The organism is Planomonospora corallina (genome assembly GCF_042650625.1).
Taxonomy (GTDB): domain Bacteria; phylum Actinomycetota; class Actinomycetes; order Streptosporangiales; family Streptosporangiaceae; genus Planomonospora_B; species Planomonospora_B corallina.
The window spans coordinates 1-44,372 of record NZ_JBHSBM010000005.1 but is presented as its reverse complement, the minus strand read 5'-3'; the positions used below and the strand labels follow the sequence as shown (position 1 = coordinate 44,372).

Annotated in this window: 37 protein-coding genes and 7 tRNA genes; 20 read left to right on the top strand and 24 right to left on the bottom strand. The window is 74.3% G+C overall.

Going from position 1 to position 44,372, the window contains the following annotated elements; translation table 11 throughout:
• Positions 1–42: 42 nt before the first annotated feature.
• Positions 43–1,356, bottom strand: coding sequence for an MFS transporter (locus ACFOWE_RS00890; RefSeq protein ID WP_377284792.1), 1,314 nt, complete (start codon positions 1,354–1,356; stop codon positions 43–45).
• Positions 1,357–1,446: 90 nt separating this feature from the next.
• Here ACFOWE_RS00890 and ACFOWE_RS00885 point away from each other — a divergent pair, with 90 nt between their 5' ends.
• Both ACFOWE_RS00885 and ACFOWE_RS00880 read left to right on the top strand, forming a co-directional pair.
• On the top strand, positions 1,447–2,133 hold the full coding sequence (locus ACFOWE_RS00885) for a GntR family transcriptional regulator (RefSeq protein WP_377284791.1): 687 nt from the start codon (positions 1,447–1,449) through the stop codon (positions 2,131–2,133).
• Between the two features lie 133 nt (positions 2,134–2,266).
• On the top strand, positions 2,267–3,361 hold the full coding sequence (locus tag ACFOWE_RS00880) for an alpha/beta hydrolase (RefSeq protein WP_377284790.1): 1,095 nt from the start codon (positions 2,267–2,269) through the stop codon (positions 3,359–3,361).
• Between the two features lie 106 nt (positions 3,362–3,467).
• Here ACFOWE_RS00880 and ACFOWE_RS00875 read toward each other — a convergent pair whose 3' ends face one another.
• The gene (locus ACFOWE_RS00875; RefSeq protein WP_377284789.1) at positions 3,468–3,899 is read right to left on the bottom strand and encodes an Lrp/AsnC family transcriptional regulator; all 432 of its coding nucleotides are present in this window, start codon (positions 3,897–3,899) and stop codon (positions 3,468–3,470) included.
• Between the two features lie 140 nt (positions 3,900–4,039).
• Here ACFOWE_RS00875 and ACFOWE_RS00870 point away from each other — a divergent pair, with 140 nt between their 5' ends.
• Positions 4,040–4,894 carry a tryptophan 2,3-dioxygenase gene (locus ACFOWE_RS00870; RefSeq protein WP_377284788.1) on the top strand — a complete coding sequence of 285 codons (855 nt, stop codon included), beginning with the start codon at positions 4,040–4,042 and terminating at the stop codon, positions 4,892–4,894.
• A 165-nt stretch (positions 4,895–5,059) separates the two neighbouring features.
• Positions 5,060–5,926 (top strand): dihydrodipicolinate synthase family protein, encoded by an 867-nt coding sequence (locus tag ACFOWE_RS00865; protein WP_377284787.1) that lies wholly within the window; start codon positions 5,060–5,062, stop codon positions 5,924–5,926.
• Positions 5,927–5,994: 68 nt separating this feature from the next.
• On the opposite strand, the gene ACFOWE_RS00860 is transcribed toward ACFOWE_RS00865, so the two are convergent.
• The gene (locus tag ACFOWE_RS00860) at positions 5,995–6,804 is read right to left on the bottom strand and encodes an Fpg/Nei family DNA glycosylase (RefSeq protein ID WP_377284786.1); all 810 of its coding nucleotides are present in this window, start codon (positions 6,802–6,804) and stop codon (positions 5,995–5,997) included.
• 18 nt (positions 6,805–6,822) lie between these two features.
• A complete protein-coding gene (locus ACFOWE_RS00855) occupies positions 6,823–7,263 on the bottom strand; it encodes a ribosomal maturation YjgA family protein (RefSeq protein WP_377284785.1) in 441 nt (146 codons plus the stop codon).
• A 226-nt stretch (positions 7,264–7,489) separates the two neighbouring features.
• On the opposite strand from ACFOWE_RS00855, the gene ACFOWE_RS00850 reads away from it, so the two are divergent.
• A complete protein-coding gene (locus ACFOWE_RS00850) occupies positions 7,490–7,900 on the top strand; it encodes an STAS domain-containing protein (RefSeq protein ID WP_377284784.1) in 411 nt (136 codons plus the stop codon).
• Between the two features lie 172 nt (positions 7,901–8,072).
• Here the strand turns inward: ACFOWE_RS00850 and ACFOWE_RS00845 are convergent, their stop codons facing one another.
• Positions 8,073–9,218, bottom strand: coding sequence for a carboxylate-amine ligase (locus tag ACFOWE_RS00845; RefSeq protein ID WP_377284783.1), 1,146 nt, complete (start codon positions 9,216–9,218; stop codon positions 8,073–8,075).
• Between the two features lie 858 nt (positions 9,219–10,076).
• On the opposite strand from ACFOWE_RS00845, the gene ACFOWE_RS00840 reads away from it, so the two are divergent.
• Positions 10,077–10,496 carry a hypothetical protein gene (locus ACFOWE_RS00840; protein WP_377284782.1) on the top strand — a complete coding sequence of 140 codons (420 nt, stop codon included), beginning with the start codon at positions 10,077–10,079 and terminating at the stop codon, positions 10,494–10,496.
• A gap of 70 nt (positions 10,497–10,566) precedes the next feature.
• On the opposite strand, the gene ACFOWE_RS00835 is transcribed toward ACFOWE_RS00840, so the two are convergent.
• A complete protein-coding gene (locus ACFOWE_RS00835; RefSeq protein WP_377284781.1) occupies positions 10,567–11,661 on the bottom strand; it encodes an FUSC family protein in 1,095 nt (364 codons plus the stop codon).
• A gap of 130 nt (positions 11,662–11,791) precedes the next feature.
• Here ACFOWE_RS00835 and ACFOWE_RS00830 point away from each other — a divergent pair, with 130 nt between their 5' ends.
• On the top strand, positions 11,792–13,420 hold the full coding sequence (locus ACFOWE_RS00830) for a RecQ family ATP-dependent DNA helicase (protein WP_377284780.1): 1,629 nt from the start codon (positions 11,792–11,794) through the stop codon (positions 13,418–13,420).
• 31 nt (positions 13,421–13,451) lie between these two features.
• Here the strand turns inward: ACFOWE_RS00830 and ACFOWE_RS00825 are convergent, their stop codons facing one another.
• The 4 genes from ACFOWE_RS00825 to ACFOWE_RS00810 all read right to left on the bottom strand — a co-directional run bounded on the left by ACFOWE_RS00825 (position 13,452) and on the right by ACFOWE_RS00810 (position 14,517).
• The gene (locus ACFOWE_RS00825; RefSeq protein ID WP_377284779.1) at positions 13,452–14,033 is read right to left on the bottom strand and encodes a DUF4291 domain-containing protein; all 582 of its coding nucleotides are present in this window, start codon (positions 14,031–14,033) and stop codon (positions 13,452–13,454) included.
• A gap of 224 nt (positions 14,034–14,257) precedes the next feature.
• Positions 14,258–14,332 (bottom strand) — tRNA-Val (locus ACFOWE_RS00820).
• Positions 14,333–14,349: 17 nt separating this feature from the next.
• Positions 14,350–14,420 (bottom strand) — tRNA-Cys (locus ACFOWE_RS00815).
• Positions 14,421–14,445: 25 nt separating this feature from the next.
• Positions 14,446–14,517 (bottom strand) — tRNA-Gly (locus ACFOWE_RS00810).
• Between the two features lie 176 nt (positions 14,518–14,693).
• Between ACFOWE_RS00810 and dusB the strand changes: the two genes are divergently transcribed.
• The 3 genes from dusB to ACFOWE_RS00795 all read left to right on the top strand — a co-directional run bounded on the left by dusB (position 14,694) and on the right by ACFOWE_RS00795 (position 19,011).
• Positions 14,694–15,818 carry a tRNA dihydrouridine synthase DusB gene (gene dusB, locus ACFOWE_RS00805; RefSeq protein ID WP_377284778.1) on the top strand — a complete coding sequence of 375 codons (1,125 nt, stop codon included), beginning with the start codon at positions 14,694–14,696 and terminating at the stop codon, positions 15,816–15,818.
• Positions 15,819–16,021: 203 nt separating this feature from the next.
• A complete protein-coding gene (locus ACFOWE_RS00800) occupies positions 16,022–18,046 on the top strand; it encodes a TRAP transporter permease (RefSeq protein WP_377284777.1) in 2,025 nt (674 codons plus the stop codon).
• Positions 18,043–19,011 (top strand): TAXI family TRAP transporter solute-binding subunit, encoded by a 969-nt coding sequence (locus ACFOWE_RS00795; protein ID WP_377284776.1) that lies wholly within the window; start codon positions 18,043–18,045, stop codon positions 19,009–19,011. The genes ACFOWE_RS00800 and ACFOWE_RS00795 overlap by 4 nt, the downstream gene beginning before the upstream one ends.
• A 111-nt stretch (positions 19,012–19,122) precedes the next feature.
• Here ACFOWE_RS00795 and ACFOWE_RS00790 read toward each other — a convergent pair whose 3' ends face one another.
• Both ACFOWE_RS00790 and ACFOWE_RS00785 read right to left on the bottom strand, forming a co-directional pair.
• Complete coding sequence (locus ACFOWE_RS00790) at positions 19,123–19,638, bottom strand: DUF2087 domain-containing protein (protein ID WP_377284775.1); 516 nt, start codon at positions 19,636–19,638, stop codon at positions 19,123–19,125.
• A 31-nt stretch (positions 19,639–19,669) separates the two neighbouring features.
• Positions 19,670–20,587, bottom strand: coding sequence for a helix-turn-helix transcriptional regulator (locus ACFOWE_RS00785; protein ID WP_377284774.1), 918 nt, complete (start codon positions 20,585–20,587; stop codon positions 19,670–19,672).
• A gap of 51 nt (positions 20,588–20,638) precedes the next feature.
• Here ACFOWE_RS00785 and ACFOWE_RS00780 point away from each other — a divergent pair, with 51 nt between their 5' ends.
• Positions 20,639–21,091 (top strand): DUF2000 family protein, encoded by a 453-nt coding sequence (locus ACFOWE_RS00780; RefSeq protein WP_377284773.1) that lies wholly within the window; start codon positions 20,639–20,641, stop codon positions 21,089–21,091.
• A 4-nt stretch (positions 21,092–21,095) separates the two neighbouring features.
• Here the strand turns inward: ACFOWE_RS00780 and ACFOWE_RS00775 are convergent, their stop codons facing one another.
• Both ACFOWE_RS00775 and ACFOWE_RS00770 read right to left on the bottom strand, forming a co-directional pair.
• A complete protein-coding gene (locus tag ACFOWE_RS00775) occupies positions 21,096–23,600 on the bottom strand; it encodes a DEAD/DEAH box helicase (protein WP_377284772.1) in 2,505 nt (834 codons plus the stop codon).
• Between the two features lie 96 nt (positions 23,601–23,696).
• On the bottom strand, positions 23,697–25,004 hold the full coding sequence (locus ACFOWE_RS00770) for an acyltransferase (protein WP_377284771.1): 1,308 nt from the start codon (positions 25,002–25,004) through the stop codon (positions 23,697–23,699).
• A gap of 185 nt (positions 25,005–25,189) precedes the next feature.
• Here ACFOWE_RS00770 and ACFOWE_RS00765 point away from each other — a divergent pair, with 185 nt between their 5' ends.
• Genes ACFOWE_RS00765 through ACFOWE_RS00755 form a run of 3 tightly spaced genes read left to right on the top strand, consistent with a single transcriptional unit; the run spans position 25,190 to position 28,256 of the window.
• Positions 25,190–26,437 (top strand): sensor histidine kinase, encoded by a 1,248-nt coding sequence (locus ACFOWE_RS00765; RefSeq protein WP_377284770.1) that lies wholly within the window; start codon positions 25,190–25,192, stop codon positions 26,435–26,437.
• Complete coding sequence (locus tag ACFOWE_RS00760) at positions 26,428–27,087, top strand: response regulator (protein ID WP_377284769.1); 660 nt, start codon at positions 26,428–26,430, stop codon at positions 27,085–27,087. Before ACFOWE_RS00765 ends, ACFOWE_RS00760 begins: the two co-directional genes overlap by 10 nt.
• Positions 27,084–28,256, top strand: coding sequence for a phosphotransferase enzyme family protein (locus ACFOWE_RS00755; RefSeq protein ID WP_377284768.1), 1,173 nt, complete (start codon positions 27,084–27,086; stop codon positions 28,254–28,256). Before ACFOWE_RS00760 ends, ACFOWE_RS00755 begins: the two co-directional genes overlap by 4 nt.
• 28 nt (positions 28,257–28,284) lie before the next feature.
• On the opposite strand, the gene ACFOWE_RS00750 is transcribed toward ACFOWE_RS00755, so the two are convergent.
• From ACFOWE_RS00750 to ACFOWE_RS00730, 5 genes are all read right to left on the bottom strand, one after another.
• On the bottom strand, positions 28,285–30,144 hold the full coding sequence (locus tag ACFOWE_RS00750; RefSeq protein WP_377284767.1) for a tetratricopeptide repeat protein: 1,860 nt from the start codon (positions 30,142–30,144) through the stop codon (positions 28,285–28,287).
• 436 nt (positions 30,145–30,580) lie between these two features.
• Positions 30,581–32,059: a GGDEF domain-containing protein gene (locus ACFOWE_RS00745; protein ID WP_377284766.1), complete on the bottom strand. Its 1,479-nt coding sequence runs from the start codon at positions 32,057–32,059 to the stop codon at positions 30,581–30,583.
• 120 nt (positions 32,060–32,179) lie between these two features.
• Positions 32,180–32,254 (bottom strand) — tRNA-Val (locus tag ACFOWE_RS00740).
• A 16-nt stretch (positions 32,255–32,270) separates the two neighbouring features.
• Positions 32,271–32,341: transfer RNA gene (locus tag ACFOWE_RS00735), tRNA-Cys, on the bottom strand.
• 26 nt (positions 32,342–32,367) lie between these two features.
• A tRNA-Gly gene (locus tag ACFOWE_RS00730) sits at positions 32,368–32,439 on the bottom strand.
• Positions 32,440–32,594: 155 nt separating this feature from the next.
• On the opposite strand from ACFOWE_RS00730, the gene hutH reads away from it, so the two are divergent.
• Positions 32,595–34,142 carry a histidine ammonia-lyase gene (gene hutH / locus ACFOWE_RS00725; RefSeq protein WP_377284765.1) on the top strand — a complete coding sequence of 516 codons (1,548 nt, stop codon included), beginning with the start codon at positions 32,595–32,597 and terminating at the stop codon, positions 34,140–34,142.
• 185 nt (positions 34,143–34,327) lie between these two features.
• Here hutH and ACFOWE_RS00720 read toward each other — a convergent pair whose 3' ends face one another.
• Positions 34,328–35,551, bottom strand: a complete 1,224-nt coding sequence (locus ACFOWE_RS00720) for an NAD(P)-binding domain-containing protein (RefSeq protein WP_377284764.1) — start codon at positions 35,549–35,551, stop codon at positions 34,328–34,330.
• A gap of 59 nt (positions 35,552–35,610) precedes the next feature.
• Between ACFOWE_RS00720 and ACFOWE_RS00715 the strand changes: the two genes are divergently transcribed.
• Genes ACFOWE_RS00715 through ACFOWE_RS00705 form a run of 3 tightly spaced genes read left to right on the top strand, consistent with a single transcriptional unit; the run spans position 35,611 to position 38,429 of the window.
• Entirely contained in the window at positions 35,611–36,585 is a 975-nt protein-coding gene (locus ACFOWE_RS00715) for a LysR family transcriptional regulator (protein WP_377284763.1), read from the top strand.
• A 4-nt stretch (positions 36,586–36,589) separates the two neighbouring features.
• The gene (locus ACFOWE_RS00710; protein WP_377284762.1) at positions 36,590–37,585 is read left to right on the top strand and encodes a chorismate-binding protein; all 996 of its coding nucleotides are present in this window, start codon (positions 36,590–36,592) and stop codon (positions 37,583–37,585) included.
• 13 nt (positions 37,586–37,598) lie between these two features.
• Positions 37,599–38,429, top strand: a complete 831-nt coding sequence (locus ACFOWE_RS00705; RefSeq protein ID WP_377284761.1) for an aminotransferase class IV — start codon at positions 37,599–37,601, stop codon at positions 38,427–38,429.
• On the opposite strand, the gene ACFOWE_RS00700 is transcribed toward ACFOWE_RS00705, so the two are convergent.
• From ACFOWE_RS00700 to ACFOWE_RS00690, 3 genes are all read right to left on the bottom strand, one after another.
• Positions 38,371–39,645: a S8 family serine peptidase gene (locus ACFOWE_RS00700; protein ID WP_377284760.1), complete on the bottom strand. Its 1,275-nt coding sequence runs from the start codon at positions 39,643–39,645 to the stop codon at positions 38,371–38,373. The two genes, ACFOWE_RS00705 and ACFOWE_RS00700, sit on opposite strands and share 59 nt — an antisense overlap.
• Positions 39,642–40,349 carry a hypothetical protein gene (locus ACFOWE_RS00695; protein WP_377284759.1) on the bottom strand — a complete coding sequence of 236 codons (708 nt, stop codon included), beginning with the start codon at positions 40,347–40,349 and terminating at the stop codon, positions 39,642–39,644. Before ACFOWE_RS00695 ends, ACFOWE_RS00700 begins: the two co-directional genes overlap by 4 nt.
• Positions 40,350–40,651: 302 nt before the next feature.
• Positions 40,652–42,040: an LVIVD repeat-containing protein gene (locus tag ACFOWE_RS00690; protein WP_377284758.1), complete on the bottom strand. Its 1,389-nt coding sequence runs from the start codon at positions 42,038–42,040 to the stop codon at positions 40,652–40,654.
• Between the two features lie 41 nt (positions 42,041–42,081).
• Between ACFOWE_RS00690 and ACFOWE_RS00685 the strand changes: the two genes are divergently transcribed.
• Positions 42,082–42,729, top strand: coding sequence for a DUF305 domain-containing protein (locus tag ACFOWE_RS00685; protein WP_377284757.1), 648 nt, complete (start codon positions 42,082–42,084; stop codon positions 42,727–42,729).
• Positions 42,730–42,750: 21 nt separating this feature from the next.
• Here ACFOWE_RS00685 and ACFOWE_RS00680 read toward each other — a convergent pair whose 3' ends face one another.
• Positions 42,751–43,167, bottom strand: coding sequence for an SsgA family sporulation/cell division regulator (locus ACFOWE_RS00680; protein WP_377284756.1), 417 nt, complete (start codon positions 43,165–43,167; stop codon positions 42,751–42,753).
• Positions 43,168–43,646: 479 nt separating this feature from the next.
• Between ACFOWE_RS00680 and ACFOWE_RS00675 the strand changes: the two genes are divergently transcribed.
• A tRNA-Val gene (locus ACFOWE_RS00675) sits at positions 43,647–43,718 on the top strand.
• The last annotated feature ends 654 nt before the right edge of the window (positions 43,719–44,372 follow it).

Genomic DNA, 44,372 nt, shown 5'->3' with positions numbered 1-44,372 from the left:
GCCCCCCCCGCCGCCCGGGGGCCTCCTCGCGGTGGCGGGGCCTCAGGCCTGCTGGGGGACGGCCCCCGCGGACGTCCCCCGGTCACCGGGGAGGTCCGTGTCGTGGATCTCCGGGGCGATCAGCAGGCCGACGGCGGTGACGGCGAGCGCCGCCACCACGTACAGGGAGATCGCCACGGTGCTCTGGAACGTGCCGTAGAGCTCCAGGGCGAGGATGGGGGCCAGCGCGCCGCCGAAGATCCCGGCGACCTGGTAGCCCATGGAGGCGCCGCTGTAGCGCAGCCGGGTGCTGAACAGCTCGGCGATGAACGCCGCCTGCGGGCCGTACATCGCGGCGTGGCAGGCCAGCGCCGTGATCGCGGCCAGCGCGATCACCGGGAAGGACCTGCTGTCCAGCAGCGGGAAGAAGGCGAACACCCAGACGGCGGTCGCGGCGGCGCCCGCCAAGTAGACCGGGCGCCTGCCCACCCGGTCGGAGAGCGCGCCGAACAGCGGGATGAGGAAGAGCTGGACGGCCGAGCCGATCAGCACCGCGTTCAGCGCGACGCCGCGGTCCATGCCCAGGGTCCCGCTGACGTAGGAGAGGCTGTAGGTGACGAACGTGTAGAAGGCGACGTCCACGCCGATGCGCGCGCAGAAGGCCGAGGCCAGCGCCCGGGGGTGGGCGCGGAAGACCTCCAGCAGCGGCATCTTCGCCTTCGTCCCGCTCTGCTCCACCTCGGCGAAGAGCGGCGACTCCACGATCCGGAGCCGGATCCACAGGCCCACGACCACGAGCAGGCCCGACAGCAGGAACGGCACCCGCCAGCCCCAGGACAGGAACGCCTCCTCCGGCAGGGCCGCGGACATGATCCCGAGCACGCCGGCGGCCAGCAGGTTTCCCGCGGGCACGCCGGCCTGCGGCCAGCTGGCGTTGAAGCCGCGCCTGCGCGGGTCGCCGTGCTCGATGGACATCAGCACGGCTCCGCCCCACTCGCCGCCCAGGCCGAGACCCTGCAGGAAGCGCAGGGCGACCAGGAGGAGCGGCGCGGTGACGCCGAGTGTGGCGTAGGTGGGCAGCAGGCCGATGAGGAAGGTCGCGACGCCCATCAGCAGCAGGGTCGCCACGAGCACGTTCTTGCGGCCGGCGCGGTCGCCGAAGTGGCCGAAGACGATGCCGCCCAGAGGGCGGGCGACGAACCCGATGGCGTAGGTGAGCAGGGCCAGCAGCGTCCCGGTCAGGGGCTCGAAGGTGGGGAAGAAGAGCTTGTTGAACACCAGGGCGGCGGCCGAGCCGTACAGGAAGAAGTCGTACCACTCCAGTGAGGTGCCGATCAGTCCGGCGAGGATGACCCGCCGGGTCTGGGAGCCTGCCATCGCACTCGCTCCTTACGGTGGGGGATTGGAATCAACATAAGGATTGTTCAACAATTCGACAAGAGACTTGTTCGATGATTCTGTTGGCCCGTGGACAACGCCGTCGCCGAACTCGCGCACGACCGCGACCGCCTGGGGCGTAGCAGCACCGCCGAGCGGGTCGCCGACATCCTGCGCGAGCGGATCGCCCAGGGACTCTTCACGCCGGGCCAGCGCCTTTCCGAGGAGGCCATCGGGACGGCGCTCGGCGTCTCCCGCAACACCCTGCGCGAGGCCTTTCGGCTGCTCGGCCACGAGCGCCTGCTGGAGCACCGGCTCAACCGCGGCGTGTTCGTGCGGGTGCTCTCGGCGCAGGACGTGGCGGACGTCTACCGGGTGCGCCGGGTGATCGAGGGCGCCGCCGTACGGCACGGCGCGACCGCCCCGCCCGAGGCGCTCGCCCCGATCCGGGCCGCCGTCGCCGAGGCGGCCCGGGCCGCGCAGGAGGGCCGCTGGCCGGACGTGGGCACCGCGAACATCCGCTTCCACCAGGCGCTGGCCGCGCTGAACGGCAGCCCCCGGCTGGACGAGGCCATGCGCCAGCTCCTGGCCGAGCTGCGCCTGGTCTTCCACGTCATGGAGAACCCGCGGGACTTCCACGAGCCGTTCGTGGGCCGCAACCTGGAGCTGGTCGAGCTGCTGGAGGCCGGCCGCGCGGCGGAGGCCGGGGCAGCGCTGGAGCGCTATCTCGACGACGCCGAGGAGCTCCTGCTCCGGGCCTACGCGCCGCGCCCGTGACCGCCCGCGCCGTACGGCTCCCACGATCCGTAATGATCCATAACGGTCCGTGCGGCCGCGCCGGGTCCGTGCGGCGCGGAGGCACCCCGGGGCGGCGGCTCGTGGCCGGGCGGACGAGGGCGACAATGGGCGCATGACGTCCCCTGTCCCGGATGTTCCGGATGTCGTGGTGGTGACCGGTCCCGGCCTGGTCGCCGATCTCCGCCTGCTCTCCGAGACCGCCGAGCGCGAGTTCGACCGGCTGGGCGTCCGGGGGAGGGTGGTGGCCGCCGCCGGGGCGGCGGAGGTGGAGGCGCTCCTGGCCTCGCCGGAGACCCCGGTCGTGCTGCCCGGTCCCACTCGCGAGGTGCGGGCCCTGATGGCCCGCCACCCCCGGGCGGTCTGGCTCGACCTGCACCCCGTCGCGGACCCCGCGGGCCCGGAGCACCTGCACGGACGCGGGGTCTGGGGGCTGGTGTGGGCGGTCCGGCGCGCCGTGCACCGGCTCCGCCGGCCCGCCCGCCGGATCGCCTACGGACCGCACCCCGACCAGTGGGCGGAGGTGCGGCCCGCGCGCGGGGCGGCCGGGCCCGCCCCGGTGGCGGTGGTGCTGCACGGCGGCTACTGGCGGTCCATCTGGGGCGCCGACCTGATGGACGCGCTCTGCGCCGACCTGGCCGGGCGCGGCCTGGCCGCCTGGAACCTCGAGTACCGCCGCCCCGACCGGCACGGCTGGGCCGCGACCACCGAGGACGTGGCCGCCGGGGTCGCGCTGGCCGCGCGGGAGGCGGCCGGACCGCTCGTGGTGATCGGCCACTCGGCGGGCGGGCAGCTCGCCCTGCGCGCGGCGGCCGACGACCACCGGGTCTCCCTCGCGGTCGCCCTCGCCGGGGTGCTCGACCTGGTGGAGGCCGACCGCAGGAGGCTCAGCGCCGGCGCGGTCGCCGCCGCGCTCGGCGGCCCGGCCGGCGAGGCTCCCGAGGTCCCCGAGGTCTACGCCCGTTCCAGTCCGCTGGAGCGTGTCCCGCTGAAGGTCCCCCAGCTCGTCGTCCAGGGCGGCGGGGACGACCCGGACCTGGTCGACCTGGGCCGCCGCTACGCCCGGGCGGCCCGCGCCGCGGGGGACGACGTGACCTACCTGGAGATGCCGGGCGACCACTTCGACGTGATCGACCCGGCCTCGCCGATCTGGCGGGCGGCCGCTGGGGCGATCGGCGACCGGTTGGGCGGCGGCTCCCGGCGGGGGTGAGGCCGCGCGGGGCGCCGGGCGCGGGCGTGCGGCCCCGCCGGGACCGGGGGCGCGGGCCCGGCGGGACCACCGCGGAGGGCAGGGGAGGTCCGCGGAGGTCAGAGGGTCAGGGCGAGAGCGGGCGCCAGGGGACGGGGCTGGAGAGCACCATCATGCTCGACGGATGCCCGTACGGCGCCAGCCGGTCGATCAGCTCCTCGAAGGCCGCCATCGACGAGGCCGCCACCCGCAGCAGGCAGCACGTCTCCCCGGTGACCCGGTGCACCTCCAGGATCTCCGGCCAGGCGAGCGCCTGCTCGTCGCGGAGCACGCACCGGGGGCCGTAGCACGACATCCTGATCAGCGCCGCCACCGCGCGCCCGGCCAGGGCCGGGTCCACTCGGGCGTGGTAGCCGGTGATCACCCCGGTCTCCTCCAGCCGCCGCACCCGCTCGGCCACCGCGGGGGCCGACAGGTGCACCCGCCGGGAGAGCTCGCTGTAGGACAGCCGCGCGTCCCGCTGCAGCTCGGCCAGGAGTGCCCAGTCCATCGCGTCCATCGTCACGCTCCGTCATATGTGAACCGGAACCCGTCTCGGGCCTTGCGAACCAAAGGTAAACCGGCAAATCGCTTTTATTGCAATATTCTCCTGGTCGAGGTGCTGGGACAGGATGGAAGGGAGAACGACAAGGGGGAGCAGTGAACACCATCACGCAGCGCACCGAGCGGGACCGGGCCACCCGTGCCGCGGAGAACGGCGGGCTGCCCACGCTCGGCTTCGAATCCGTCACGCCGTACGACGAGTACGTCGGCACCGCCGCCCTGCACCGCCTCCAGCGCACCGTGACCGACGCGCCGGAGGAGCTCACCTTCCTGGTCACCACGCAGGTGATGGAGCTGTACTTCGGGCTGCTGCGCACCGAGTGGCGGCTGGCCCAGCGGCAGCTGGACGATGACGACGCCGGCGCCGCGCTCGCCACGATCCGGCGCACGGTGCTGCACTTCGAGGCGCTCAACGCCGCCTGGGGCCCGCTCGGCAGGCTCACCCCGGCGCAGTTCAACCGGTTCCGCGACGCGCTCGGCGAGGCGTCCGGTTTCCAGTCCGCGGCCTACCGGCACGTGGAGTTCCTGCTGGGCCTGAAGTCCGGGACCCTCATCCGCCCGCACCGCCGCAACCCCGCCGCCTACGGGGAACTCGTGGAGGCGCTGTCCCGGCCCAGTCTCTACGACTCGGTGCTGGCGTTCCTGGCCCGCAGCGGCTACGCGGTCCCGCGCGAGGTCACGGAACGTGACTACACCGACGAGTACCGGCCGAGCCCGGAGGTCGAGGCCGTCTGGGTCGAGGTCTGCCGGGGGCCCCTGGAGCCGCTGGCCGAGGCGCTCGCCGACCTGGCCGAGAGGTTCTCCGACTGGCGCTACCGCCACCTGATGGCGGTCCGCCGCTCCATGGGCGCCAAACCGGGTTCCGGCGGGTCCAGCGGGCTGGCCTGGCTGGAGCGGAGCATGCGCCGGGACGTCTTCCCCGAGATCTGGAGTGCTCGCACCCTGATGTGAGGCGGCGGGAGGCGCCCGCCGTACGGCCGCGCCCCGCGTGCGGGCCCGGAGCCCGTGCCGGCCCGCGCGGTCGCCGGCCGTACGGCGGATGCATCAGCATCGCTTAACTTCCAGGGAAGTGAAGCTAACTGGACCTGAACACCGCAGGGCTGTCAGGCTCGGGCCATGACGTTCTCCGGTGTCCACGTCCCGCTGATCACCCCCTTCGCCGCCGACGGCGAAGTCGCCCTCGACGCACTGGAGGGCCTGGCCCGCGCCGCGCTCGACGGCGGCGCGGCCGGGCTGGTCGCGCTCGGTACCACCGCGGAGGCCGCAGCGCTGACGGAGAAGGAACGGCGGGCGGTCGTCGAGGTGTGCGCCCGGGTCTGCCGGGAGCGGAGAGCCCCCCTGACCGTCGGGGCCGGGTCGGGCGACCCCCGGAGCGCCGCCGAGGAACTGCGCGCCCTCGCCGGCGTGGCCGACGCCGCGCTGGTCACCGTGCCGCCCTTCGTCCGCCCCGGCGAGGCGGGGGTGCTGGCCCACTTCACCGAGCTGTCCCGGCGCAGCCCGGTGCCGCTGCTCGTCTACAACATCCCCTACCGGACCGGCCAGGCGGTGGGCGCCGCCACGCTGCGCGCGATCGGCGCGCTGCCCATGGTGCGCGGGGTCAAGCAGGCGGTCGGCGGCGTCGACGCCGACACCGTGGCGCTGCTGGCGGACCCGCCGGCGGACTTCGCGGTCCTGGCGGGGGAGGACACGTTCTTCTCCGCGCTGCTCGCACTGGGCGCCGCCGGCGGCATCCTCGCCGCCGCCCACCTGCGCACCGCCGACTTCGCCGCCCTCGCCGAGGCCTGGCGCGCGGGGGAGACCGCCCGGGCCCGCGCCCTCGGCCACCGGCTCTCCGCGCTGGCGGCGGCCGTCTTCGCCGAGCCGAACCCCACGGTCCTCAAGGGCGTGCTCCACGCCCGGGGCGCGATCCCCACCCCAGCCGTACGGCTCCCGCTCCTGCCCGCCCGCCGGGAGCCGGTCGAGGCGGTGCTGGCGCTGCTGTGACGCGGGCGGCCGGGAGCCGGCCGGCTCGGCGCCGGCGCCGCTGGCGTGACGAGGGCGGCCCGGCGGCGTCAGGCCGGCTGGCAGCCCGGGCAGTGGAAGAGGTTGCGGCCGGCCAGCGTCTCGGTGCGGACCTCCGTCCCGCAGACCAGGCACGGCATGCCCGCCCGCCGGTAGACGTAGACCTCGCCGCCGTGGTCGTCGACGCGGGGCGGGCGGCCCATCGCCTCGGGCGTGTGCTCCGGCCGCACCGTGTCGATCCGGCCGGCCCGCACCCCCTCGGCCATCAGGACCACCAGGTCGGCCCAGACCGCCTCCCACCGCTCGCGCGGCAGCTCCCGGCCGGGCGTGGCCGGGGCGATGCCCTGCCGGAACAGCACCTCCGCCCGGTAGATGTTGCCCACGCCCGCGACCACCGACTGGTCCATCAGCAGCGCCGCCACGGACGTGCGGCTGCGCGAGATCCGCCGCCAGGCGAGCTCCGGGTCGGCGTCCGCGCGCAGCGGGTCGGGGCCGAGGCGGGCGTGCAGCGCCTTGACGTCGACCGGGTCCAGCAGTTCGCAGGTGTTGGGGCCGCGCAGATCGGCGTGGGCGTCCGGGCCGGTCAGGCGGAGCCGCACCGCGCCGGTGGGGGCGGGGGCGGGCAGCGGGCCGAAGGCGTACTTGCCGTAGATGCCGAGGTGGACGTGGAGCCAGCGGTCGTCGTCGAAGCCGAGCAGCAGGTGCTTGCCGTGCGCGTCGGCCTCCCGCAGCACCCGTCCGTCGATCTGCCGCGCCCCGGCGGCGAACCTGCCCTGCGGGCTCTCGGCGCGGACCGGCCGTCCGGCGAAGGCGCGCCGGTGCTCCGCGGCCAGGCGGTGGATGGTGTGTCCTTCGGGCATGGTGCAGGTTATCCCGTCCTATCCCTGTGGTCCCGCCGTCAGGGGAGCGCCGGCGGGCACCCGGCGGCGGAGCCGGGCGCGGGCCACCGCGCGGGCGGCCGTGTGGGCCGCCGCGGCCAGCACGGCTCCGGCGGCGTAGGCCGCGAGGTCGGCCGCGCCGAACGTGCTGCCGAGCACCAGCCTGGCCACGACGCTCACCTCGGAGAGCGCGGCGGGGACCCCGGTCAGCTGGGCGAACTCGACCGCCCAGCTGAAGGCCAGCGCGCCGGCCGCGGCCCGCACCGGTGGGACGCGGGGCACGGCGGCGACGACGAGCGTGTGGACGAGGACGGTGTAGAGGGCGTCGCCGCCGTACTTGCCGAACCAGCCGTCGGTGAGCGCCCGGAGAGTCAGTCCGGCGGCGACGGTCGCGGCGGCGGCCAGGACGGCGGGCAGGCGGGAGCGGAGGGCGTCGGGCACCGCCTCACGATAGCGCCGCCCGGCCCCGGGGCGTCGCGGGGGTGACGGAGAGTGACCGGAGGTGTCGGCGGGCGTGACGAGGGTCTCACCGGGCCATGGTGAACATTGTGAGTGACGTTGCAACTACGCAGGGTGATATAGACTGCTTTCCGGGTAAATCGCCAGGCAATCCCTCAGCCAGCACGGCGGAGCGTTCGCCTGCCGCCCGTCCGAGGAGGTCGCCGCCATGGGAGCCCTGCAGACCAGTGAAGCTCCGCAGATCAAGCCCGTCGTCACGGTGAAGCCGCCGGAGCCGGGACCCGTCGCCGAGCTGAAGCTCGTGATCGGCGCCGGGTCCGAGGAGACGGTCGTCACCCTCGCGGGAAGCCTGACGATGTCGAGCGCCTACCTGCTCGGCCGGGTGCTCACCGAGCTGGTCGACCAGGGGCACCGCTTCCTCGTCCTCGACGTGCACGACCTCGAGTCGTGCGACGGCGCGGGCTGGACGCTGCTGCTGGGGATCCGCTGGCGCCTGGCCACCGTGGCGGGACGGCTGAGGCTCACCGGGCTCCCGCCGCGGCTGATGCGCTCGTGCCGGCAGATGGAGCTGGCCGAGGTGTTCGAGCTGGACGGGAAGGTCGCCGAGCCGGCGGGCTGAGGGCCGGAGGGCGGGGCGGCCGAGGGGCCTTCGGACCGAGGGATCGGGCGGACCGAGGGATCGGCGGTCTCGGGGGTCGGCGGTCTCAGGGGTCGGGCGGGCCGAGGAGCCGCGCCCGGCCGGGGAGCCGCGCCCGGCCGGTCCGTGGACCGCCTGAGGTCCGGCGGAGGCTCTACCGGGCGGAGGCCCGGACGGGTACGGCGGGCTCGGGCTCGGGCCGTGTCTGCTCGACCAGCAGCCGGACGACGTCGTGCAGGTCGTGCCGGCGCCGGTAGGCGGCACGCTGGCGCGCCGCCCCCGACCCGGTGGCGCGCAGCCGGTTCAGGACCTCCGTCACGAAGGGCAGGTCGCCGCTCTCCTCCAGGGCGGGCCGCGCCCGCTGCAGCAGGCCGCCGACCAGCTTCCAGGCGGGTCTGCGCCGCCCGGAGAGCAGGTCGAAGCCGTTGCCCTCCAGGCCGTCGTGGGCCGCCCGCCAGTAGGCGACGTTGAGCAGGGTCTGGTCGACGGCGGGAGCGGGCCGGCCCTGCCGCACGTCGGCGAGGGAGACGGCGCACAGCGCTCTGACGAGGGCGGCGAGCGCGACGGCCTCGTCGAGGGTCGCGCACGCGTCGGCGCCGCGGAACTCCAGGGTCGGCAGGTGGTGGGAGGGCCTGACGTACCAGTAGACCATCGCCCGGTCCATGATGGCCCCGGTGGCGTAGAGGGCGTCGACCAGGGCGTCGTAGTGCTCCGGCGAGCTGAAGAAGGGCGGCGGCCCGGCGCTCGGCCAGCGCGTCCAGCGGACGACGCGCCAGCTGGCGTGCCCGGTGTCCACGCCGCCGGCGATCGGGGAGTTGCTCATCAGCGCCTGCAGCACCGGAAGCCAGGGGCGCAGGTGGTTGCTGACCTGGACGGCCTCGTGGCGGTCGGGGATGCCGATGTGCACGTGGCAGCCGCAGACGCCCTGGCCCCGCAGGATGCCGCCGTACTGCCGGTACATCCGCTGGTAGCGGGGGGACGGGCTCAACTGGGGCGGACCGGGGCTGTCGAGCAGGGCCGTGCCCGAGGCGGCCAGCCGCGCGCCGGCCCCCTCGGCGGCGGTGGCCGCGGCGGTCCGCAACTCGGTCAGGTCGCGTCGCAGCTCCTCCAGATCGGTGTGGACGAGACTGTTGGTCTCGATCTGGAACCTCATGAGCTCCGGCTGGACCCGTGCGGTGACCGGGACCGTGATCCGCCTGCGGACGGCGTCGGCCACGGGGGCGGTCCGTCCGGTCTCGGGGTCGACGACCAGGAACTCCTCCTCCACGCCGACGGTGAGCTCCCGCGGGGAGACGGTCATCCCGGGCGCCGTCCGGCTGAGGGCCGGTACGAGTACAGACCGGAAAAATATGACATAAAGTTCATATTTATTTCTTTCCTCTAATAAAGGACGAAAGGAGTAAATCCCCTATTCCCGGATTGAATCCGGAAAAACACCTCTCCGGCTACGTGTCCATTCCCGTGCGTGCGGCTCCCGTCGGGGAGGTCGCGTGATCCTTGCGTAATCACCCGACTGCGTTCCGTGTTTTCCGGCAGGCTGGAACAGATCACCTGCGACACGGGAGGCGAGATGCACGGTGAGCACGGTCCCACCCCCAGGTCCGTACGGCATGGCCGCGTACCCAGCGGCCAGGACCCGCTCCAGCCCTCCGCGCCGGCCGGCCCCGACAACCGGAACGGCCCGGCGGCCGTCCCCCGCTTCCCCGGCAAGAACCCCCGGTCCCGGTCGAAGATGCCCCGTGGCGGCCTCACCCGGCCCGTGGTGATCGGCGCGCTCCTCCTCCTGGCGGGAGTGGGCGGCCTGGCCGTGGCCTGGTCGGGCGAGTCCGGGCCGCCCGCCGGCCCGGCCCCCGAGGCTCCCATCCCTCCGGTGGCGCGGGACGTGCCGACCGGCCCGGGAAGCGCCACCCCCGACCCTCCCACCTCCGTGCCCTCCCGTGAGACGGGGGAGCGCCCGCCGGACGGGCGGGGGACGGGGGAGCCGGCCGGGTCCCGCGGCCGGCCGGGGAGCGGATCCGGGCCCGGCGCCCGGATCCCGGCCACCCGGGCGCCGGTCGCGGCCTCCTCACCCCCTCCGGGGAGCCCGTGGCACGCCGCACCGGACGAGCGGCCGGCACCCCGCCCCCCGGCCGCCGGTGGAGACGGTGGAGACGCGGCAGTGCCCTCCGCGAGGCCGGGCACGACGGTGTCCGCCCGGCCGGGACCGCGGGGCCTGCCGCTGCGGCCCGCCGTACGCGACGGCGGCGCGCAGTCCCGGAGCGGGGCGGCGCCCGCCACCGGAGCCATCGCCGGGCCCTCCGGCGCCTCCGCAGGGACCTTCACCGGTCCCTCTGCCGCGGACCCTCCCGCGACCTCCTCGGGGATCCCCTCCGCGGCGCCCTCGGCGGCCCCCTCCGGGGAGGTCTCCGGAGGACTCGCGCCCACCGGTGGCGGACGCCCGGGAGACCACCCCTACGGCGGGGTCTTCGAACCCCCGCTGAGAGGCTCCGACATCTGCCGGAAACTGCCGCCGGACGACCGGCGCACCGGATGCGTGCGCGCCTGGGAGAACTTCGAACGCGTCAGGAACCTGCCCTGACCTGCTGTGACCTGCTGTGACCTGCTGCGACCTGCTGTGAATCGCGGGACCCGGCCCGGCCGGCACGGTGTCATCCCCCGTGCGCTCCGCCGGCCGGGTGGGCGGGCGGCGGCAGCGCGGCGGTGGCGGCCTCCCGGTCGAGGCCGGCCGCCACGAGCAGGTCGACGACGACGGACCGCAGCTGGGCGATCATGGCATCGGTGGAGAGGCCCGACCGGCCGGCGGGCACCTCGCCCAGCCGGGACGCCACCTTCAGGACCGTGGCCGCGGTCCCGTCGGGCGGCTTCCCTGCCGCGAGCTCGTCGCGGAAGAGCAGCGCGGCGTCGGCGAGCTCGCGCAGCGCCCGGGCCAGCAGGGGCGGCTGGACCTCCCGCTGCCCCAGGGCGACGACGGCCCGCCGGCAGAGCACGCGGAGGTTCCGGAGCGCGTGGTCGAGCGGTGTGAGGGCGGTCTCGTAGCGGAGGAACCGCTGGCGCCGCCGGTGGCGCAGCGGCGAGATGGCCGTGATCTCCCTGCCGGTCTCCAGGGCCTTGCCGAACGCCTCCATCGCGCTCTGGGACTCCCGGGCCTGCCGCAGCGCGACCGCGGCACGCTCCGGGTCCGCCTCCTTGACGGCCTCCGCCGTGCCCCGCAGCGCCTCGGCCAGCGCCTCCAGGACGGCGGCGGCGTGCCGGTGGACGATCCCCGCCGGACTGGCCGGCAGCAGGGCCAGGGCGGCGATGCCCAGCGTCCCGCCGATCAGCGCGTCGACCATGCGGTCCAGCCCGCCGGTGTCGCCGGGCGGCAGCAGGGTGGCGACCAGGACCGCCGACGAGCCCGCCTGCAGCACGATCAGCGTCCCGCTGTCCAGGAACACCGCCGCGCCCATCGCCAGGGCGACGACGAGGGCGATCTGCCAGGGCCCCGAGCCGATCATGGAGATCAGCAGGTCGCCCACGCCCACGCCCACGCTCACCCCGGCGACCAGCTCCACCAACCGGCGCAGGCGCTGGCCGGTGGCGACGCCGACGCAGACCACCACCGCGATCGGCGCGAAGAAGGGGCGGGAGTGGCCGAGCAGGTCCTTGGCCACGATCCACGCGAGCGCGGAGGCCACCGCGCACTGGACGATGGAGGGGGCCATGAACGCCACCCGCCGCAGCCGGCCCCGTACGTCGAGGTGCACGCCCCCTCCTTCCCCGTGGCGGTGCCCGTGTCCGGGGATGCTTCCCCGCCCGCAGGGCCTACCACGCCGTTCGGAGGGTAGCCGGTGACGGATCGGGCGGCGCGTCGGGGGACACGGAAGGGGACGGGGCATGGGGGACGGGAGCGGGACGCGGGCGGAGCGGCTCCGCGAGGTGGCGCGTGAGGTCTTCGGCTGGACGGACCTGAGGCCGGGGCAGCTGGAGGCCATGGAGCACCTGCTGGACGGCGGGGACGCGCTCGTGGTCCTGCCGACCGGCAGCGGGAAGTCGGCCGTCTACCAGGTCCCCGCCCTGCTGCTCGACGGGCCGACCGTGGTCGTCTCACCGCTGATCGCCCTCCAGCGCGACCAGGTCGCGGGCCTGGAGGAGGCCGACGCGGGCGGGGCGGTCGCGGTCAACTCCGCGCAGTCCGGCGGATCCCCGCTGGAGGAGGTGCGGGCGGGCCAGGCCGAGTTCGTCTTCCTGGCGCCCGAGCAGCTCGCCAAGCCCGAGACCGTGGACCGGCTCCGGGACGCCCGCCCCTCGCTGGTCGCCATCGACGAGGCGCACTGCGTCTCGGCCTGGGGACACGACTTCCGCCCCGACTACCTGCGGCTCGGCCAGGTGATCGAACGGCTGGGCCACCCGCCGGTGGTGGCGCTGACCGCCACGGCCACCCCGGCCGTCCGCGAGGAGATCGCGGCCTCACTCGGCCTGCGGGACGCCCTGCACGTCGTACGCGGTTTCGACCGGCCCAACCTCGGCCTGGAGGTCCGCCGCTTCGTCACCGACGAGGACCTGCGCCGGGCGCTGGTCGAGGACGCGGCCTCCCGCCCCGGCCTCGGCCTGGTCTACGTCGCCACCCGCCGCGCCGCCGAGGAGTACGCCGCCGAGCTGAAGGCCGCGGGCCGCAGGGCCGAGGCGTACCACGCCGGGATGCGGGCGGCCGACCGGCACCGCGTCCACGAGCGGTTCCGCGACGGCGGACTGGACGTGGTCGCCGCGACCTCCGCCTTCGGCATGGGCATCGACAAGCCCGACGTGCGCTTCGTGCTGCACGCGGCCCCGCCGGACTCGCCGGACTCCTACTACCAGGAGATCGGCCGGGCCGGGCGGGACGGGGAGAGCGCCGAGGCGGTGCTGTTCTACCGGCCCGAGGACCTGGGGCTGCGCCGCTTCTTCGCCGGGGGACGGCCCGACGAGGAGCTGCTGCTGCGCGTCGCGACGCTGGTGTGCGAGCACGGCGGCGCCGTACCGGTCCGCGAGCTGCGCGAGGTGCTCGGCGTCAGCGCCACCCGCCTGACCCGGGTGGTGAACCTGCTGGAGCGCGCGGGCGCCGTCGAGCCCGCCGGCCGGGGCGGGCTGCGCCGCGTCGAGGGCGGCCCGGAGCCCGCACGCGCCGTGGAAGTCGCCGTGGAGCTGGAGGAGGCCCGCCGCCGCGTCGACGCCTCGCGCATCGAGATGATGCGCGGCTACGCCGAGACCACCGGGTGCCGCCGCCGCTTCCTGCTGGAGTACTTCGGCGAGCCGTACGAGCGGATCTGCGGCCGCTGCGACACCTGCCGGGCGGGTGAGGCGGAGGCGCCGGAGGTCGCCGGCGGACCCTTCGCCATGCACGCCCGGGTACGGCACAGCGCCTGGGGACCCGGCACGGTGATGAGCAGGGAGAACGACCGGATCACCGTCCTGTTCGAGGAGGTCGGCTACAAGACGCTCTCCCTGGAGGCCGTCGAGCGCGACGACCTCCTGGCGCCCTGCTGACCGGGAAAGGACGGAGCCGGAGCAGGCGTGCTCAGGCGCCGATGGCCCGCATGAGGTCCGCGGGCACCGGATAGGGGCGCTCGGCGGGCAGCAGGCCGGTGACCGGGCCGCCACCGCGGACGGCGGCGTGGACCGCGCGGACCCGGCCGGTGACGTCGGTGATCCGGGTGATCCACTCGCCGGCGTAGCGGCCGACCGCCTCACCGGACAGGCCGATCTGGATGGACCGGTACGGCAGGGCGTTGAGGTGGAGGTCGCGCTCCGGATCCCACTGGATCCGGACCGGGCTGCGCCGAAGGCGCTCCGCCCAGCCGGTGCGGTCGGTACCCGGGCCGGGATGGCTGAGGCAGGAGTGCGCCAGTGCCCACTCGAAGCCCTGCCGGGTGATCTCGATCGCCAGGACGCGCTCCTGGCCGGGCTTCGTGGCCCAGCCGGAGCGGTACATCATCCACAGGAAGGACGGCTTGATCCAGGTCATCCGCTCCCGTTTGAAGGGCGGGACGAAGGTCTGGGCCGCGACGGCGGGACCGGCGACGGCGGGGGAGTAAGCCTGGTAGACGGTGACGGTCTCCTCGGTGTGGACGGCGCGGATCTGCCGGTGGGGGACATCCATGGCGCCCAGCGTGGCCAGTGCGGCGTCCGTGGCGCAACGGGATTCACCGGGCGGGCGTTCGCCCGAGGACCCGCCGCCGGAGAGTTCCTCCAGGTGTGCTCCGGGATCCCGCAACCGCCGTGCCCGCGGTGCCGGGACGGGCGCGAGGAACGAAGAAGCCCCGCTCCCACGGGGTGGTGCCGTGGGCCGGGGCTCGTGTCTCCGGCCGGGCCGGAGGTGAGAGGTGGTGGACGATACAGGGATTGAACCTGTGACCTCTTCCGTGTCAGGGAAGCGCTCTCCCGCTGAGCTAATCGTCCGTGTCGAGGAAGACCAGAGGTGGAGACGGGATTTGAACCCGTGTACACGGCTTTGCAGGCCGTTGCCTCGCCTCTCGGCCACTCCACCGAGCAAGGCCCGAGGGCCTCTTCCGAGCGGAAGACGGGATTCGAACCCGCGACCCTCACCTTGGCAAGGTGATGCTCTACCCCTGAGCCACTTCCGCGTGCTCCCCGGGCGTTTCCCGCCCGTGGCGACGAAGAGAACTGTAGCGGGTTTTCCGGGTGATTGCGTAACCGGACGTTCTCCGGGAGGCCACGGGGGCGGAGGAGACCGGCGGGAGGAGGCGTCCGTTCCCGTGACCGGTTCGTCCCACCCGGTGGCGTGCGGTAGAACAGCCGGGTGGAGTCGTTGAAGCTGGGTGCGCTCGAGGTGTGGCCGCCGGTCGTCCTGGCACCCATGGCCGGGATCACCAACTCGGCGTTCCGCACGCTCTGCCGCGAGCAGGGCGGAGGCCTGTTCGTCTGCGAGATGATCACCACGCGGGCGCTGGTGGAGCGGAACGCCAAGACGCTCAGGATGATCCGGTTCGCGCCGGACGAGCGGCCGCGCAGCGTCCAGCTCTACGGGATCGACCCGCAGACGGTCGGCAGGGCCGTACGGATGATCGCCGAGGAGGGCCTGGCCGACCACGTCGACCTCAACTTCGGCTGCCCGGTGCCCAAGGTGACCCGGCGCGGCGGCGGCTCCGCCCTGCCGTACAAGCGCAACCTCTTCCGCGCCATCCTGCGCGAGGCCGTACGGAACGCCGGGACGCTCCCGGTGACCGTGAAGATGCGCAAGGGCATCGACGACGACCACCTGACCTACCTGGACGCCGGCCGGATCGCCGAGCAGGAGGGCGTCGCCGCCGTCGCCCTGCACGGCCGCACCGCCGTCCAGCACTACGGCGGGACCGCCGACTGGGAGGCCGTCGCCCGGCTGAAGGAGGCGGTGACCACGATCCCGGTGCTCGGCAACGGCGACATCTGGAGCGCCGACGACGCGCGGCGGATGATCGAGCGGACCGGCTGCGACGGCGTCGTGGTGGGCCGGGGCTGCCTGGGCCGCCCCTGGCTCTTCGCCGACCTGGCCGCCATGTGCGCCGGGAGCGACGAGCGGGCCCGGCCTGCGCTGGGCGAGGTCGCCGCCGTCATGGACCGGCACGCCACCCTGCTGACCGAGTGCTTCGGCAGCGAGCCGACCGCCGTGACCGACTTCCGCAAGCACGTCGGCTGGTACCTCAAGGGCTTCACCGTCGGCGCCGACCTGCGCCGCCGCCTGGCCACCTCCTCCTCGCTCGCCGCGCTCCGCGAGGGGCTGGCCGAGCTCGACCCCGCCCAGCCGTGGCCCGGCGAGGTGGCGGACACGCCGCGCGGCAAGACCAACGCCCGGGACCGGGTCCACCTGCCCGCCGGCTGGCTCGACGACCCCTACGACCTCGCGGTGCCCGACGCCGGCGCCGAGCTGGACACCTCCGGCGGCTGACCGGCCCGGGACCGGGATCCGGGGCCTTCCCGGCACGGCGCGCGCCCGGTCGGCCCCGGTGTCCCCGCACCGCACGGAAGAGGCGGCCGCACGCCCGGCCGCGCCCGCGGCGTGATCATAATGTGATCCCCGTCTGACGGGCCGGAGTCAGCTCCCGTGTGTACCGTTCGGTCAACGGGAGGCGGTCCACAGCGGGGGGCGCGTTGACGGGCACGGCGGCACCACCATCTCCGGAAGACCTGATCGCGGAGTACGACGCCGAGAGACCCGCCCGGCGCCTGCCCGCCGGGTTCTCGCTGGCCGCCACGGCCGTCGCGCTGGCCCTAGCGCTCTACGTGCTCTGGCAGACCTTCTTCCCGGGCGCGGTGCTGCCGTACCGGATGGTGTTCCTGGCGGTCGCGCTCCCGCTGGTCTTCGTCTGCTACAAGCCGCGCCGCCGGTCCGGCGACCGGCCCGGCGCCGCCGACTGGGCGCTGGCCGCGCTCTCCCTGGCGGTCTGCCTCTATCCGCCGGCCGTCTTCGACGACTTCATCCGGCGGGCGTTCGACCCCACAGCCCTCGACACGGCCGCCGGGGCGCTGCTCTCGCTCCTGGTGCTGGAGGCCTGCCGCCGGACCATCGGCTGGATCCTGCCCGCTGTCTGCCTGCTCTTCCTCGCCTACGCCTACTACGGCGGCTACCTGCCCTTCGACTGGCTGCTCGGGCACCGCGGCTACGACATCGACCGGATCATCGCCTCGTTCACCATGGGCACCGACGGCGTGTACGGCGTGCCGCTGGACGTGGCGGCGACCTACATCATCCTGTTCACGATCTACGGAGCGGTCCTCGACCACTCCGGCGCGGGCCGGTTCTTCGTGGAGGTCTCCCTGGCCGCGTTCCGGCGCTCCCGCTCGGCGCCGGGCCGCACGGTCACGCTGGCCGGGTTCCTGCTCGGCACGGTCAGCGGCTCCGGCGTCGCCACCACCGTGAGCGTCGGCAGCGTCGCCTGGCCGATCCTGCGCCGGGCGGGCTACCCGCGCGAGCAGGGCGCCGGCGTGCTGGCCGCGGCGGGCATCGGCGCGATCCTCTCCCCGCCCACCCTGGGCGCGGCGGCGTTCATCATCGCCGAGTACATGCAGGTCGGCTACCTCACGGTGCTGGGGTACGCGCTGATCCCCACGCTCCTGTACTACCTGGGCGTCTTCCTGGCGATCGAGATCGACGCCCGCAAGTACGGCGTGCGCGCCGCGGAGCAGGCCGGGCCGCCCGCCGGGACGGGGACGGACGGCCCCGAGCCCGCCGGGGACGGGACGCCCGGGACGTCCGCGAGAGCGGTGCCGGGGATCGGGGAGCCGCCGCGCCTGTGGCCGCTGCTGCGCCGCTTCGGCTACCACTTCAGCTCGCTGTTCGTGATCGTCGTGCTGATGGCGCTGGGCCAGTCGCCGTTCCGGGCGGTGGTGTACGCGACGCTGCTGGCCTTCGCGCTCTCCTTCCTCGACCGCGAGCACCGGCTCACCCCCCGCCGGGCGGCCCGCGCCCTGGCCGCGGGCACGCTCGGGGTGCTCCCGGTCGCGGTGACCTGCGCCGCCGCAGGGATGATCGTCGCCGTCGTGACGCTCACCGGGCTGGGCCTGAAGGCGAGCTCGCTGATCGTCGGGGTCTCCGGCGGGGTGCTGGCCGTCACCGCGCTGATGTGCGCGCTGGCGGTGCTCCTGCTCGGCCTGGCCGTGCCGGTGACGGCCTCGTTCGTGATCGCGGCGGTCATCATCGCCCCCGCGCTGAAGGACCTCGGGGTCAGCGACGCCGAGACCTACATGTTCATCTTCTACTACGCGGTGCTGTCGGAGGTCAGCCCGCCGACGGCGCTCTCCGCCTTCGCGGCCTCGGCCATCACCGGCGGCAACGCCTACCGGACCATGCTGGCCACCTGGAAGTACACGCTCCCGGCGTTCCTGGTGCCGTTCGCCTTCGTGCTGACCCCCGCCGGCTCGGGCCTGCTCGCCCAGGGCCCGGCGGGGGAGATCATCCTCGCCACGGCGGTCTCGGCGCTGGCCGTGGCCGCGCTGGCCGCCGCCACCGGAGGCCGGCTGATCGGCCCCGCCACGGTGCCCGTCCGGGCGTTGTGCGGGACGGCCGCCGTACTGCTGCTCTTCCTGTCCCCCGCGCCGGCGCTGGCCGGGGCGGGCGTGCTGCTCGTCGCAGTCGCACTTCACCTGGTCACGCGTAAACGGGAGGAACCGTCATGAGACGTCTCGCTGTCCTGCTGGCCGCCGGAGCACTGGCCCTCACCGCCTGCGGCGGGGACCGGTCCGCCGAGCGGGCCGCGGACCAGGCGACCGGCGCCGGCACGCGGCTCTCGATCGCCACCGGCAACACCACCGGCGTCTACTACGTGCTCGGCGGCGGCCTGGCCGACCAGATCGGCAGGAACCTCCCCGGCTACCAGGCGACGGCCGAGGCGACCGGCGCCTCGGTGGAGAACATCCAGCGCGTGGTCAGGGGCGACTCCGACATCGCCTTCACCCTGGCCGACTCCGCCGCCGACGCGGTGAACGGCAAGGGCGCCTTCACCGCGCCGCAGCCGATCCGCGCCCTCGCCCGGCTGTACGACAACTCCACCCAGGTGGTCGCCACCGCCGAGGCGAACGTGCGCTCCATCGCCGACCTGAAGGGCAAGCGGGTCTCCACCGGCTCGCCCAACTCCGGCACCGAGGTCATCGCGCTGCGGCTGCTCAGGGCGGCGGGCCTCGACCCCGACGAGGACGTCAGCCGCCAGTCCCTGGGCCTGCCGGAGAGCGTGCAGGGCATCAAGGACGGCACGCTGGACGCGCTGGTCTGGTCGGGCGGCCTGCCCACGCCGGGCATCACCGATCTGTTCACCAGCCTCGGGGACAAGGTCGCCTTCGTCCCGCTGGACGGCTCCCTGGACAAGATGCAGGCCGAGCACGGCCCGGTCTACGCCGCCGGCACGATCGGCAAGGACGTCTACTCCACCCCCGCCGACGTGCCGACGATCGTGGTGCCGAACCTGCTCGTGGTCGGCGAGAAGATGGACGCCGCCCTCGCCGAGAGCCTGACCAGGCTGCTGTTCGACCGCAAGGCGGAGCTGGAGAAGGTCCACCCGTCGGCCAGGAGCATCACCCGGGAGAACGCCCCGCGGACCGACCCGGTCCCGCTCCACGACGGCGTCAGGCGCTACTACGGCCAGTGACCCCGCCAACCACCCGTCGACCACCCGCCGACCACCCGCCGGGCGCCTGCGGACGGCGCCCGGCACGCGCTCCGCTCCGGCGGGCGCGACCGCGCCGGCCCGCCGCCGTGCTCACGCCTGGACGGTGCCGCCGCTGCGCCAGTAGACGTTGTTCTCCCGGCTCAGCATGCCCTCGTCCACCAGATAGCGGCGCAGCGCCGCGTAGTCGTCGTGGAAGGCGCGCAGCGCGACGTTGACCTCCTTCTCCGAGTAGCGCACGCCCGGCTCGAAGACCTGGGCGACGTAGTCGAGCACGACGAGCTGCTTGTCGCGCTTGGAGGGGATGGCCCGCAGCCGCCCGTCCACCAGGAAGGAGCGCAGCACCTTCTCCTCCGGCGAGACGGGCTCGGGCGGCGGGGCGGCGGCGTGCAGCAGCTCGCGGAAGCGCTCCCGCCGCAGCCGCCAGGCGCCCTCGCCGTCCTGTACGGCCAGCCCGCCGCGCTCCAGCCGGTCCAGCGCCAGCAGCATCGGATCGCGGTCCAGCCCGGACTCTGAAGGAGAGCGCTCCAGCGCCAGCGCCGCCAGCACCCGCAACGTGTCGTCCTGGTAGAGAAGCCCGAGGACCTGCCTGATCTCCGCATCACTCATGAGGGCTATTCTCACCGGTCCCGCAAGGCGTTTATGGGGACTGTTCCCACCGGTCCCGCAAGGCGTTCTCCGCCGCGCCGGACGGCGGGAGCCCGCCGGTCCGGTACGCGGCGCCCGGCTCCCGGCGCCCGGGGACCGCCCGGCCGTCCACGGCCGGGCCGGACCGCGCGTAGCGGCCCGGGGTGGTGCCGAGGACGCGTCTGAAGTGCCGGGTCAGGTGGGGCTGGTCGTGGAAGCCGGCCGCCGTCGCGGCGGCGTGCGGCGGCACGCCCTGGAGCAGGAGCCGGCGGGCGAGGTCGACGCGGCGCCCGGTCAGGTACTGGTGCGGCGCCATGCCGAAGGCCCGGCCGAACACCCTGACCAGGTGGGTGGGGTGGGCGTGCAGAAGGTCCGCGGCCTGGCGCAGGGTGAGGCCCGCGACGAAGCGCTCGTCGAGCAGGTCGCGCAGGCGCCCGGCGAGCTCCGGGTCGCGGCCGGCCCGCCGTGTCCCGGCCCGCCCGCGCAGGTGGTCGCGGAGCCGCTCGGTGACGAACGCCAGGCGGCTCTCGGCCTCCAGCTCCTCGCCCGGGAGTGCCAGGCAGACGTGCAGCAGGTGGATCCGCTCGCGCAGCGCAGGGTCGTCCAGCACCGGGGCGTCCACCGCCGGGCCGACGAGGTCGTCGCCGAGCTGGGTGGAGTCCAGATAGAGCACCCGTTTGCGGAAGCCCCGCGGGGTGGCCGAGCAGCCGTTGTGCGGCACATGGGGCGGGAGCAGGGTGACGGTGCTCTCCAGGGCGCCGTGCTCGTGCCGGTCGAGGTCGTAGCGGACCGCGCCGTCGTCGACGAGGAGCAGTGTCCACGACGCGTGGGTGTGCATGGGATAGGCGTGCTCGGTGAAGCGCGCGTGGAAGACCTCGGCGACGCCCCGCACGGGCGGGCGCCAGGCGGAGATGTCCGGGCGGGCGGGCACGCGAAGAACGTACAAGACCCCGTCCGCGGCGGTCCAGCAGAATCCATGGCCATGGAAGTCGTGGAAGTCACCGTGGAGCCCGGGAGCGGACCCGTCCGCTTCGACACGAAGATCGCCGTCCTGCTCCGCGCGGACCTGGAGGTGTGGCAGCGGCTGAACGTGACGGCGTTCCTCGTCAGCGGCCTCGGCACGGCGCGGCCGGAGGTGGTCGGCGAGCCGTACGAGGACGCGGACGGCACGCCCTACCTGCCCATGTTCCGCCAGCCCGTGCTGGTCCTCGAGGGGGACAAGGAGACGCTGGTGCGGGCGCACGCGCGTACGGCCGGCCGGGACGTCGCCCTGTCGGTGTTCACCTCCGACCTGTTCGCCACCGGCAACGACCGGGACAACCGCGCCGCCGTGCGCGCGGTGCCCCGGGAGGGACTCGACCTGGTGGGCCTGGCCGTGTACGGGCCGCGGAACGCGGTGGACAAGATCCTCAAGGGCGCGCGCATGCACCCCTGAGGTCTCAGAGGCGGTTGAGGCCGGTGACGTGGATCACCGCGCGGCCCTCCTCGTCGGAGGCGGCCAGGTCGACCTGGGCGTCGATGCCCCAGTCGCCGTCGCCCGCCGGGTCGGCGATGACCTGCCGGACCCGCCAGAGCTCCTTCTCCTCCTCGATGCGGAGCAGGGCGGGGCCGCGGGCGTCGGGACCGGTACCGACCTCGTCGTGGTCTTCGTAGTAGGCGTCCAGCGCGGCGGGCCAGTCCACGTCCGGGGCGAGCTCGGCCAGCTCCTCCTCCTTCTCCAGCGCGACCAGCTCCACCAGGCGGAACATCGCGTTGCGGACCAGCACGCGGAAGGCGCGCGGGTTGCCGGTGACCGGGCGGGGCTTGACCTCGATCTCCGCCTCCGCCTCCAGCGCCGCCGCCGGGTTGGCGAGCTTCTCCCACTCGTCGATCAGACTGGAGTCGACCTGGCGGACGAGCTCGCCGAGCCACTCGATGAGGTCGACCAGGTCGTCGGTCTTCAGGTGCTCGGGGATGGTCCGCGCCAGCGTGCGGTAGGCGTCGGCGAGGTATCGCAGCACGGTGCCCTCGGAGCGGGCCAGCTCGTAGTGGGCGACGTACTCGGTGAAGGTCATCGCCTGCTCGTACATGTCGCGGACGACGCTCTTGGGGCTCACCGTGTGGTCGGCCACCCACGGGTGGCCGCGCCGGTAGGTCTCGTAGGCGCCGAGCAGCAGGTCGGCGAGGGGCATCGGGTAGGTGATCTCGGCGAGGCGCTCCATGCGCTCCTCGTACTCGATCCCGTCGGCCTTCATCTCCGCGACGGCCTCGCCCCGGGCCTTCTTCAGCTGCGCCGACAGGACCTGGCGCGGGTCGTCGAGGATGGACTCCACGATCGAGACCATGTCGAGCGCGTAGGTGGGGGACTCCCGGTCCAGCAGCTCGAAGGCGGCCAGCGCGAACGTCGACAGCGCCTGGTTGAGCGCGAAGTCCTCCTGCAGGTCGATGGTGAGGCGCGCCCACCGGCCCTGCTCGTCGGGCTCGGGCAGCTGCTCGACCACGCCGCCGGCCAGCAGCGAGCGGTAGATCGCGATGGCCTGGCTGATGTGCCGCCGCTGCCACTTGCGGTCCTCGTGGTTGTCGGTCAGCAGGTGCTTCATCGCGGCGAAGCAGTCGCCGCCCCGGTTGATGACCGCCAGCAGCATGGCGTTGGTGACCTTGAACCGGGAGGTCAGCGGCTCGGGCTCGGCCTCCTGGAGCTTGGCGAACGTCTCGTCGCTCCAGCCGACGAAGCCCTCCGGCGGCTTCTTGCGGGCGTAGCCGCGCCGCCGCTTCGGGTCGTCACCGATCTTGGCCAGCGCCCGCTCGTTCTCGATGACGTACTCGGGCGCCTGGCAGGCGACGTAGCCGATGGTGTCGTAGCCGGCCCGGCCGGCCCGGCCGGCGATCTGGTGGAACTCGCGGGCGCGCAGCCGCCGGACCTTGTTGCCGTCGTACTTGCTGAGCGCGGTGAACAGCACGGTGCGGATCGGCACGTTCACGCCGACGCCGAGGGTGTCGGTGCCGCAGATGACCTTCAGCAGGCCCGCCTGGGCCAGGCGCTCCACCAGGCGGCGGTACTTCGGCAGCATGCCGGCGTGGTGCACGCCGATGCCGTGCCGTACCAGGCGGGACAGGGCGCGGCCGAAGTTCGTGGTGAACCGGAAGCCGCCGATCATCCGGGCGATGGCCTCCTTCTCGGCCTTGGAGCACATGTTGATGCTCATCAGCGCCTGGGCCCGCTCCATGGCGGCGGCCTGGGTGAAGTGCACCACGTAGACCGGGTACTGGTTGGTGGAGAGCATCTCCTCGAGCGTCTCGTGGAGCGGCGTCATCCGGTAGGAGTAGACCAGCGGGACCGGGCGCTCGGCGTGCTTGACCACGGAGGTCGGCCGGCCGGTGCGCCGGGTCAGGTCGCGCTCGAACATGCTCACGTCGCCGAGCGTCGCCGACATCAGCACGAACTGCACCTGGGGCAGCTCCAGCAGCGGCACCTGCCAGGCCCAGCCGCGGTCGGGCTCGGCGTAGAAGTGGAACTCGTCCATCACGACCTGGCCGATGTCGGCCTTGGCCCCGTCGCGCAGCGCGACGTTGGCGAGGATCTCGGCGGTGCAGCAGATGACGGGCGCGCCGGGGTTCACGCTCGCGTCGCCGGTCATCATGCCGACGTTCTCGGTGCCGAACAGCTCGCACAGGTCGAAGAACTTCTCCGACACCAGCGCCTTGATCGGCGCGGTGTAGAAGGTCCGCACGTCCCGGGTGAGCGCGGTGAAGTGCGCGCCCGCCGCGACCAGGCTCTTGCCGGAGCCCGTCGGGGTGGCCAGGATCAGGTTGTTGCCGGAGACGACCTCGATCAGCGCCTCCTCCTGCGCCGGATAGAGGGTGAGCCCCCGCTCGGTGTTCCACTCGACGAAGGCGTCGAAGATGGCATCGGGGTCGGCGTCGATCTCTTCGGGCAGGCGGTCTACGAGGCTCACGGTTCCCATCCTGCCGAACAACCGGGACTTGTCGAACCACAGGGGGCCGCGTTCCGCCGGCCGTTCCCCGTCGGACGGCCCCGCCGGAGGGCCCCGCCGGGGGGCCTACGGGCGGCGCGAGCGGGTCAGCAGCAGGCCCGCCAGGAGCGCGGCGGAGCCGAGCGCGGGAGCCGGGCCCGGGGCGAAACCGGAGACCGTCAAGGTGAGCAGCCCCGCCCCGGCGAGCGCGGCCGCCACCGCGACCCGGACCGCCCCGCCCCGGTACGGCGCGGCTGCAGGCGGCTCCTCGAACCGGGCGAAGACCCGCAGCAGCGCCCACATGACCAGGGCGAGCGCGGCCAGCCAGTGCGGCCACCCGGACAGCCATGCCTGACCGCCCGGCTCCGGGGTGGGGACGCCCAGCCCCACCACGACCACCGCGGTGACCGCGAACAGCGCGGCCATGTGCCACAGGTAGACCGTCATCATGCGCGGGCCGGCCCAGCCGAGCAGCCGCGCCACCGCCGGCCACGCGGCGAGCGCGGTGATCTGCCGGCGCAGCGCCAGTGCCAGCCCGATCTGCCCCGCTCCCACCGCGAGCAGCGCCACCGTGGGAGGCGCCATGTTCGACACCGCCGCACCCGGCAGGCCGATCATGCTGCCCGGGTAGGGGCCGAGGGCCACCAGCACGGCCGCCAGGCCGTAGCCCGCCGCGGCCATGGTCCACGCGGTCCGCGGGCGGCGCAGGCGGCCGTCGGCGTAGAGGAGGCCGAGCTGGTGCACCGCGAGCCAGACCAGGCCGATGTTGGCCCATCCGGCGGCCTCCAGGCCGAAGGCGAAGCGGGCCGTGTCCACCGCGACGGCCCCCGCCGCCAGCGCCGCGGGCATCCGCGCGCCGTACGCCGCGCCGAGCCGGAGCATCAGCGGCGTCGCCGCCACCGCCACGAGATAGATCGCCAGGAACCAGAGCAGCTGGCCCGCCAGGCGGGAGGCCACCGCCACCGGCTGCCCGGGAAGGCCCAGCGCGAGCAGCAGGTGGGGCAGGGGGAGCCAGACCGCGGCCAGCGGCAGCACCGGCCAGACCAGGCGGCGCAGCCGCGCCGCGAGCCAGGCGGGACCGGCGAGGCCGCGCCGGACCGCGCCGCGGTGGCTGATCGCGTTGGCGGCGCCCCCGGCGAAGAACACCAGCGGCATCACCTGGCTGATCCACGTGACGACCCACGCGCTCCCGGACGCCAGCGCGTTCCCGGTGGTGATCCGGTCACCGGCGAAGGAGAGCACCGGCATGCTCCAGTGCTGGAGCACCACCAGCGCGATGCCGGCCAGCCGCAGGACGTCGATGAACAGGTCGCGGCCATCCGGCCGGCGCGGCGGGGCCGGGGGCGGTGCGGCCTGCGGGAGCGCGGGCCCGGGGCGGGTCAGGACGGCGGCCATCGGGGGTCTCGCTTCCTCGCGGGGGTGGTGCTCCGAGGCTTTCGCGCCGGCCCCCGGCGGCGCAGTGACGGAGACCGCCCTCTTCGCGTGAGATCACCCCACCGGGGAGGGTAGGGCCTGCCCTACCCCGAAGGTGCCTGCCCGCCGGGTCGATGCGGCGGGCGGAGGCTCGTAGCGTTGCCACCATGAGATCCCTCCTGCGCCGCATCGGCACCGACACCCGCTACCTCCTCCTCGGCCTCCCGCTCTCCGTGATCGCCTTCTCCCTGATGGTCGCCGGGTTCTCGGCCGGTGTCGGGACGGTGGTCGTCTGGGTCGGGGTGCCGATCCTGGCGGCGACGCTGATGGCCGCCCGGGGCTTCGCCGACCTGGAGCGGCGGATGCTCCCCGAGGTGCTCGGCCGCCCGGTCGCCCGGCCCCGTTACCGGCCCGCGCCGCAGGGCGCGGGCTGGTTCCGCCGGATGGTGAACCCGCTGGTCAGCGGGCAGTCGTGGCTGGACCTGCTGCACGGCATCCTGAACCTCCCGATCGCCCTGGTGACGTTCTGCGTCACGGCGACCTGGTGGGCCGGGACCATCGCCGGGCTGACCGCCCCCATCTACGGGTGGATCACCGCGAGCATCCCGGGCAACACGGGCCTGGCCGAGCTGATCGGGCTCGGGGACAGCGTCGTGATGGAGGTCGTCCTCAACACCGTGATCGGCCTGCTGTTCGCGATCACGCTGCCGGCGGTGGTCCGCGGCGCGGCGCTGGTCCAGGCGGGGTTCGGCCGGGCCATGCTGACCAGCGTCGCCGAGCTGCAGGAGCGCATCGACGACCTGGCCGAGGGCCGGGCCGCGGCGGTCTCGGCCGAGGCCAACGCGCTGCGCAAGCTGGAGCGCGACATCCACGACGGGCCGCAGCAGCGCCTGGTCTCCCTGGCCATGGACCTGTCCCGGGCCCAGCGCCAGCTCAGGCAGGACCCGCAGGCTGCCGACCGGACGATCACGCAGGCCATCACCGCGACCCGGGAGACCCTCGACGAGCTGCGCGCGCTCTCGCGCGGCATCGCCCCGCCGATCCTCAGCGACCGCGGCCTGGCCCCGGCGCTGGCCGCGCTCGCCGGCCGCTGCACCGTCCCGGTCGATCTGGACGTGCAGGTCGAGCAGCGCTTCCCCGCCGCGGTGGAGAACACCGTCTACTTCGTGGTGGCCGAGACGCTGACCAACGTCGCCAAGCACAGCCACGCGACCGTCTGCACGGTCACGCTGAGCCGTACCGGAGATGTCCTGATGCTCACGATCGGGGATGATGGGGTCGGCGGCGCGCACGTCGCCAAGGGACACGGCCTGTCCGGCCTCGCCGACCGCCTGCGGGCGGTGGACGGCGAGCTGACGGTGGACTCCCCGCCTGGCGGGCCGACGGTGATCGTGGCGGAGGTGCCGTGCGGGTAGTCGTGGCCGACGACGCAGTGCTGATCAGAGAGGGCCTGGTCAGGCTGCTCGAGGAGTTCGGCTGCGAGGTGGTGGCGGCGGTCGGGGACGGCGGCGCGCTGGTGGAGGCCGTCGCCGAGCTGCGGCCGGACGTCTCCGTGGTGGACGTCCGGATGCCGCCGGGCTTCACCGACGAGGGGCTGCGGGCGGCGGTCGAGGCGCGGCGGCGGGTGCCGGGCGCCCCGGTGCTGATCCTGTCGCAGTACGTGGAGGTCTCCTACGCCGACGACCTGCTCGCCGACGCGCGCGGCGCGGTGGGCTACCTGCTCAAGGACCGGGTCGTGGACGTCGACGACTTCATGGGCGGCCTGCGCTCGGTCGCGGCCGGCGGCACCGTCTTCGACCCGCAGGTGGTGGCCCAGCTGATGGTGCGGCGCCGCCGCGACGACCCGCTGGCCTCCCTCACTCCGCGGGAGCGGGAGGTGCTCTCCCTGATGGCGGAGGGCCGCTCCAACCCCGCCATCGGCCGCCGGCTCGTGGTCAGCGACGGCGCGGTGGAGAAGCACGTCCGCAACATCTTCGCCAAGCTCGGCCTGCACGTCGAGGACGGCGACCAGCACCGCCGGGTGCTGGCGGTCCTGGCCTACCTGCGCGCCTCGGGGCAGGGGTGAGCGCCGGGGTCCGGGAGCCGGCCGGATACGCGGGGCAGGGCGGCGCCGTACGGCCGGCCGGGCGCGCCGGACCGGAGGGGGAAGGCGCCGGACCGGGCGGGGGAGGGACGACGCGCACCCACGACCTGTCCGCCGGCGGCGGCGTGCTGGCCCGGGTGGAGGAGACCGCCCGCGAGGCGGCGCGGCTGCACGGCCTGCCCGCCGCCGAGGTCACCCTGATCAACGTCTCGGAGAACGCCACCTTCCGGGTGGACGACCCGGAGACCGGCCTGCGGGCGGTGCTCCGGGTGCACCGGCTCGGTTACCACTCCGCCGCCGCGATCGGCTCCGAGCTGGCCTGGCTGGAGGCGCTGCGCGCGCAGGCCGGGGTGCGGACCCCCGCGGTGATCCCCGCGCCGGACGGCTCCCGCGTGCTGGCCGTCCCCGAGCCCGTCCCCGAGGCCGGTCCCCAGGCCGCTCCCGGGGCCCTTCCGCGGGCGCGGACCCGGCACTGCGTGCTCTTCGAGTTCCTGCCCGGGAGCGAACCGCCGCAGGACCGCCTCGTCGAGGGCTTCGAACGGCTCGGCGAGGTCACCGCGCGCATGCACCGGCACGCGCGCTCCTGGCGCCGCCCGGCGGGGTTCACCCGCTTCCACTGGGATTACGACGCCATGCTGGGCGCGGAGTCCCGGTGGGGGCGCTGGCAGGACGGGCCGGGCATGGACGCCGAGGCGCTGGCCGTGCTGGCGCGGCTGGACGGGGAACTGCGCGGGCGGCTGCGCCGGTTCGGCCGGGACACCGGGCGCTACGGCCTGATCCACGCCGACCTGCGCCTGGCCAACCTGCTGGTGACCGGGGACGGCCCGCCCAGCGTGATCGACTTCGACGACTGCGGTTTCGGCTGGTACCTGTACGACCTGGCCGCGGCGCTGAGCTTCATCGAGCACGACCCCCGGGTCCCCGAGATGATCGAGGCCTGGTTGCGGGGCTACCGGAGCGCCGGCGTCCTGGCGGGCGGGGACGAGGCCGAGATCTGGACGTTCGTCCTGCTGCGCCGGCTGCTGCTGGTCGCCTGGATCGGCAGCCACGGCGGCGTGGACATCGCCGCCGAGCTGGGCGCCGGCTACACCCGGGGCGCCTGCGAGCTGGCCGAGCGCTATCTGACGGGCGCCCTGCCCGCGTTCCGCTGAGCGGGCGGGTGCCCCGGCGGGTCGGGTCTCACCCCTGCCCGCGGAGCGCCTCCAGCTCGCGCCTGACGTCCTCGTCGCCCGGGGCCAGCTCCAGCGCCCGGGCCAGGTCGGCGGCGGCCTCGTCCGCCCGGCCCGCCGCGCGCAGCGCCAGTGCCCGGTTGAACAGCAGCGCCGGGTCCGCGCCCGGCTCCAGGGCCCGGGTGAAGTCGGCGACCGCGCCCTCGGGGTCGCCGGTCTCGAAGGCCAGCGCGCCCCGGCTGGCCCAGGCCGCCGTCAGGCCGGGAGAACGTTCCAGGGCCCGGTCGAAGGCGGCCCGCGCCGCCGCGCTCCGGCCCTCGGCCATCTCCACCTGGCCCAGCGCGCACAGCAGGTACGGGTTGTCCGGATCCAGCGCGAGCCCCGCCTCGGCGTCCGCCCGCGCGCGGCCGTACTCGCCGAGCGCGGCCAGCAGGCCGGCCCGGTTGGCCAGCGCGTCGACGAACTCCGGGTCCAGCTCCAGGGCGTGGTCCAGATCGGCGAGCGCGCCCTCGTGGTCGCCGGTGGAGAAGCGGATCTCGGCCCGGTTGTAGTAGGGCTCGGGGAAGGGCGGGCCGACCCGCATGGCCGTCTCGTAGTCGGCCACCGCGTCGTCCGGCCGGCCGAGCCGGTGCAGCAGGTTGCCCCGGTCGATGTAGTAGTCGGGATAGCCCGGGTCGGCGGCGATCACCGCGTCCAGGTCCTCCAGTGCCGCCTCCGGCCGGCCCAGCATGACGGCCAGCTGCGCCCGGTTGGCCCGCAGCACCAGCCGGTGGATCGGGTGCTCGTCCGGTCCCAGCCCCTCGTCGGCCAGGTCGATGGCCTGCTGGACCAGCTCCAGGGCCGTCTCGGGGCGGCCGCGCCGCACCTCGACCAGGGCCCGGGCGTTGAGGTCGAAGCCCAGCTTGAACGCCCGCTCGCGCGGGTCCGGCAGCAGCGTCGAGATGGCGATCGCCTCGTTCACCCAGGCCAGCGCCGCGTCCAGGTCGCGCCGGGCCGCGTCGTGGTGGCGGACCTTCAGCATGCCGGTGGCGTAGGCGGCCGCGGCGTGCGTGACGGGGGAGACGCTTTCCCGCCGGGCCAGGTCGAACAGGGCCGCGGCCTCCTCCTCGCGGCGCAGCGAGCCGAGCGCGGTGGCGGTGCTGTGCAGGAAGCGCCACCAGACCTCCGGCTCGGCCGCGGGGTCGGTCAGCGCCAGGCCGCGCGCGCCCAGCTCCGCGACCGCGTCGTGGCAGCCGGCGTCCAGGCACCACTCGACGGCGAAGCGGAGCGCCTCCACCGCCCGGCGCGGGTCGGTGCCGTGCTCGCGGTGGTGGACGGCGGCCAGGCGCGCGCCGACCGTGCCCTGCCGCTCCAGCTCGCCGGCGCGCTTGTCGTGCTCGCCGGGGTCGAGCTCCGGCAGCGGTACGGCCTGCTCGCGGGTCTGGACGGCGAGCAGCTCCGGCGGGATACGGCGGCGCAGCACCGCCAGCACCTCGCGGTCGGTGGGGTCGGCCTCCGCCAGGCCGGTGACGACGAGCCTGCGGGGCCCGGTGCGCTCCAGGTGCCCGCGGAGGAACTCGGCGACGCCGTTGGCGATGCGCAGCGTCCGTCGCGGCGCGTGGACCAGGATCCGCTCCGCCCGGGGCAGGCCGTCGGCCCGGGACCGGCGTCGCTCGGGGATCCGGTCGCGCAGGTCGGGGGCGACGGTGCGCAGTTCGATGTCGTAGCGGGCGACCAGCTCCGGCGGGGCGTCGGGGAGCACGGCCGCGACGACCGCGCCCGTGGCCGTGTACGGCCCGCGCAGTCGCCGGTCGGCGTCGACCGGCGGCAGGAGCAGGGGCGGAAGGGGGGCGTTGGCGGCTTCTCCTGGGGAGAGGGGTCCCCGGCTCACCGTTCTCCTCGTGGTCCGTCGTGAGACCGGCGCCCATGGCTGGACGCCGGTTCTGCGTTACCGGTTCAGTGTCCCGGTGTTTCCGGCGCTCTCCGGATCAGCCGACGTGCTTGGGACTGGCGGCCCCGTTGAGCGCGACCGTACCGGGCTTGTGAACGATGACCTTCTTCATCACGAACCTTCCTCGCCATTAAGAACAAATCGAAAGTATTCGCATTATTCGCCCTGATTGACAAGATCGATTATAAGAATGGCCGGATGCGGACAAACGCTGGACAGGTGACGTCATATGTCTCATGCGACGAGGCCGTCACCGCACGTCGCGGCGGCTCCGGCCTGAGCCCGTGCACCGATCCGATCCGGGGTGACGTCCGAACCCGGGAAGCATTCCGGGAGCCGGCCGGGAGAGCGGCTCCCGGGCGGCGCGGGGCGCGGGCTACTGGGTCCTGACGGAGGGAGAGGAGTCCGTGCAGGAGCCGGTCGGCGGGACCGGCGGGGCCGCCCGCACCACCCGGTCGCGCCCCGCCCCCTTGGCCGCGTAGAGGGCGAGGTCGGCGCGGTGCAGCAGGTCGGACGGGCGCTCGCGGCCGTCCCAGAGCGCCAGGCCCGCCGAGAAGGTCTGGCCCTCCGGCGTGGCGGCGCGCAGCATGGCCAGCAGCCGCTCGGCCCCGTCGGGGCCGCGTCCGGGCATGACGAGCACGAACTCCTCGCCGCCGTAGCGGGCCAGCATGTCGCGCCCGCCCAGCGTCAGGCTCCACGCGGTGGCGGCGCCCGCCAGCAGCAGGTCGCCGGCCTGGTGGCCCCGGGTGTCGTTGAACTGCTTGAAGTGGTCGAGGTCCAGGATGGCCAGGCTGAGCGGTGTGCCGTCCCGCTCCGCGCTCTCGTACTCGCGGGCCAGCTGGGCGTCCAGGGTGCGGCGGTTGGGCAGGCCGGTGAGCGTGTCGGTGCGGGCCACCTCGTCCAGCATGCGGGCCTGCTCCTGCAGGCGGTGCAGGAGGTCTCCCATACGCGCCACCACCAGCACGAAGAGCAGGGCGGAGGTGATGGTCACGGGCCAGGCGCTCAGCGGGAAGCCGGCCAGCAGCTGGGCGGCCAGCGTTCCGGGGGCCAGCAGGACGACGACCGTCAGCATGAACAGCCGCCGGGTGGTGAAGACGGGCGCGCCGTCCGGCGAGGCGCGCAGCAGGTCGCCCGCCGAGGGGTGCAGCGCCGCCGCCCCCCACACCACGTAGGACAGCAGGAAGGGCGCGTCCCAGATCGGCAGCCCGGAGACCTCCTCCCCCACGCCGGGGATCAGGGAGATGAAGACCACGTCACCGGCGAGCAGGGAGAGCATGGCCAGGGTGATCAGCTGGAAGGACGGGGTCCGCAGGCCCCCGACGGCCAGAAGCCGGACGAGGCCGGCGAGCAGCACCACGTCGGCGAGCGGGTACGCCAGGGCCACCACCTGGGTGGAGGTGGAGTCGTGGCCGCCGATGTTCGGCTCGATCAGGAGCACCCAGTAGGGCAGGACGAGGCCGACCGTGACGATGGCGCTGTCCAGCAGGGCCCCGCGCGCGCCGGGCGCCCGCCGGTGCCGGGCGAGCAGCAGCAGGGCCGCCGTGACGAACGGGTACTGCATCAGGTAGGCGAAGTCGGCGGGGGAGGGGAAGGGGTCCACCCCGGCGATGTGGTCGTAGTAGAGCCACATGAGGTCGCCGGTGGAGGCGCCGAGCAGGCCGAGGCCCATCAGCGCCCAGGACAGGCCGACCGCGCCGCGCAGGCGGGCGGCCGCCGCGAGCGAGGCCGCCACCCCGGCCAGCCCGATCGAGGCGTAGAACGCGTCGCGGGCGATCCCGTACGGCAGCAGCACGTAGCCCCCCACGGCGAGCATGCCGCCGAGGAGGTAGAAGCGCCAGATCCGGGAGCCGTCCACGCCGTTCTGTCGGCGGGCCGGGCGCGGAACTGAGGAGAAAGCCGGGCCGGGCGCGGAACCGGGAGGACGGGCCGGGAAAAGAACAGGTCCCCGGCCGCGGAGGACGGGGACCCTGAGGTGTGGTGGACGATACAGGGATTGAACCTGTGACCTCTTCCGTGTCAGGGAAGCGCTCTCCCGCTGAGCTAATCGTCCGGGTCGGGAAGACCGGAGGTGGAGACGGGATTTGAACCCGTGTACACGGCTTTGCAGGCCGTTGCCTCGCCTCTCGGCCACTCCACCGAGTGAGCCCCGAGGGGCCTGCCTCGAGCGGAAGACGGGATTCGAACCCGCGACCCTCACCTTGGCAAGGTGATGCTCTACCCCTGAGCCACTTCCGCGTGTGTTCCCGGGAGAACCCGGTGCCACGGAGAGAACTTTAGCGAATAGGCGGCGACTCCCCAAACCGGATCGCCCCGCCGGAGCCGTCCGGCGGGAGAATGTAAGGGCCTAGCATGGGTAGCACCGGTTACATCGAATGCGAGAGAGTGACAGCATGCGCGACAACGTGGTCGTGAACATCGGGCCCGAGCCGCTCACCTTCGGCGAGGTCGTCGCCGTGGCCAGGCATGGCTCCGCCGTACGGCTCACCGACGACGCCGTGGCCGCCATGGCCGCGGCCCGCACCCGGGTCGACGAGCTCGCCGAGAGCCCCGTCCCCGCCTACGGGGTCTCGACCGGCTTCGGGGCGCTGGCCACCCGGCACATCGAGCCCTCGCTGCGCGCGAGGCTCCAGCGCTCCCTGGTCCGCTCGCACGCCGCCGGCTCCGGGCCGGAGGTGGAGACCGAGGTGACGCGTGCGCTGATGCTGCTGCGCCTGCACACCCTGGCCACCGGCCACACCGGTGTGCGCCCGAGGACCGCGAAGGTGCTCGAGGCCCTTCTCAACGCGCGCATCACCCCGGTCGTGCACGAGTACGGCAGCCTGGGCTGCTCCGGCGACCTCGCCCCGCTCTCCCACGTCGCCCTGACGATCATGGGGGAGGGCGTGGTCCGCGACGCCGCCGGGAAACTCCTCGACGCGGCCGAGGCGCTCAAGCAGGCGGGCATCGAGCCGGTCGAGCTGGCCGCCAAGGAGGGCCTGGCGCTCATCAACGGCACCGACGGCATGCTGGGCATGCTGGTCCTGGCCCTGGACGACCTGGCGCGGCTGTTCACGACCGCCGACATCGGCGCCGCCATGAGCGTGGAGGCGCTGCTCGGCACCGACCGGGTCTTCGCCGCCGACCTGCAGGCCCTGCGCCCGCACCCGGGCCAGGCCGCCAGCGCGGCCAACCTGCGCGCGCTGCTGGCCGGCTCCGGCATCATGGCCAGCCATCGGGACGGCACCTGCACCCGCGTCCAGGACGCCTACTCGCTGCGCTGCGCCCCCCAGGTCGCCGGGGCCGGCCGGGACACCCTGGCGCACGCCGCCTCGGTCGCCACGCGCGAGCTCGCCTCCGCCGTCGACAACCCGGTGGTCCTGGCCGACGGCCGGGTGGAGTCCAACGGCAACTTCCACGGCGCCCCCGTCGGCTACGTGCTGGACTTCCTGGCCGTCGCGGTCGCCGACCTGGCGAGCATCTCCGAACGGCGCACCGACCGCATGCTCGACGTGGCCCGCAACCACGGCCTGCCCGCCTTCCTCGCCGACGACCCCGGGGTGGACTCCGGCCACATGATCGCGCAGTACACCCAGGCCGCGATCGTCTCCGAGCTCAAGCGCCTGGCCGTGCCCGCCAGCGTGGACTCCATCCCGAGCTCCGCCATGCAGGAGGACCACGTCTCCATGGGCTGGTCGGCCGGGCGCAAGCTGCGCCGCGCGGTGGACGGGCTGACCCGGGTGCTGGCCGTGGAGATCCTCACCGCGGCCCGCGCGCTCGAGCTGCGGGCGCCGCACCGGCCCGCCCCCGCGACCGGGGCCGTGGTGGCGGCGCTGCGCGAGGAGGTCTCCGGCCCCGGCGCGGACCGCTTCCTCGCGCCGGAGATCGAGACGGTGGTCCGGATGGTCGGGGACGGCACGCTCGTGGCCGCCGCGGAGGCGGTCACCGGCCCGCTGGCCTGAGGCGCCGGGCAACGGGGCCCGGCGGCGGGGCGGGTGCCCGTCGTCCGGTGCCCGTCGTCCGGTGCCCGTCGTCCGGTGCCCGTCGTCCGGTGCCCGTCGTCCGGTGGCCGGGATCCGGTGCCCGTCATCCGGTGCCCGCGGGCGCCGGAGCGGCCGCCGGGCCGCCCCGGGCCCCGGGGAGGGGTTCACGGGGCGCCGGGGACGACCGCCGTCACCTCCGCCTCGATCAGCAGCCCCGGCCGGAAGAGCCGTGCGACCTCCACGGTCGTGCTGGCCGGCGGCTCACCGGTGATGAAGCGCCGCCGGACGGCCCCGTACTCCGGCAGCAGCGACATGTCGGTGACGAACGTCCGGATGTGGGTCACGTCGTCGAAGGTGCAGCCCTGGTCGGCGAGGATGCGCGCCAGCGACTCCATGACGTGCTCCGCCTGGCGTGTCATGTCGCCCTCGCCGACCACGTTCCCGTCGGCGTCCAGCGCCACCTGCCCGGAGACGGACAGCAGGTTCCCCGCGAGGGTGGCGTGGGAGTAGAGCCCGTTGGTCGCCGGGACCGAGGCGGGGTTGAGCCTGCGGACCCCGGCCCCGGGGGTGTGCGACCGGCCGGTCTCCGCGACGTGCCGGAAGACGGCCGTCAGGTCCTCGCCACCCAGCCCGGCGGAGACCGCGCCCTCCAGCCGCCCCCTCGCCGCCGCGGCGAGCGTCTGGACCGGGTGCGCGGCCAGCTCCAGGTCCTTGGCGGCCAGGTCCAGACCGTAGCGGCGTTCGGCGAGGCGATCCCCGATCGCCGGGCGGACCCGCCCGGCCAGCGCGCCGAGCGGGGTGCCGCCCAGTACCTCCAGCAGCGTCCCCGCCTCCACGCCGAGCGCCTCGCCGTACGCCAGGGCCTCGGCGAGCAGCACCTGCGCGGGGACCAGCGCGCTCATCACGGCCAGCTTCAGCGCCGCCCCCGCACCGGGCCCGCCCGCCTCCCGCACGGTGCCGAACACGCCGAGCACCCGGCGGCAGCGCTCCAGGTCCTCCGGAGTCCCGCCGGCCAGGACCGTCAGCGTGCCGTCCCGGGCGGGCTCCACGCTGCCCAGCACCGGGGCGTCCACCAGCCCCACCCCCGCGGGCAGCAGGCCGCGCAGGCGGGCCACCGCCTCGGGGCCGATCGTGGACATCTCCACGACCACGGCCCCCTCCCGCAGCCCGGGCGCCGCCTCCGCGAGCACCCGCTCCACCGCCGCCGGGTCGCGCAGCACCGTGACGACGAGACCGGCGTCCGCCACCGCCTCGGCGGGGGAGGCGGCCGTCACGGTGCCCTCCACCGCGCGCGGGGTGCGGTTCCACACCGTCACCTTGTGCCCGGCCGCCACGAGCCGCCGGGCCATCGGGGCGCCCATGCGCCCCAGTCCGAGAAAAGCGATCACGTCCCCCGACGCTAGGCAGTGGCACGGCATTCCACCAGCGACTACTTTTCATAGGGCCCATGCAGAGGAGGAATGTGTTCGAGACCGACGCCCTGCGCCTGCTGGACGCCGTCGCCCGGACCGGGTCGTTCACCGCCGCGGCCGCCGAGCTGAACTACACCCAGTCCGCCGTCTCCCGGCGCATCGCCTCTCTGGAGCAGCAGGCCGGCGGCCCGCTGTTCGAACGGCTGCCCCGCGGCGTACGGCCGACGCCCGCCGGGGAACTGCTCTGGGAGCACGCCCGCGCCGTCCTCAACCGCCTGGCCCGGGCCCGCGACGACCTCGCGGGCATCCACGGCGGCTACCGCGGGCGGGTCCGCGTCGGCGCGTTCGCCACCGCCAACGTCGCGCTGGTCCCCGCCGCCCTGCGCGCCTTCCGGCAGGAGTTCCCCGAGGTCGAGCTCACCCCGGTCGAGGGGCCCAGCGGGGGGCTGCTGCGCCGGATGCGCGAGGGGGGCCTGGATCTCGCCGTGGTCAGCGACTACCCGTCAGGGCTCCCGTACGGCGGAGGCGATCGTGGCGGTGAGGGCGGCGGTGGGGCCGAGTTCACCGAGCTGACCGCTGACGAGCTGTTCGTCGCGCTGCCCCGAGACCACCCGCTGGCGGAGGGCGCCCCCGGCGACCCCGTCGACCTGCGCGACCTGCGCGAGGAGACCTGGATCGAGGCGCCCCCGCCGGGCGGGCGCACCATGCTGGCCGACGCCTGCGCCCGGGCCGGGTTCACCCCGCGGGCGAGCATCCGGATCAGCGAGTGGACGGGCAAGTACGGGTTCGTCGCGGCCGGGCTCGGCGTCACGCTGGTACCGGCCCTCGCGGTGCCCGCCGTGCCGGAGGGCCTGGCGGTCCGCTCCCTCGGCGCCTTCGCGCCGCACCGGACCGTCTACGCGGCGCTGCCGCGGACCGCGCCGCCCGCCGCCCGGGCGCTGGCCCGCCTGCTCCGGGAGGAGGCACGGCGGCAGGCGGTGCGGTCCGCGCGCCGCGCGGCGGGACAATAGGGGGGTGCACGACTCGTTCGCCCACGTCGGCGGCCTGCTGGCCACCCGCCTCCTCGACGTCACGACCGACCTGTCCGCGCTGGACGGCGAGGGCTGGTGGGCCGTCGTGGTCGACTACGAGGGCAAGGTCACCTGCGCCCGGTTCGCCGACGTCCGGCCCGCGCCGCTGCCGGCGCCCCGCCGGCCCTGGCGCGGCCCGCACCCGTCGCAGTGGCGCAGCTCGCTGGAGCGGGCGGCCTACGAGGAGGGCGTGCGCCGCATCCGCGGGCACATCGAGCGCGGCGAGGTCTACCAGGCCAACCTCTGCCGGGTGCTCGCCGCGCCGCTCCCGCCGGACCAGGATCCCGCGGCCCTCGCGCTCCGACTGGCGGAGGGCAACCCCGCCCCCTACGCCGCCGTGGTGAGCCTGCCGGAGCGCGCCGTGATCTCGGCCTCGCCGGAGCTCTACCTGTCCAGGGACGGCGACGTGATCGAGTCCAGGCCGATCAAGGGGACCGGGGCCACCGCGGCCGACCTGCTGGAGAAGGACCACGCCGAGAACGTGATGATCGTCGATCTGGTCCGCAACGACCTGGGCCGGGTCGCCGCCGTGGGCTCGGTGACGGTCCCGGCGCTGTGCGAGGTGGAGCAGCACCCCGGGCTGGTGCACCTGGTCTCCACCGTCCGGGCCCGGCTGGCGCCGGAGGCCGGCTGGCCCGAGCTGTTCGCCGCGACGTTCCCCCCGGGCTCGGTGACCGGCGCGCCGAAGTCCTCCGCCCTGCGGATCATCGACGAACTCGAACCCGAGCCGCGCGGGCCGTACTGTGGTGCCGTGGGCTGGGTCGACGCCGACCGGCACCGGGCGTCGCTGGCCGTCGGAATCCGCACGTTCTGGCTCTCGTCCGGCGTCATCCGCTTCGGCACGGGCGCGGGCATCACCTGGGGGAGCGATCCACGGCGTGAATGGCACGAGACCGAGTTGAAGGCGTCCCGGCTCATCGCCCTCGCCTCCACCCCTTGAAGGAGATATCCCGATGAACGTTCCCGTGTGGGTCAACGGGGAACTGACCGACCCGGCGCAGGCCGCGGTCTCCGTCTTCGACCACGGCCTCATCGTGGGCGACGGCGTCTTCGAGACCGTCAAGTGCGTCGGCGGCGCCCCCTTCGCCCTCACCCGCCACCTCGAGCGGCTGCGTCTGTCGGCACGGCGGATGGAGCTCCCCGAGCCGGACACGGACGCCATCACCGAAGGGGTGCGGGCCTGCCTGGCCGCCGCGCCCGCCTGGCCGCTCGGCCGGATCCGCATCACCTGCACCAGCGGGCCGGGCCCTCTCGGCTCCGACCGCGGCGGCCACGGCCTCACCACCGTGGTCATCGTCGCCGAGCAGAAGCCGTTCCCCGCCACCGCCGACGTCGTCGTGGTGCCGTGGCCGCGCAACGAGCGCGGCGCGCTGGCCGGGGTGAAGAGCACCTCGTACGCCGAGAACGCCCGGGCGCTCCTGCACGCCAGGACCCGGGGCGGCGGCGAGGCGATCTTCGCGAACACGGCCGGGAACCTCTGCGAGGGCACCGGGAGCAACGTCTTCATCGTGCGCGACGGCCGCCTGATCACGCCCACGCTCGACTCCGGCTGCCTGGCCGGCGTCACCCGCGCGCTCACCCTCCAGTGGTGCGGGGGCGAGGAGGAGGACGTCCCGCTGGAGGCGCTCTACGAGGCCGAGGAGGCGTTCCTGACCTCGACCACCCGCGACGTCCAGCCGATCCGCGCGGTCGACGGGACCGTGCTCCCGGCCGCCCCCGGCCCGATCACCACGAAGGTGATGCGGGTCTTCGCCGAGCGCGCCGCGGACGACCTCGACCCGTGACGGGCCGCCCGCTCCGCCACAGCAGCACCGCGCCGGACAGGATCAGCAGGCCCGCGCCGCCCACGCCCCCGCCGACGGCGAGATACCAGGGATCCAGCTCGGGGCGGGTGGTCGGTGCTGACCCGTCCGGCGCGGCGAGGTGCTCCTTCCCCTCGTGCGGGCGCGGGGCGACGGGTGCCGTCCGCGGGGACCCGGCGGCGGTCACGGCCCGCGCCGCGTCGATCATCCCGTAGCCGACCTCGGCGTTCCAGCCGCCCGCCGGATGCCGGGCCGTACGGGTCAGGACGGCCCGGACCTGGCCGGGGGTCAGCCCGGGGTTGCGGGACAGCAGGAGGGCGGCCACCCCCGCGGCCAGCGCCGCGGCCGGCGAGGTGCCGCTGACGGCCTCGTAGCCGCCGGTGCTGCGGGCGCTGACGATCCCGACCCCCGGCGCCGCGACGGTGTTGACCGCCTTGACGCTGGAGAACTCCGCCCGGCGGCCGTCCCGGCCGACCGCGGCGACGGAGATCACCCCCGGGTAGCCCGCCGGGAACGAGGTCGCGTTGGAGGAGCCCTTCCCTCCCTCGTTGCCCGCCGAGGCGACCACCGTCACCCCCCGGTTGACGGCGTACGCGACCGCCTCGGCCTCGTCGGAGGAGTAACCGCGCGCCGCCGACGGATCGCTGCCCAGCGACATGGAGATCACCTTCGCCCCGTGGTCGACCGCGTGGCGGATGCCCTCGGCGAGCGGAGCCAGCCCGTTCGGGCCGGGCTTGACCGGGTCCTTCTCCGCGGGATCCTCTCCCTCCAGGATCACCTGGAGGGAGAGGACCTCCGCCTCCGGCGCGGCGATGAGGACGGCGTGGGCCATGGCCGTGCCGTGCCGGCCCCGGTGCTCGCTGCCCTCGGGCAGCGTGCTCCGCACGAAGGCGGGGCCCTCGGTGACCTTCCCGCGCAGGGCCGGGTGCCCGGCGGCCACCCCGGTGTCCAGGACCGCCACCGTCACGCCCGCGCCCCGGGAGAGCTGGTGCGCCTGCCGCAGCCGCATGGCCGTCGCCTCCCACCCCGCCCGGGCGGGGTCGGTCGCGTGCGCGGGGGAGGCTCCCAGCAGTACGGCCAGGGAGGTCAGGACGGCCAGGACGGCCGCCGCCCTTCTCGCCGGGCCGCTCCCCGCGCCCGGGCCCTCGCCCGCCGCCCTCGTGCGCACCGGGGTCCTTCCCCGGGCGGTCCTTCTCATCGGGCCTTCTTCTCGTCCGGGAGTCCGTCCAGGTGCGTGGCGAACATCATGGCCAGGTCGCCCGCGGCACTCGCCCAGGGCCTGCGCTCCACGTGCAGCCCGCGCTCCGAGCGCCACGGCGCCGGGATGCGGGTGGCGAGCCGGCCGTCGGCCGCCCCGGTGGTCACGGCGACGACGTGGTGGATGTACGACGTGAACACCCCGACCCCGGTGGCGGCGTTGCGCCGATCGTCCCGCCACCGGGCGGCCACCGTCCCGGGGACCGGATGGCTCCGCACGGCCAGGTCGGGCCGGTCCTCATCCGCCTGCCGGCGCAGATACTCGCCGATCTCGTCCTCGGCGGTTCTGCCGGGCAGGCCGATCACCGCCACGGTGGCGACCATGTCCCCGGCCGGGTCCGCGTAGGTCGCCCGGACCACGCCCTGGCAGCCGGCCGCCTCGGCGCGCTCGGCGGTCCGCCCGGTCAGCCCGGCCGCGCAGGAGGTCTGCGGGGCGATGCCGAGCCGCACCCACTGGGCGTCGGGGGCGTCGCGCCTCATCGAGATCCGCTCAGGGAAGATCTTCTCGGCGGGGACGTTGCGCCACAGGTTCGCCCAGTAGGCGTCGTTCCTGATCTCCTGCCTGCTGTTGCGCACCCCGTGCAGGGCGACCCCTCCGCCGGCGAGGAGCAGCAGCACCCCGACGGCGGCCAGCAGGACGCTCACGGCCCGTCGCCCGGTCCGGGCCCCGCCGGACGGCGGAGCCGGGGGAGGCGGCGGAGGGGACCAGGAGGGCGGAGCGCCGTACAGGGGAGGCGGAGCCTCGTACGGGGGAGGCGGAGCGGATCCGGCAGGAGAACGTCCAGGAGGCGGATATCCGGGCTGAGGGTGCGGGCCCTGGGGCATCGATCTCCTGCGACGGCGTCATGATCGGACAAGACGGACGTCACCATACCGGGCGTAGAGCGAGCCAAAGGGACCATTCCCCCATGTTGGAAGAATGGTCCCCGGTCGCTATTCATGAAGATTCAGTAGGACGTCTGGCTCTGCGGGTTGAGCTCCTTCAGCGGCGCGGCCGTCTTCGCCGGGTCGGTGAGCGGGTCGTCGATGCGGAGCACGTCCAGGCCCCGGGTGATGTCGCTGGAGTAGATGTGGCCGTTGTAGTAGTAGGCCGACCAGGAGCCGCCCACGCCGCTGACCGGGCCGCGCTCGAAGAAGCCGATCTCCCGCGGGTTCGCCGCGTCGGTGAAGTCCCAGATCGACACCCCGCCCTGGTACCACGCCTGGACCATGATGTCCTTGCCGGGGACCGGGATCAGCCCGCCGTTGTGGGCGACGCAGTTCTCGTCCATCTGCTGCTCGCGAGGGATCTTGAAGTAGCCGCGCCGGGTGAGGGTGCGGTCCGCGCCGAGGTCGTAGACGGCGCTGGCGCCCTTGGTCCGGGGGGTGTTCCGGTCGCAGGTGGCGGCCACGCCGCCGCCCAGCTCGTCACCGAAGACGATCTTGGTGGCGTCGTTGTTGAAGGTGGCCGAGTGCCAGATGGAGAAGTTCTCCTCGTCGCTCACGTGCTGGAGCACCCTGGGCTTCACCGGGTCGGCGATGTCCAGCAGGATGCCGTCACCGAAGCAGGCGGCGGCGGCGAGGTCCTTGGCCGGGTAGGCCGTGATGTCGTGGCAGCCGCCGATCTCCGTCTGCGCGCCCTCCTCGGCGATCACCGGCGTGGCGACGACCTTCGCCGCCTGCGGGTTCCCGACCGGGACCTCGACGATCGAGAAGATGTTGTGCGGCCCGGGGCAGGTGGCGGTGCCCTCGGGGCCGGGGGAGGAGACGTAGAGGTAGAGCGTGTCCGCGGTCTTGCCCGGCACGAGGGTGTGGGTGTGCGAGCCGCAGGCGGTGGCGACCGCCGAGACGAACTTCGGGTGGGCCTTGTCGGAGACGTCGAAGATGCGGATGCCCTCCCACTCCTGACTTCCCTCCCCGCGGCTCTCCCCGGCGTCGCATCCGGGGCCGCCGCGCGGGGTGTCCACGGAGAGGAAGAGCAGGTTCCCGCTCACCGAGACGTCGTTCTGCTCACCGGGGCAGAGCACCCGGCTGACCACCGCCGGCTTGGCCGGGTCGGAGATGTCGAAGACGGTGAAGCCCTCGTAGTTGCCGACGAACACGTGCTCGCCCTGGAAGGCCAGGTCGGTGCCCCACGCCTGAGGACCGTCCAGGGGCGCCTGCGGCGGCACGTTGGCGACGTGGGTGACGTTGGCGCTGTGCAGCGCGTCGCCGGAGCCGCTCGCCGCGGGAGCGGACGCCGCGGGGGCGCTCGCCGCGGGCGAGGAGGCCGTACCCGGGCCCGGTGGCTCGGGGTCCGCGCCGCAGCCCCCCAGAACAAGCATCGCCGCCAGCGCGAACGCCACGGTTGATCGCACAGTGCCCCCATCGATTTGGATGTTTACGCATTATGGATGGTATGGGGATTATGTGCCGGGCGAGTCTCGTCCTCGCCGTGATCGCGACGGCGGCGGTCACGGCGGGCTGTTCCGCGTCCGAGGCGGGAACGTCGTCGCCGCTGGTGGCAGGGACCGGCGCGCCGGTCATCGTGCCGGGCGGCCCCGGAGACGCCGGCCGTACGGCGGCGCCGGGGGAGCGGCTCGGGGAGTCGGAGGCGCGGGTCACCGCGGCCGACGTGCGGTTCGCCGAGGGCATGATCCCGCACCACCGCCAGGCGCTGGAGATGGCGGCGCTGGTCCCGGAGCGGTCGTCGTCGCGGAAGGTGCGCACGCTCGCCGAGCGGATCGCCGCGGCGCAGCGGCCGGAGATCGAGGCCATGAGGTCGTGGCTGGAGTCGGTCGGCCGGACTTCCGGGGCACACGGGATCCACGGCGACGGGCATCCGGTCACCGAGGAGGAGATGAACCGGCTCAGGACCGCCCGGGGCCGCGCCTTCGACGAGCTCTTCCTGACCCTGATGATCCGTCACCACGAGGCGGCGCTGGAGATGGCCACCGGGCAGCTGGGGGCCGGCGCCGACCGGACCATGACCGCCATGGCCGGAGACGTCGTCTCCGGGCAGGGCGTCGAGATCTCCCGCATGCGGGAGATGCTGGAGGAACTGTAGGGGACGGGGGCTTTCTGGGGGTCAGGAGCTCCAGAGCATGTTGCTCAGCTCGGCGTCGAGGTCCATGAAGTCGGTCTCGCGGCCGGCGGCGACCAGCTCGTAGGTCCGGTGCAGGAACTCGGTGAGCGGAGCCAGCGGCACCTCGAACAGGGCTTGCCCGAACGGCGAGGTGAGGCTGATGTGCAGGGTGCGCTCCCCGTCGGCGCGGGCCGGCCACACCTGGACGTCGCCGTCGCCGACCCGCCGCACGATGCCGACGGTCAGCAGCTCGCGGGCGAAGATCCACTCGACCGGCTCGTCGTTCCCCACGTGGAAGGCCATCCGGATCGCGTACGGATCGTCGGCCGTGTAGCTGAGTCCGGCGAGCAGCGGGACGGTGCTACGGTCGGGGACCACAAGCCGAAGGCCCAGCTCGGCAGAGACGGTGGTGCTGTTCATCGTCAGCCAAACCTTTTCGTCGTCGGTCCCCTCTGCGGGGCTGTCACTGCTCTGGCGGGCTTCGTCCATGGCTATGACGCGGAACGAAGGAACCCGTAGGAAAGATTCCGCCTCCAGGCCCTTCTGTAACGCACATCACAGTGCGACATTCTGGTACCTAGCTGGCCAAACGTCATCAACGGCGTCATATTTCCAAGGGTTTTGCGCATCGTTTCCATCACACTCGGCTCCCCGTGAGGGGTGCGCTGGGCGAAGGGGGCTAGCTCGGGTCGTACGGTACTTCTGCGGATCAGGACGATGCTATGACACCGTAGCCCCCCAGTGGGCCCCATCTTCGGACCTTCGTCCCCCGCCGGTCCCCGGGCCCCCCGGGCGCCTGCCGCCGTCCTCAAGATCATGTCCCGTCCATGTCGTTTCGCCAGTGGTCCCGGATTGCTGTATGGTTTTCCACGTCGGCACCGCGAGGAGCCGGACGGGGCGGGCGATTAGCTCAGCGGGAGAGCGCTTCGTTCACACCGAAGAGGTCACTGGTTCGATCCCAGTATCGCCCACACAGGTAAGACGCAGGTGAAGGCCCGGTGGTTGGCAACGACCACCGGGCCTTTGCGTTGACCGGGACACCTTCCTTCCTCCGCCCTCCCCCTCCGCGGACCCTCCTTCTCTCCCGCGGGCACCGCCGCTCCCGGAGGGCGACCCCGCCCGAGCGGGCGGAGCGGCACCGGTCCGCGCCGCCGGGGACACGGGGTCTCCCCGGCGACGGGACCGGCGTGCGATCCGGCGCCGGCCGGCCTTTGGCCGCCACGGGCACGGGCTTGCCGGAATTTTTCACCCCGGGCTCCGGGGAAGGGGCGGGAAACTTTCATCGGATATGCGGTCGTGAATTGCGAAAACCGTCTCCTTTGTCCAGAGGAAACGGCTGGTGAACACGTGTAACCCCAGGTCACAGCAGGGCTCTCCGCCGGGAGGCGGTGCTTTGAGTGATTGACACGGGGGAGCGCCGGACCGGAGTCTGTGGGGCGACGGCGGGCCCGTGACGGCGGTCCGGCCGCCCCGGGAACGGCTCCGGAAACGGCCGGGAAAAAGAAAAGGAGAAGGACCGTCCGGGCGCGGGAAGGCGCCGGACGGCGGTTACGGACCAGAGGTGATCCGATGACGTTCGACCGGTTCCACGGCCCGGTGCTCTCGCTCTTCCGCACCGTGACGGG

Bases quoted from the DNA above. Each gene is read 5' to 3' on its own strand.
- ACFOWE_RS00890 (WP_377284792.1), bottom strand. From the start codon at position 1,356: ATGGCAGGCTCCCAGACCCGGCGGGTCATCCTCGCCGGACTGATCGGC.
- ACFOWE_RS00880 (WP_377284790.1), top strand. From the start codon at position 2,267: ATGACGTCCCCTGTCCCGGATGTTCCGGATGTCGTGGTGGTGACCGGT.
- ACFOWE_RS00875 (WP_377284789.1), bottom strand. From the start codon at position 3,899: ATGGACGCGATGGACTGGGCACTCCTGGCCGAGCTGCAGCGGGACGCG.
- ACFOWE_RS00830 (WP_377284780.1), top strand. From the start codon at position 11,792: ATGGGGGACGGGAGCGGGACGCGGGCGGAGCGGCTCCGCGAGGTGGCG.
- ACFOWE_RS00705 (WP_377284761.1), top strand. From the start codon at position 37,599: ATGAACGTTCCCGTGTGGGTCAACGGGGAACTGACCGACCCGGCGCAG.
- ACFOWE_RS00845 (WP_377284783.1), bottom strand. From the start codon at position 9,218: ATGACCGTCTCCCCGCGGGAGCTCACCGTCGGCGTGGAGGAGGAGTTC.
- ACFOWE_RS00775 (WP_377284772.1), bottom strand. From the start codon at position 23,600: ATGGGAACCGTGAGCCTCGTAGACCGCCTGCCCGAAGAGATCGACGCC.
- ACFOWE_RS00790 (WP_377284775.1), bottom strand. From the start codon at position 19,638: ATGAGTGATGCGGAGATCAGGCAGGTCCTCGGGCTTCTCTACCAGGAC.
- ACFOWE_RS00685 (WP_377284757.1), top strand. From the start codon at position 42,082: ATGGGGATTATGTGCCGGGCGAGTCTCGTCCTCGCCGTGATCGCGACG.
- ACFOWE_RS00780 (WP_377284773.1), top strand. From the start codon at position 20,639: ATGGAAGTCGTGGAAGTCACCGTGGAGCCCGGGAGCGGACCCGTCCGC.
- ACFOWE_RS00765 (WP_377284770.1), top strand. From the start codon at position 25,190: ATGAGATCCCTCCTGCGCCGCATCGGCACCGACACCCGCTACCTCCTC.
- ACFOWE_RS00680 (WP_377284756.1), bottom strand. From the start codon at position 43,167: ATGAACAGCACCACCGTCTCTGCCGAGCTGGGCCTTCGGCTTGTGGTC.
- ACFOWE_RS00825 (WP_377284779.1), bottom strand. From the start codon at position 14,033: ATGGATGTCCCCCACCGGCAGATCCGCGCCGTCCACACCGAGGAGACC.
- ACFOWE_RS00865 (WP_377284787.1), top strand. From the start codon at position 5,060: ATGACGTTCTCCGGTGTCCACGTCCCGCTGATCACCCCCTTCGCCGCC.
- ACFOWE_RS00770 (WP_377284771.1), bottom strand. From the start codon at position 25,004: ATGGCCGCCGTCCTGACCCGCCCCGGGCCCGCGCTCCCGCAGGCCGCA.
- hutH (WP_377284765.1), top strand. From the start codon at position 32,595: ATGCGCGACAACGTGGTCGTGAACATCGGGCCCGAGCCGCTCACCTTC.
- ACFOWE_RS00700 (WP_377284760.1), bottom strand. From the start codon at position 39,645: ATGAGAAGGACCGCCCGGGGAAGGACCCCGGTGCGCACGAGGGCGGCG.
- ACFOWE_RS00715 (WP_377284763.1), top strand. From the start codon at position 35,611: ATGCAGAGGAGGAATGTGTTCGAGACCGACGCCCTGCGCCTGCTGGAC.
- ACFOWE_RS00795 (WP_377284776.1), top strand. From the start codon at position 18,043: ATGAGACGTCTCGCTGTCCTGCTGGCCGCCGGAGCACTGGCCCTCACC.
- ACFOWE_RS00860 (WP_377284786.1), bottom strand. From the start codon at position 6,804: ATGCCCGAAGGACACACCATCCACCGCCTGGCCGCGGAGCACCGGCGC.
- ACFOWE_RS00850 (WP_377284784.1), top strand. From the start codon at position 7,490: ATGGGAGCCCTGCAGACCAGTGAAGCTCCGCAGATCAAGCCCGTCGTC.